The sequence below is a fragment of the Streptococcus oralis genome (assembly GCF_964238205.1).
GTDB classification, from domain to species: Bacteria; Bacillota; Bacilli; order Lactobacillales; family Streptococcaceae; genus Streptococcus; species Streptococcus oralis_CZ.
In genome coordinates this window covers 1-57,671 of the sequence record NZ_CAXSLF010000003.1, presented here as the reverse complement: position 1 = coordinate 57,671, position 57,671 = coordinate 1, and the positions used below count along the sequence as shown (strand labels likewise).

Here is a 57,671-nt window from a genome sequence, read left to right as displayed (position 1 = left end):
AAGGTTGAAACTTATGCTGTTCGTATGCGTATGAAGAAGGCAGATGGAAAGGCTGGTGTTGGTTTAACAGAAATTACTATCTTAGGAAGTAAGGTTCCGAGTGCTACCAGCTCAGAAATTTCTATCCAAGTAGATGGCAAGAAACTCGAGCATTTCAATCCATCTAAGACAGAATATTATATTCCTCAAGCAAGCAAGGAAATCACTGCCACAGCTAGCAACAACGGTTTGGTAACGGTTGTTCCTGCAACAAGTGAAAAAGGTGCGACACGTCTTATCTTGAAAGCTGAGGATGGAACTGTTCTGAAAGAATATCGTATCTTCCGTGATGACGAAAAAGAGTCAACACAACCAGTAGCTGCGGAAAATAGTGCCCAGACCTTGAATGTTGGCGATCAACTTCAATTGCCTGCCGAAGTAACAGTCTACTATCCATCACAAGCTGGCTGGGTTAAAGCTAATCTTGCTGTCCAATGGGATGCAGTCCCAGAACATGCGACTGCCCAAGAAGGTAACTTTGAAGTGCTTGGTCATGTTCTAGGAACAGACTTAACAACCAAGATGCAAGTAACAGTTGTTACAAAAGGTAATCAAGTCATTTCAGAAAACGCAAGTAATAATGAGACTGATGCTAAAGCCTTTGCGTCTACTACAAATGACACACAAGCAGCTTCTCGGGATAAGATTTTCTATATCAACGATGGGCACTTTAACGAGGATGGACGTTGGACTAACTGGTCTCGTACTCCGAAGGACCAAGAAACATCTGTGGGAATTCTCTTTAAGAAGAATGGTCAGATTACACCTCAATCTGTTGGAAAAGTAGCCATCCAATTCTTTAAAGACAGTGGAACAGATGCACCAGCGACAATGGTACTAGAAAGATATGTTGGGCCTGCCTATACAGAACCAAGTACTATTTCTCGTTATGAAGAGAATGCAGATCATCCATTTAACAAGGCAGAAAACTGGCAAGAAATTCCTTATAAGGCATCTGGAGAAATCGTGGCTGGTAAGCCGATTGAATTTACCTTTGATCCGATTCAGACAACAGCCATTCGAGCACGCATGACTCGTAAATCTACAACTAATGGTCTAGCAATGGTCGAGTTTAGTGCCTACTCTCCTGCTAAAGCAAAAGATGTGGAAACTCCTTCAGTGACCATTTCAGTTGATGGAAAAGCATTGGAAAACTTTGATCCAGCGGTTTCAGATTATACAGTGAGCTTAAATGGCACTAAACCACAGGTGACTGCTCAAGCAAGTGGTAACGGTGTGATAACGGTTGTTGAGTCTATTCAGGATAACCTTCCTAGCCTTGTTCGTCTTCTTGCTAAGGATGGTAGTCTTGTCAAGGAATATCGTATTCATTTCAAACCTAGTCACCGTATAGTTCCTGAAGAAGGTGACCAAAGTCCTGTTCTCGAACGACCAAGTCTAGAAGTTGTCAAGACCGAAATTCCATTTAAGGAAATTATTCGTGAAAACAATGACTTAGCTCAAGATGAACGTCGTGTAATCTCAGAAGGTAAGAAGGGTGAAAGAGTTGATTATGTTGAGGTCTTAGGATTTAACCGTACAACTGTTCATACAGATACGACTGAGGCGCAAGATCGAATTGTTGAAGTTAAGGTCAAACCTGTCATTACTACTAGCAAAGGTGACGAGCCAGCTCCAGTCGTAGAAGTTCCAGAATTTGAGGGTGGCGTCAATGCTGCTGAAGCTGCCGAGCATGAGTTGCCAGAATACACAGATCCGATTGGCACAGTAGGTGACGAGTCAGCTCCAGTAGCAGAAGTCCCCGAATTTGAGGGCGGTGTCAATGCAGTAGAAGCTGCCAAGCATGAGTTGCTAGAATACACAGAAGCAATCGGGACAGCTGGTGACGAACCAGCTCCAGTGGTAGAAATTTCAGAATTTGAGGGTGGCGTCAATGCAGTAGAAGCCGCTAAGCATGAGTTGCCAGAATACACAGAATCAATCGGCACAGTAGGTGACGAGCCAGCTCCAGTAGTAGAAGTCCCAGAATTTGAGGGCGGTGTTAATGCAGTAGAGGCTGCTAAGCATGAGTTGCCAGAATACACAGATGTAATCGGTACAGTAGGCGATGAGCCAGCGCCAGTCGTAGAAATCCCAGAATTTGAGGGTGGTGTTAATGCAGTAGAGGCAGTTAAGAACGAAGTCCCAGAATACACAGGTGGCGTCAATGCTGTAGAAGCCGCTAAGAATGAATTACCAGAATATACAGGAGCAGTAGCTACAGTGGGGAACAAGCCAGCACCAAGTCTTGTTAAACCAGCCGAAGAGGTTCAAATCTTAACTGATAAGGAAACTGGAGTTCTGGTAGCAGGGCTAACTAAAGAGTTATCTAAAGACCTCAAGCTTCAAGTGCAGAAGGTTCTACACCAAGAATTAGCTGGTAAACACTATGATGCGTATCAAGTGAAATTACTAGATAAGGACAACCAAGAAGTTGAACTCAAAGGTGCTGTCCTAGTGAGATTACCAGTTAAGGGTCAGGTTCAAGGAGTTTATCACATGAGTTTAGATCAAGGCTTGCAGGTTCAAAAGGTGACGCTAGTAGGTGATATGGTTGAATTTACGACCAAAGATCTAGGACTTTATGCGATTGTCTATAAAGAACAAAACCAAGAACCAGTAGAACAAGCTCATGGGCCAGCAGTTAATGTAGAAGTTCTTGAAAATGCTTCAGAGAAAGTAGATTCAGCAAGACTTCCAGAAACAGGTGAAAGTCGATCTGATACAGCTGCCTTCCTAGCAAGTCTCAGTCTTGTTTTATCAGTGGCTTTACTAACAGTTAAACGTAAAGAAAAATAGAGTTTGGAACTCTACATTGCTGATTGATTGTAGAAATACTTGGACTATCCCAGAGGATAGGATTGAAAAATGCTACAACCATATGGAGAGGACCTTTTGGTTCTCTCTATTTTTTTAAAATGGGGATGAAATCGCTTAGATGAGTGGTTGGAGGAAAGGAATAAAAGAAAGATGGATCATCAATTTTTTGAGAAACGTTGTCATTATAGTATTCGAAAATTTGCAATAGGAGCAGCTTCAGTTATGGTTGGCGCGAGTATCTTTGGAGCCAGTATGGTACAAGCTGCAGAGACAGAGCTTGCACTAGAATCAGAAACAAGTCTTACACAGCTTCCACCAGAGGATAAGTTATCACCAGATTTGGCAGGCGCTATTAAAAGTGCAGAGGCAGCCTTTGTTTCAGAGACTAAAGTGGAAGAGGTAGCTACTAAGAACCAAGCTCCCGAAGAAACTTCTTCAAAACCAGAAAAAATTAGAGATTATACAGTTGAGGAGACAAGTACAACCGTAGAAAATGCTTCTACAGAAGTAGCTCCTACTGAGACCAATGCAGTAACAGAGCCCACGAAACCAGGTGAAGTAAATGGAACGATGGAGAAAGCTGATTCATTTACAGCAGATAAACCTACAAGTAAAGCAGAAATTGATGCAGCAAAATCTCAAGTAGCTAAAAAAGAATATACGGTATTCCCAAGACCTCAAAAGGTTACTTATGGCGATGGCGTCACTGCTCTAGAAGGAAAGGTAAACCTTGTCTTTAGTGATGGTTTGGATATCTATACTCGAAACCGCGCCAAGGAAGTTCTCCAAGCAAGTAATGTATCCTATACTACCAGTACAAAAGCTACAGAAGGGGCGACCAACATTTTCCTTGGAGTGCGTGGGAAAGCTCCTCTGGCAGAAAAAGAAGTCCAAGATATTTCGTTTGAATTATACGATAAAATTGATGCCTATGTCTTGCGCGTGAAGGATAATAAGATTTCGATTGTAGGAAAGGATACGGATGCTGTCTTCTTTGGACTAACAACTTTGAAACAAATGCTGAAGGAGAGTCCTGTACCAGTTCTTCGAGATGTGACAGTAGAAGACTATGCAGAAGTGAAGAACCGTGGCTTTATCGAAGGCTATTACGGAAATCCTTGGACCAAGGAAAACCGTGAGGAGTTAATGCGCTATGGTGGCGACTTAAAGCTAACTCAGTACTTCTTTGCGCCTAAAGACGATCCCTATCACAATGCTAAATGGCGTGAACTCTATCCAGAAGAAAAAATGTCAGAGATTCGTGATCTAGCTCGTGTGGGAAATGAAACAAAGACTCGTTATGTATGGACCATCCATCCATTTATGCATAACAAAATGCGTTTTGACACGGATGAATTATATAAACAGGATTTAGATGTCATTAAAGCGAAATTCACTCAATTGTTAGATGCAGGTGTGCGTGAATTTGGTGTTCTAGCTGATGATGCAGCCTGGCCTGTTGGTGGCTACAATAGTTATGTTCGGTTAATGACCGACCTGACAAATTGGCTAACTGAACAAGAAACAAAATACAGCGGACTTCGTAAAGATATGATTTTCGTGCCAGCCTGGTATATGGGACAAGGGACAGAAGATGAACTTCGCACGCTCAACGAACGCCTTCCAGAAACTGTCCATTTAACCCTAACAGGGGGCAAGGTATGGGGGGCAGTTGACCAAACCTTCCTAACAAATTTGAAGAAGAATTTGACAGAAGGTGGCAAGAAGTATCGTCCGATTCATTTCTGGATTAACTGGCCTTGTAACGATAATACTAAGCAACACTTGATTCTGGGTGGTGGTGAAAAATTCTTACATCCCAATGTTGATTTGTCATTGGCGCAGGGCATCATGCTAAATCCGATGCAACAATCGGAAGCTTCAAAGGTAGCCCTCTTTGATGTGGCTCAGTATGGTTGGAAGCAATGGAGAAGTGCGGAAGAAGCTGAAAAAATCAATGATACGGCCTTTAACTATGTGGTCAATGGAAGCTTTGAAGAAAGCGAAGTATCAAAAGCCTTTCGTGAACTTGGTAAGCATATGCGCAACCAAAACCGTCCTCCCCATGTCACAAAATTGGAAGAATCTGTTGAGCTTGCACCTAAATTGACAGACTTTTATAACAAATTGAAGGCTGGTCAAAACGTAGACGCAGAGAGAAAAGAATTAAAGGGTATCTTTGCAAACTTGAAGGCTGACGCCCTCCTTCTGAAAGAAAAAGGGGACAGGAAGCTTATTGACCAAATCCACTACTGGTTAGATAATACAGTGGACCAGATGGATGCTTTAGAAGCCTTGCTGACAGCGACAGAAGGTCTGGCTGAAAAGAATGATGCTAAAGTATGGGAACATTACTATGCTGGGGTTAAGTATTACGATCAGTCCATTAGTTATTCCTTCTTCTATGTAGACCATTATGAACGGGCAGAGTTTGGAGTGCAACATATTCGTCCATTTATCAATAACTTAAAGGAATACTTGGCAACGCATATCCAAACCATGCTTCATCCAGATAAACTTGTGACCACCTTTATTACCAACCGTGCGGGGATTGAAGGAGGTCTTGCAGAAGTAACAGATGGCGACTTGGATACTCATGCGATTGTCAAGACGACAACCGTTATTGAACGAGATGATTATGTAGGACTTCGTTTTAATAAAGCCATTAAGGTTCATACTCTTGGTTTTGCAACAGGGACAAAGACCGCTGATAATTATACCTTTGGAAATGCCCTTGTCGAGTATCAAAATGAGCAAGGGGAATGGGTAGCTCTTACAAGTCCTGCCTATACAGGTCGCGAACGGACACTTGAATTTAAAGACCTCGATATTACGGCTCAAGCAGTTCGTATGCGTGCGACAGCTAAGAAGGATAATGCTTGGCTTGCCATGCGTGAAATTGCTGTTAATAGACCGCTCGAACTTGGAAGCAAGAAGGTAAAAGGGAGCATTACCCTAAGTCCAAACCTAGTTTACAAATATGGAACTAGTGTGCTTCAAATGCAAGATGGCAAAGCTAACACCGAATCCATGATGGCTCATGCCAATCAAACGAATGTGACTCCAGAAAATGCTTGGGTACAGATGGACTTGGGTGGAGCTAAGAAAGTGAAACATGTTCATCTTGTTCAAGGTGAAGGTGACAAACTAGCGGCTGGTGTCATCGAATATTCTACAGACGGTACAAACTGGAAGAACCTTCAGACCTTAACTGGGGATCGGATTTCAGATATTAGCCAGAACTTCACAGCCCAATACGTTCGTGTCCGTAATACACAACTTCTCAGCAAATGGTGGAGAATTGCGGACTTTAGAGTTGACGTCGATACACCAAATACTGATTTAACCGTCACCAATGTCGACAGCTTGAAGGAAACGCCAGTAGTGGACAGCCGTGGTCGTTATGAAATGACCTTACCTCAAGGGAATAATCTTCCAGCAAATGGCTATCTTGGTTTGAAATTGGACCGCCTCCATGAAGCTAGTTCAATTGCACTTGAGGATGCTGGTGAAACAGGTTTGACACTGGAATATTCGGCAAATGAAGTGGAATGGATGACCGCTGACCAACTTCCAGAACACGCCTTGGTGCGCTATGTTCGCATCATGAACAAGACAGATAAGGACCAAGCGCTTCCTACTGGAAAATTAGTCGTTAAGACAAAAGAAGTGGATCCAACTGAACTCTTATCAACCACTATGGGTATTCACCAATATTATGGTGCTAATGATGTTCGTCGCATTCACAATTTAGGTCAACTGTTTGATGGGGACTTTAATAATTTTGTAGAATTTTCTGATTATCAACGTAAAAACGGAGAAATTGTCATGAAACTTGGCACCACTCGTCAAGTCAAGAAGATTCGTGCCTATATTCAGGATGCTCAGCGTAATTATTTGCGTGATGGGAAGATTCAAGTTAGTGAAGACGGTAAGAACTGGACGGATGTTGTGACAGTCGGAGATGGTGTTGAAAATGAAATTCGAGATAATTCATTGACCGACGGCTGGACACATGATTCTGCCCACCCAGGAAATCGTTATATTGAAGGTATTCTGGATCAACCTGTAACTGTTAAGTTTATGCGTGTTCTCTTTACAGCGGACTATAATGCTCGTTTTGTAGGATTTAGCGAAATCGTGATTAATGATGGTGAATTTATCAATCCTGAAAATAATCCTACAGTGATAGGAAATGGTAGCGAAGAAGCGGATAACCTGAAGAAAAATATGACTGACGGCAATGTTTTGACAAGCTATGCAGCTACTGAAGATAAAGGAGAGCTTGTTTATCATTTATCTGAAGAAACCAAGGTCAATCATGTTCGCTTGATTGCTGACTTGCCTGAAGGTGCAAAAGTAAATATCCAAGTTCGTACCTTGAATGATGCTGGTGAATCAGTATGGAAAAACTTGGGTGAAGTCAGATCAAGTTTCCAAACCTTTGCTCTTACAGGAAAAAATCCACGGATTCTTGATGTAAAAGTTTCTTGGGAAGGTGGAGAACCAGAGTTCTACGAAATGACTACTTTCTATCAAGAAGTGGTAGACGATCCAGCACCGACAATAAGTAAAGGCGACGATCCAGCTCCAGTGGTAGAAGTTCCAGAATTTGAAGGTGGTGTCAATGCAGTAGAAGCAGCTAAGCATGAGTTGCCAGAATACACAGATGAAATCGGCACAGCAGGTGAGGATCCAGCTCCAGTAGTAGAAATCCCAGAATTCAAGGGTGGTGTCAATGCTGTGGAAGCTGTTAAGCATGAGTTGCCAGAATACACAGATGCAATCGGCACAGTAGGCGATGATCCAGCTCCGGTAGTAGAAGTTCCAGAATTTGAGGGCGGAGTCAATGCAGTAGAAGTCGCTAAACATGAATTGCCAGAGTACACAGAGGCAATCGGCACAGTAGGCGATGAGCCAGCTCCAGTAGTAGAAATCCCAGAATTCAAGGGTGGTGTCAATGAAGTAGAAGCCGCTAAAAACGAGTTACCAGAATACACAGGAACAGTAGCTACAACAGGAAATGAGGCTTCACCAAGTCTTGTTAAACCAGCCGAAGAGGTTCGAATTTTGACTGATAAGGAAACTGGAGTTCTGGTAGCAGGGCTAACTACAGAGTTATCTAAAGACCTCAAGCTTCAAGTGCAGAAGGTTCTACGACAAGAATTAGCTGGTAAACACTATGATGCTTATCAAGTGAAATTACTAGATAAGGACAACCAAGAAGTTGAACTTGAAGGTGCTGTCCTAGTGAGATTGCCAGTCAAGGGTCAGGTTCAAGAGGTTTATCACATGAGCTTAGATCAAGGCTTGCAGGTTCAAAAGGTGACGCTTGTAGGTGATATGATTGAATTTACAACCAAAGATCTAGGACTTTATGCGATTGTCTATAAAGAACAAAACCAAGAACCAGTAGAATCAGTAGACCAAGCTCATGGGCTAGCAGCTCAGGGAGAGGTTTCTGGAAATAATCCAGGAAAAGCAAATTCAGCAAGACTTCCAGAAACAGGTGAAAGTCGATCTGATACAGCTGCCTTCCTAGCAAGTCTCAGTCTTGTTTTATCAGTAGCTCTACTAACAGTTAAATGTAAAGAAAAATAAGGTTGATAACTCATAGCTCTGAAAAAGCAAATCATTATAAAAGAAGGAGAAGATAGCATAGTCTTCTCCTTTATTAATTAGGTAGTGAGGTGTATAATGAAAGTAAGAACAAGCACGAAGGAGTAGTGTATGAAAGAGATTGATCAGGCTCTACTGAAAAAAGTAATCATCGAGCGTCCTCGTTCTAGTCATAAGGGAGACTACGGTCGTCTTCTCTTGATTGGAGGGACTTATCCCTTTGGGGGAGCGATTATTATGGCTGCTTTAGGGGCGGTTAGAAGCGGTGCAGGCTTGGTGACAGTAGCAACGGACCAGGAGAATATTCCAGCTCTGCATAGCCATCTTCCGGAGGCTATGGCTTTTGCTCTTGACGATAAGCAATTGCTTGAGCAACAGTTACAGAAAGCAAGTGTTGTCTTGCTTGGACCTGGACTAGTGGATGATGAGCGTGGAAAACAGCTTCTCCAAACAGTCTTTCATCATTCAAATCAAGACCAGACTCTCATACTGGATGGTGGTGCCCTATCCATTTTTGCTAAGACGGGAATGAAATTTCCTAAGGCTCAGCTTGTTTTAACGCCTCACCAAAGGGAATGGCAAGTCTTGTCAGGATTAGAATTGACTTCTCAAGGAGCTGAGGAAACAGGAGAGGCTTTGATGAGATTTCCTTCAGGAACGATTTTGGTTCAAAAAGGTCCAGCTACTCGAATCTGGCAAGCTGATCAAACTGATTTTTATCAGCTGGAAGTTGGAGGTCCCTATCAAGCGACTGGGGGAATGGGAGATACCTTAGCTGGGATGATTGCCGGTTTTGCAGGTCAATTTCCCCAAGCAAGTCTCTATGAAAGAGTGACAGTAGCGACCTATTTACATTCAGCAATTGCCCAAGAACTGGCTGAGGACAATTTTGTAGTTCTGCCAACCACGATCAGTCAATATATCCCAGCCTTCATGAAGAAAATACAAAAAGGCACCTGAATTTTTCAGGTGCCTTTTAAGGATTAGAAGAGGCCTTTGACCTTATCAACAAGACCGTCAAGTCCTTCTGATCCTGAAACCAAAGCTTGTGCTTGGTTAAGATATTCACCGAGTTGGTCCTTATTTTCTTCGATAAAGGTTTTTGCTGCAGCCAAATCTTTTTTCTCGATTAGCTCTTTTACTTGATTAAACAAATCTAATGGGTTCATGATGTCCCTCCTTTTCTACACTTCTATTCAATCATTTTTTGAAAAAACTTGCAAGAAACTTGACCCTTCCAATAAAGTTCATGGATGTCAAATGCTGTAAATTTTGATATAATTTTTAATGATGAATTTTAGAAATGATCGGTACGTTGTCGTGGATTTAGAAGCGACCAGTACCGGAAGCAAGGCAAAAATTATCCAAGTAGGAATCGTGGTCATTGAAAATGGCGAGATTGTTGACCAATATGCCACGGATGTCAATCCCCACGAACCTTTGGATTCTCATATCAAAGAATTAACGGGCTTGACCGACCAGCGACTAGCAGAGGCACCAGAGTTTTCTCAGGTGGCTGGAAAAATTTTTGACTTGGTCAAGGACGGTGTTTTTGTTGCGCACAATGTCCAGTTCGATGCCAATTTGTTGGCAGAATTTCTCTTTTTTGAGGGCTATGAATTGCGCACTCCCCGTATCGATACAGTCGAGTTGGCTCAGGTTTTTTATCCTCAGCTTGAAAAATACAACCTGGGGATTCTCTGTCAAGAGTTGGGTATTTCACTAGAAAAAGCCCATACTGCCCTATCAGATGCTCAAGCAACAGCAGAACTCTTTCTCTGTATGCGGCAAAAAATGTTTCAATTGCCAAAAGGCTTGTTGGAACGCTTGTTAAGTTTGTCAGATGGTTTATTATATGAGTCTTATCTGGTCATTGAGGAAGTTTATCAGAAGCAGTCGATCCTAGTTGAACATGACTTGGTAGAGGTGCAAGGTTTATTTTTAAGAAAAGAAAAGCCAGCCCTTTCTCCACGCAAACTCTCAAAAGATTTCCAAACCAATATTGACTTGTTGGATTTGGAAGATAGAGCCCCGCAAGCTAGCTTTGCTCAAAAGGTTCAAGATTTTCTACAGAATGAGAAAATTGCCTTTGTGCAAGCTCAGACTGGAATTGGAAAAACCTACGGCTATCTCCTGCCAGCCTTATCACTAGAAAACGAAAAAGGAATCCTCCTCAGTGTTCCTACTAAAGTTCTACAAAATCAAGTGATGCAAGAAGAGGCTTGTAGATTGGAAGAGGTCTCTCACCTTTCGATTCATAGTCTGAAAGGACCACAAAATTACTTAAAACTAGATGCCTTTCACGCAGCTCTAGAGGAAGAAGAGTCCAATCGCTTGTACACACGTTTCAAGATGCAACTGCTAGTTTGGTTGACCGAAACAGAAACTGGAGATTTAGATGAGATTGGTCAGCTTTATCGCTACCAGCAGTTTTTACCAAACTTGGTACATGATGGGAACCTTCCCAAAGCCTCTCTCTTTTGGCTAGAGGATTTTTGGAGACGGGGGCAGAAAAAAGCTCGCTCTTGCCAGCTACTTGTGACCAATCATGCCTATCTCGTTACCCGACTTGAGGACGATCCCAGTCTACTAGAGGGCCGTCTCTTGATCTTGGATGAGGCCCAGAAGATTTTATTAACTTTGGAAAATCTTTCGCAGAAGAGTTTCGTTTTAAACGACATAGTAGACCAGCTAGATCAAGCCTTAGTTCGCGAAAAAGGGACGCTTCAAAGACGCTTGATGGAGAGTATTCGCTTTGAGCTTTGTCACTTGATGGATCAGTTCCTATCTGGCAAACGAAGAATGTGCCCGACGACTACAATGGCACAACTCCAACAGGATTTTTCTGAGTTAGAAGTTCAAGGTTTTCAGGACTATCAGCGATTTTTCTGCACTGATGGAGAATTTTGGCTATCAGCCTCAGACTTGTCTAGCAAGAAGGTTGTCATTTCTTCCAGTCGCAATCAACGTCTGCTCTTTTCGGAGATCTTTCCAGAAAGCTGTCAGCTCTTAGCTGTCTCTGCAACCTTGGAAATTAGTAGCAGAGTATCTTTACCAGAACTAATGGGATTCCCACATGCAGCTTTTGACAAATTGGATGAGAATTTTCAAGAAAATCAAGAAATCTTGGTTGTTAAGGATTTTCCATTGGTGACAGAAACCTCTCAAGAAGACTATGCTCAGGCTCTCGTAGAAGTACTGGAAGATTTGTTCTATATTGAAGAACCCATGCTCGTTTTATTCACTTCAAAAGACCTTTTGTTGCAGGTATCAGATACTCTATCTCTTTCTCATCTAGCCCAGTATAAGAACGGAGATCCTGCTCAACTTAAGAAACGATTTGAAAGAGGAGACTCTCAACTCTTACTAGGGACAGGAAGTTTTTGGGAGGGAGTTGATTTTGCAACTCACCCTCGAGTAATTGAAGTGGTGACACGCTTGCCTTTCCAAAATCCAGAAGATCCCTTTACGAAAAAAATGAATCAGGAACTCCGCCTTGAAGGGAAAAATCCTTTCTATGACTATCAACTTCCTATGGCTATTATTCGCCTTAAACAAGCGATTGGTAGAACTATGCGTCGTCTTGGACAGCGCTCATCTGTCCTTATCTTGGATAGCCGAATGACAAGCAAACGATATGGAAAGCAGATTAGCAAGGCTTTGTCACAGACTAGTCGAGTGAGAGAAGTTGGCAAAGAGCAAGTATTCTCAAAAGTTCAAGAATTTTTACACAAAAAATAAAATAAACATCTGAAAGAATGAAGGAGACCTTTATGAAACGTTCTCTCGACTCTCGGGTCGATTATAGTTTGATTTTACCAGTATTCTGTTTGCTGGTGATTGGAGTGGTAGCTATTTACATTGCTGTCAGCCATGACTATCCTCAAAATATTTGGCCTATTCTTGGTCAGCAACTAGCATGGATCGTCTTGGGAATTGTCATCAGCTTTGTAGTCATGTTTTTTAATACAAAATTTTTATGGCAATCGACTCCCTATCTCTACGCCCTAGGTCTAGTCCTCATGGTTTTACCCTTGATTTTTTACAATCCCAATTTGGTGGCGGCAACAGGGGCTAAAAACTGGGTGTCAATTGGAGGAGTGACACTTTTCCAACCTTCCGAATTCATGAAAATTTCCTATATTTTGATCTTGGCTCGGGTCATTGTCCAATTCACACAAAAACATAAGGAAAAAGAACGAACGATTGCATTAGACTTTCACTTGATATTGTGGTTGATTGTCTTCACACTGCCAGTCTTAGTTTTACTGGCCTTGCAGAGTGACTTAGGAACGGCCTTGGTTTTTGTCGCAATCTTTGCTGGACTCGTCTTGCTTTCTGGGGTATCATGGAAAATTATCATTCCAATTTTTGCGACAGTTGTATCAGGAATTGCAGGATTTTTGGCAGTTTTCATCACAAAAGATGGGCGTGCTTTTATGCATCAGATCGGGATGCCAACCTATCAGATCAACCGTATCCTTGCTTGGCTCAATCCCTTTGATTATGCTCAAACGACCACCTATCAACAGGCCCAAGGGCAAATCGCCATCGGAAGTGGAGGCTTATTTGGTCAAGGATTTAATGTATCTAATCTCCTTATTCCCGTTCGTGAGAGTGATATGATTTTTACCGTCATTGCAGAAGATTTTGGTTTTATCGGCTCTGTCCTTGTAATTACACTTTATCTCCTACTTATCTATCGAATGTTAAAAATCACTCTGAAGTCTAATAATCAATTTTATACCTACATTTCAACTGGATTTATTATGATGCTCTTGTTCCATATCTTTGAAAATATTGGTGCAGTGACAGGCCTCCTTCCTTTGACAGGGATTCCTCTGCCATTCATTTCCCAAGGGGGATCAGCCATTATCAGTAATCTGATTGGTGTTGGATTGCTTCTATCGATGAGTTATCAAACGCATCTAGCCGAAGAAAAGAGCGGTAAGACAAGATTTAAACGGAAGAAAGTTGTTTTGAAAAAAGTTAAATAAGGAGTAAATCATGGCTAAAGTAGCAGTTATCTTAGCAGATGGCTTTGAAGAAATCGAAGCCCTAACAGTTGTGGACGTATTACGTCGTGCCAATATTGTTTGTCATATGATTGGTTTTGAAGCCCGAGTGACGGGATCACATGCCATCCAAGTCCAAGCAGATCGTGTGTTTGATGGTGATTTATCTGAGTACGACATGATTGTCTTACCAGGAGGTATGCCCGGTTCAGCTCACTTGCGTGATAATGAGCAATTGATTGCTGAACTTCAAAAATTTGACCAAGTTGGTAAAAAAGTAGCAGCCATTTGTGCAGCACCAATTGTACTGAATCGAGCCGGTCTTCTCAAGGATAAAGAGTTCACCTGCTATGATGGTATCCAAGAGCAAATTGCTGATGGCCATTATCGAAAGGAAACAGTAGTTGTCGATGGTCACTTGACCACCAGTCGCGGTCCAGCAACTGCCCTAGCCTTTGCTTATAACCTAGTAGAACAACTTGGTGGATATGCAACTGCTTTGAGAGAAGCCATGCTCTATCGTGATGTGTTTGGATTAGATTAACTAAAACGAGAGGAATCTATCAATTAGGGGATTCTTCTCGTTTTTTACTGTTAAAATAGAAGGAAATCGTCGCTTTTTTGATAAAAAAATGCTATAATGAAGGGTATGAAATATCACGATTACATATGGGATTTAGGTGGAACTTTACTTGATAATTATGAGACTTCGACCGCGGCTTTTGTGGAAACATTAGCTCAATTTGGAATCGAAGAAGAACATGATAAAGTTTACAATGCCTTGAAAGTGTCAACTGCTTTTGCGATTGACCAATTTGCCCCAACAATAGAGCATTTTTTAGAAAAATACAAGGAAAATGAGGCGCGAGAGCTTGAGCATCCTGCCTTGTTTGAGGGAGTACCTGCTTTATTGGAGGAAATCTCAGACCAGGGAGGACGGAACTTTTTAGTTTCGCATCGCAATGACCAAGTTTTGGATATTCTTGAAAAGACAGGTATTGCTGGCTATTTTACAGAAGTAGTAACAGCTAGCTCTGGTTTTAAGAGAAAACCAAATCCAGAGTCTATGATCTATTTGCGAGATAAGTATAAGATTAGTTCTGGTATCGTTATTGGTGACCGTTCTATCGATATTGAAGCTGGACAAGCAGCAGGCTTAGCGACGCATCTCTTTAAAAATATCGTGACATTGAGACAAGTATTAGAAATTTAAGAAAAAGGGAAAAAATGACAGAAGAAATCAAAAACCAACAGGCACAGGATTATGATGCCAGTCAGATTCAAGTTTTGGAAGGTCTGGAAGCCGTTCGTATGCGTCCTGGAATGTATATCGGGTCGACTTCAAAAGAAGGTCTTCACCACCTAGTCTGGGAAATCGTTGATAACTCTATCGATGAGGCCTTGGCGGGATTTGCTAGTCATATTCAGGTCTTTATTGAGCCAGATGACTCTATCACGGTTGTTGATGATGGACGTGGTATCCCTGTTGATATTCAAGAAAAGACAGGCCGTCCTGCCGTTGAAACTGTCTTTACCGTTCTTCACGCTGGAGGTAAATTTGGCGGTGGCGGATACAAGGTTTCAGGTGGACTCCACGGTGTAGGTTCATCCGTTGTAAATGCTCTTTCTACTCAGTTGGATGTTCGTGTTCACAAAAATGGAAAAATCCATTACCAAGAATACCGTCGTGGACATGTTGTTGCTGACCTTGAGGTGATTGGAGATACTGATAAAACAGGTACAACCGTACACTTTACTCCAGACCCAGAGATTTTTACAGAAACAACAACCTTTGATTTCGATAAATTAAACAAACGTATCCAAGAACTCGCCTTTCTGAATCGTGGCCTTCAAATCTCCATCACTGACAAACGTGAAGGACTTGAACAAACCAAGCATTATCACTACGAAGGTGGGATTGCGAGCTATGTAGAATATATCAATGAAAACAAGGATGTCATTTTTGAAAAACCAATCTACACTGATGGAGAAATGGATGATATCACAGTCGAAGTAGCCATGCAGTACACAACTGGTTACCATGAAAATGTCATGAGTTTCGCCAATAACATTCATACTCATGAAGGTGGAACCCATGAGCAAGGGTTCCGTACAGCCTTAACCCGTGTCATTAACGACTACGCTCGTAAAAACAAACTCCTCAAAGACAATGAAGATAATCTAACAGGTGAGGATGTCCGTGAAGGATTGACTGCTGTTATCTCTGTGAAGCATCCAAATCCTCAGTTTGAAGGACAAACGAAAACTAAACTTGGAAATAGTGAAGTTGTCAAGATTACCAACCGACTCTTTAGTGAAGCATTTTCAGACTTCCTGATGGAAAATCCTCAGATTGCTAAGCGTATCGTTGAAAAAGGGATTCTGGCTGCGAAAGCCCGTGTCGCAGCCAAGCGTGCGCGTGAGGTTACTCGTAAGAAATCTGGTCTTGAGATTTCAAACCTTCCAGGGAAATTAGCAGACTGTTCTTCAAATAATCCAGCTGAAACTGAACTTTTCATCGTCGAAGGAGATTCAGCAGGAGGTTCTGCAAAGTCTGGTCGTGACCGTGAATTCCAAGCGATTTTACCAATTCGCGGTAAAATCCTCAACGTTGAAAAGGCCAGCATGGATAAAATCCTTGCCAATGAAGAAATCCGTAGCCTTTTCACAGCTATGGGAACAGGCTTTGGTGCTGAATTTGATGTCAGCAAGGCCCGTTACCAAAAACTCGTTATCATGACGGATGCCGATGTTGATGGAGCCCACATCCGTACCCTCTTGTTAACGTTGATTTATCGTTATATGAAACCCGTTTTAGAAGCAGGTTATGTTTATATCGCTCAACCACCAATTTACGGTGTTAAGGTCGGCAGTGAAATTAAAGAATACATCCAACCTGGAGCAGATCAAGAAACCCGTCTACAGGAAGCCTTGGCTCGCTATAGTGAAGGACGTTCAAAACCAACTATTCAGCGTTATAAAGGTCTTGGAGAAATGGATGATCATCAACTTTGGGAAACAACCATGAACCCAGAACATCGTCTCATGGCTCGTGTATCAGTTGATGATGCTGCAGAAGCAGATAAAATCTTTGATATGCTCATGGGTGACCGTGTAGAACCACGTCGAGAATTTATCGAAGAAAATGCTGTCTACAGTACGCTTGACGTTTAAAAAAATTGGGAAATAGTTCCCATGGTTTGAAAAATATGATATAATCATTACAATTGTTTCATGTATAAAAAGGAGTTTGATATGTCTGATAATCTGTTGATTATTACTATGATTGCAATCGCGGCTCTTCTGATTATTGCATATGTTGTGGCAGTTTTGTTACGCAAACGCAATGAAAAGAGGCTGGCAGTATTAGAAGAAAGAAAGGAAGAGTTGTATAACCTTCCAGTTAACGATGAAGTAGAAGCTGTTAAGAATATGCATCTGATTGGTCAAAGTCAGATTGCATTTAGAGAGTGGAACCAAAAATGGGTAGACCTATCACTCAACTCATTTGCGGATATTGAGAATAATCTGTTTGAAGCAGAAGGGTACAATAATTCATTTCGTTTCTTGAAGGCTCAACACAAAATTGATCAAATTGAAAGCCAGATTACCCTTATCGAAGAAGATATTGCTTCCATTCGAAATGCTTTGGCAGATCTAGAAAAACAAGAATCCAAAAATAGTGGTCGTGTCTTGCATGCTTTAGATTTATTTGAAAGCCTGCAGAAAACAGTCGCAGAAGATTCTGAGAAATATGGTCAAGCGCTTCCTGAAATTGAAAAACAATTGGAGAACATCCAATCTGAATTTTCTCAATTTGTGACGCTAAACTCTTCAGGAGATCCAGTTGAAGCAGCAGGGATTTTGGATAATGCTGAAAATCATATTCTCGCTTTGACACATATCGTAGAGAGAATTCCAGCAATTGTTACTAAACTAACGACTGAACTCCCTGATCAACTTGAAGATCTAGAGGCTGGCTATCGTAAGTTGCTTGATGCCAACTATCACTTTGTAGAAACTGACATAGAATCACGTTTACAGTTGTTGTATGAAGCTTTGAAAAATAACCAAGAAAATATTAAAAAATTGGAATTGGACAATGCTGAATATGAAAATACTCAGATTCAAGAAGAAATCAATGCTCTCTATAATATTTTCACACGAGAGATTGCTTCTCAAAAAGTTGTTGAAAACTTGTTGTCAACACTTCCAACCTACCTTGACCACTTAAAAGACAATAATCAAGTCTTGGTGAAAGATATCGAGCGTTTGAGCAAGACCTACTTGATGGCTGAGAGTGATGTAAATCATGTTCGTCGTCTTCAAGTGGATTTGGATTCCCTAGAACTTACAGTTAGCGATTTGACTTCAGAACAAGAGGAATATTCAGAAGCTTACTCTGTCTTGGAAGAACGTTTAGAAAATGTTCAAGCTACATTAAAGGAAATTGAAGATGATCAAGTTTCAGTGAGCGAACGTTTAGTACAGATTGAAAAAGATGATGTTAATGCTCGTCAAAAGGCAAATGTTTACGTCAATCGCCTCCACACGATTAAGCGCTACATGGAAAAGAGAAATCTTCCAGGAATTCCACAGAACTTCTTGAAATTGTTCTTTGCTGCTAGCCATAGTACTGAGGATTTGATGGCAGAGTTAGAACAGTCACAAGTCAACATTGAGTCTGTTAATCGTATCCTAGAAATCGCATCACATGATATGGAAGTTTTGGAAACAGAAACTTACAGTATTGTGCAATATGCAACCTTGACAGAGCAATTGCTTCAATATTCTAATCGCTACAGATCATTTGATGAAGGGATTCAACAAGCCTTCCATGAATCTTTAGAAATCTTTGAAAATGCCTTTGATTATCAAGCATCTTTCGAAAAGATTTCCCAAGCTTTGGAAGTTGCTGAACCAGGGGTAACAAATCGCTTTGTTTCCTCATATGAAAAAACAAGAGAAATCATTCGATTTTAATTAAGAAAAGGCGGTGGGACAGAAATCGGTAGACAAAGTCTCGATTTCGTAGTCCCAGACCCGCGAAGATGATTAGGAGTTTTTGGAGCCTAAAAGACGAACAAAAAGTCCAATCAGCTACCGCATCAAAGTTTGATTGTAAATAAAAAGTGAGGTAGGGATCTTTTTTCCCAACCTCTTTCTTTTACCTATCTTTTTTGAAAAAATGGACATTTTCCTATTTATCATTGAAATTATAGGCCTGATTTGATATGATAAAACTATGACAAAAAAAAGAACAAACCGTAAAGCAAACGACAAGAAGAGAAGAAATTTGTGGATTATTGTGGGGCTTCTATTCTTCACAATCTTAACATTAGGTGCTGGTATTGCTTATAAAGTCTTGACCAAGCAAGCTTTTGAGCAAAAAATTGAAGCACTGAAAAAAGAAAAAGATGATTCCTATTCACAAGGAAGTCAGAAAGATCATTTTCGTAAGGGGCAGGCAGAAATCATCACCTACTATCCTATGACGGGGGACAAGGTGATTACCTCTGTTCAGGATATCATTGTAAAAGATATTACGGATAAGGTAGAAGATAAAGAACATTTGATTTTTTACTACTCTGAAAAAGATTCTTCTTCCATCAAAGGTGTGGAGAGCCATCTTGTAAAAAAACAGGCCTATGACCTGAGTGATTCTACTGTTGTGGAATTAGAAAATACCTCATTAGATCAGCTTTATCTTAAGGAAGATGGGACCCTGTTTACATTAGATCAGCTCTTTACAGATGCTAGCAAAGCTAAAGAGAAGTTTCTTGAGGATATCAAGTCAACGCTCCAAGATAAAAAGATTGAACAAACTCTTGTTGATCAAGTAATAGCCGATTTTACAGCTAGCGATTTATCATCTTGGAAGTTTGCATACAAAGATAGTCAATTGGTTCTTTATCCAATCAAAGCAACCAATAATGTAGAAGAAATAGCTTTGCCTATTTCAGACTTCTTTGATGTTATCCAATCGTCCTATCTAACTGAAAAGGATGCAGAACTTTATAAGAAGGCTCAGGCTGAGAAAAATAAAAAAGTAGTAGCTCTTACCTTTGATGATGGACCAGATGGAAATACAACACCACAAGCTTTAGATAATCTAGCCAAGTATAAGATCAAAGCAACCTTCTTTGTACAAGGAAAGAATATTGCAGGTAATGAGTCGATTCTTAAACGTATGCAGTCTGAAGGTCATGAAGTTGGAAACCATAGTTGGAATCACCCGGTTTTAACAAAACTGTCATTGGAAGACGCTAAGAAACAGCTTACAGATACCGAAGATGCTATTACAAAAGTTCTTGGGAAAAGCTCTAAATTGATGCGTCCACCATACGGAGCAATCTCAGATGATATTCGCAATAGCCTTGATTTAAGCTTTATCATGTGGGATGTGGATAGTTTGGATTGGAAGAGTAAAAATGAAGCAGCGATTTTGACAGAAATTCAGCGTCAGGTAAGCAATGGATCTATCATTTTAATGCATGATATCCATCAAACATCTGTTAATTCACTACCAAAAGTAATTGAGTATCTACAGGAACAAGGATATAGTTTTGTGACTGTATCAGATCTACTCAACACTCGTTTGAAGCCACATGAGATTTACTATTCTCGTAACCAGTAAGTTCACAGTAGGCAAATATTTAAAAAAATTAAAAAAAGATAGTTTTAATCTTGACAAGTAGGGGAAAACTTGATATCATATAAAAGTTGAGAAAAGCAGAAGTGAGAACTTCTCGCCTTGCGACTAACGTTGTCTGGCCCCTACGGATCAAATTTCAGAAATGAAATACAATCATGTAGTGCGGGTTTGCGTTAGCAAGTCCGCTCTTGTTTTTCTCTAAATTAAAAAAAGAGGTGAAAACCATAGCAAAGCAAGACTTATTCATCAATGATGAAATTCGTGTACGCGAAGTTCGCTTAATCGGTCTTGAAGGTGAGCAATTGGGTATCAAACCACTAAGCGAAGCGCAAGCACTTGCGGACGAAGCTAATGTGGACTTGGTTCTCATTCAACCTCAAGCTAAACCTCCTGTTGCGAAAATTATGGACTACGGTAAGTTCAAATTTGAGTACCAGAAGAAACAAAAAGAGCAACGCAAAAAACAAAGCGTTGTGACCGTGAAAGAAGTTCGTTTGAGCCCAGTTATCGACAAGGGTGATTTCGAAACTAAACTTCGCAATGCTCGCAAGTTCCTTGAAAAAGGAAACAAAGTGAAGGTATCCATTCGCTTTAAGGGGCGTATGATCACCCATAAAGAGATTGGTGCAAAAGTTTTAGCCGAGTTCGCTGAAGCAACTCAAGATATTGCAATCATTGAACAACGTGCTAAAATGGATGGACGCCAAATGTTCATGCAATTGGCGCCAGCAACTGACAAAAAATAATTGTCAGAAAGTTAAATAAAGGAGAAAAAATCATGCCAAAACAAAAAACACACCGCGCATCAGCTAAACGTTTCAAACGTACAGGTTCTGGTGGACTTAAACGTTTCCGTGCTTACACATCTCACCGTTTCCACGGAAAAACTAAAAAACAACGTCGTCATCTTCGTAAAGCATCTATGGTGCATTCAGGAGATTTCAAACGTATCAAAGCAATGCTTACTCGCTTGAAATAATCGCGTATTTGTAAGTAAACAATTCTAGGAAATATTTGGAGGAAATAAAACATGGCACGTGTTAAAGGTGGCGTTGTATCACGCAAACGTCGTAAACGTATTCTTAAATTAGCAAAAGGTTACTATGGAGCTAAACACATCTTGTTCCGTACTGCAAAAGAACAAGTAATGAACTCTTACTACTATGCATACCGTGACCGTCGTCAAAAGAAACGTGACTTCCGTAAATTGTGGATCACACGTATCAATGCGGCAGCTCGTTTGAACGGACTTTCATACTCACAATTGATGCATGGTTTGAAATTGGCTGAGATCGAAGTTAACCGTAAAATGCTTGCTGACTTGGCTGTTAACGATGCAGCAGCTTTCACAGCTCTTGCAGATGCAGCTAAAGCAAAACTTGGTAAATAATTATTCATAAGACTGGTACAAGTTTGTCCCAGTCTTTTTTAACAAAGGAGAAAAAAATGGCTTCTAAAATGCTACACACTTGCTTGCGAGTTGAAAATCTTGAAAAATCAATCGCTTTTTATCAGGATGCCTTTGGTTTTAAGGAATTACGTCGTAGAGACTTTCCAGACTATGCTTTCACTATTGTTTATCTTGGACTTGAAGGTGATGATTATGAGTTGGAGTTGACCTACAACTATGATCACGGACCTTATGTTGTCGGTGACGGTTTTGCTCACATCGCCCTAAGTACACCTGACCTTGAGGCTCTTCATAAAGAACATAGCGACAAAGGCTATGAAGTAACAGCACCTAATGGACTTCCAGGGACTCAACCAAACTATTACTTTATCAAAGATCCAGATGGATACAAGGTAGAAGTGATTCGTGAAAATTCATTATAGTTCCTATCGAGTAGCTTGTAGGCTACTCGTTTTTTGAATTTGTAGTAGAATGAAAGAAAAAGAATGGCGTCAGGCATTCACTTAACTCAAAACAAAAAAATGTGCTCGTTCTTCTATTGAAGCTTTATTAAAGCGTGTGAGTCAAGAAAGAGAATGTAATCCAATAAATCTTTTGGTAGATATCTATAATAGCGTTTCACTTTCTTACGCAGTACCTTGTGGGGAAGAGGATTTAGCTAAGATTGTTGGTGACTTCTTGGAAGAGCACGAAGTAATGAATCCTTCTTCCACTAGGGGCTGAAAGTGATGCTCCTGCATTAGCTGATGAAATGATTTATTTTGAAGAATAAGATACGGTTTGTCGCTGTTTAAACTGGCGTGAAGCCCAAAGAACCATGTTAACGGAAGAAACCAAAGATGCTGTTTTAACTATCAATGAAGAACAGACATCACGAGATCGGGAAGAAATGCTAGAATTACATACTAAAATTGGTAAATATTTTGGTGTTAGTGGCAAGATCAGTCACTTGACAGCTACAAATCCTATCCTAGAGGTAGAATAATGAATGGGAATCACGGTTAATTCAACTGTGGTTCTTTTTTCTACAAGGGAAGAAAGAAATTGTTTTTCTATTTTCTAAAATGGTATAATATAAAGAGAAAAAGGGAGGTGATAGCGAGTGATTGCACAACTTGATACTAAAACGGTTTATAGTTTCATGGAGAGTATGATTTCTATTCAGAAGTATGTTGACCAAGGAAAAGCATACGGCTACTCAGCACTTGGAATCATGGATGTTGACAATCTCTATGGAGCCTATTATTTTATCAAAGAGTGCCAAAAGCAAGGGATTCAGCCTTTATTAGGTCTTGAGGTGACTGTTCATCATAAGGAGGAACTCGTCAACCTTCGATTTTTAGCCTTGTCAAATCATGGCTATCGAAATCTCATGAAGATTTCGACTCTAAAAATGACAGGTAAAAAGGAATGGACTGATTTTTCTCCTTATCTAGAGGATGTTTGTGTTATTGTTCCCTATTATTCTGCAATTGATTCCTTGGACTTAGGGCATGACTATTATATCGGAGTATATCCAGATACACCTCAGTCGAATTTTTCTCAACCCATCCTCCCACTTTATCGTGTTAATTCCTTCGAATCTGAGGATTTAGAAACGCTTCAAATGCTCAAGGCGATTAAGGAAAATGTGACCTTGCGAGAGGTGGATGTTCAATCGCAACAGGGCATGTTTTTACCTACTGATCGCTTAGAGCAAGTATTTCAAGAAAAGTTTCCGCAAGTCTTAGAAAATCTTTCTGAACTGATTGGAGCAACTACTTATGAGATTGATAGTAGTCTCAAGCTTCCACGTTTCAATCCAGAGCGTCCTGCTGTTGAAGAGTTGCGCGAAAGAGCTATTAAGGGCTTGGAACAGAAAGGCTTACTCGATTCGGTTTATCAGGAACGTTTGGAAGAAGAACTATCTGTGATTCATGACATGGGCTTCGATGACTATTTCTTGGTTGTCTGGGATCTCTTACGTTTCGGTCGGTCTCAAGGTTATTACATGGGGATGGGACGCGGGTCTGCAGTTGGAAGTCTAGTGGCCTATGCCTTAAATATTACTGGTATTGATCCTGTAGCTAAGAATCTTATCTTTGAGCGCTTTTTAAATCGTGAACGCTATACCATGCCTGATATCGATATTGATATTCCTGATATCTATCGTCCTGAATTTATCCGCTATGTTCGTGACCGTTATGGTAGTATTCACGCTGCTCAGATAGTCACCTACTCGACTTTTGGTGCCAAACAGGCTATCCGAGATGTTTTTAAACGGTATGGTGTTCCCGAGTACGAGTTGACATCCATAACCAAGAAAATTGGTTTCAAAGATACCTTGACAAGCGCCTATGAAGGCAATCTAGGATTTAGACAACTGATTCAAAGTAAGATTGAGTACCAAAAGGCTTTTGAAATTGCCAAAAAGATAGAAGGCTATCCTCGACAGACCTCTATCCACGCTGCTGGTGTCGTGATTAGTGATAAAAATCTAACGGATTATATCCCTCTTAAGTATGGTGAGGATATGCTCATTACCCAGTATGATGCTCATGGAGTTGAAGGAAATGGTTTGCTCAAGATGGATTTCTTGGGCTTAAGAAACCTAACTTTCGCTCAAAAAATGCAGGAGCTCTTATTTGAAACTCAAGGAATTCAGTTAAGGATTGAGGAAATTGACCTTGAGGATAGGGAAACTTTAGCCCTCTTTGCAGCTGGGAAGACCAAGGGAATCTTTCAGTTTGAACAACCTGGTGCTATTCGCTTATTAAAGCGCGTGAAGCCTGAAAGCTTTGAAGAAGTAGTGGCAACGACTTCCCTCAACAGACCGGGGGCGAGTGACTATATCGACAACTTTGTAGCTCGAAAACATGGTAAAGAAAAGGTAACAGTTCTGGACCCAGTTTTGGAAGATATTCTGGCTCCAACTTATGGCATTATGCTTTACCAAGAACAGGTAATGCAAGTAGCACAGCGTTATGCTGGTTTTAGCCTTGGAAAAGCCGATATTTTACGTCGGGCTATGGGGAAAAAGAATGCTGCGGAAATGCATCAAATGCAAGAGAGCTTCATTCAAGGTGCCCTTGAAAAAGGCCACGGAGCAGAGCAGGCTCAGCAGGTATTTGCTGTCATGGAAAAATTTGCTGGTTATGGTTTTAACCGTTCCCATGCCTATGCTTATGCAGCTTTAGCCTTTCAGCTTGCCTACTTTAAGACACATTACCCAGAAATCTTTTATCAAGTCATGCTGAATTATGCTAGTGGAGATTATATTCTCGATGCCCTTGAAATGGGTTTTGAACTAACACCACTCTCTATCAATACAATCCCATATCAGGATAAATTGACAGACAAGACTATTTACTTGGGACTTAAGAGCATCAAGGGGATGCCTCGAGATTTTGCCTATTGGATTTTAGAGAATCGTCCTTTTATAAGTGTTGAAGATTTTGTCACTCACTTGCCTAAAAATTATCAGAAGTTGAGTCTCTTGACTCCCCTAGTCGAGATTGGTTTATTCGATAGTTTTGAAAAAAATCGCCAAAAAATCTTATCCAACTTACCTACTTTATTTATTTTTGTGGAAGAATTGGGTAGTTTGTTTGCAGATAATAGCTACAATTGGCTTGAGAGTGAGGATTTTACGCAAGTCGAGAAGTTTCGTAAGGAACAGGAGTGGCTTGGAGTAGGTATCAGTCCGCATCCTTTATTGATCTTATCAAAGAATCCTTTGTACCCAATTGTGAGTTTGTCTGAACTATTTGAAGGACAGACAGCTACAGTACTCGTTGAGATTCAGTCTATCCGAGTAATCAGAACTAAAAAAGGTGAAAACATGGCTTTTCTGAAAGTTAGTGATAGTAAAACTAAGCTTGAAGTCACAGTTTTTTCTGACCAGTATCGCCAATTTAAAAATCACTTACATGAAGGAAGATTCTACTACCTTAATGGAAAAGTACAGGCAAGAGATGGTCGACTTCAATTAGTGTTAAATAATCTAAAAGAAGCAGTGAGTGAACGATTTTGGATACAGGCTGCTGATCATGAACATGATACTGAAATTTATCATATTTTAGAGCAATATAAGGGAGAAATTCCAGTCATCATTCGCTACGAAAATGAACAAAAAAATGTCCTTTTACCGAGTTATTTTGTTGCAAAAGATGTTAGTTTACAGGAATCTTTAAGTCAGATAGTTATGAAAACGATTTATCGTTAAAAATCAATGAAAATAAAAGAATTTTAACTTTAATTATGGTATAATCAGTTAGAATGTTAAAGAAAAAGGAGCAAAACCAAATGAAACGTATTGCTGTTTTGACTAGTGGTGGAGACGCCCCTGGTATGAATGCTGCTATCCGTGCAGTAGTTCGTCAAGCAATTTCAGAAGGAATGGAAGTTTTTGGTATCTATGATGGATACGCAGGTATGGTTGCCGGCGAAATTTATCCACTTGATGCTGCTTCAGTAGGAGACATCATTTCACGTGGTGGTACTTTCCTTCACTCTGCTCGTTACCCTGAGTTTGCAAAACTCGAAGGTCAACTTAAAGGGATTGAGCAGTTGAAAAAACACGGTATCGAAGGTGTTGTGGTTATCGGTGGTGACGGTTCTTATCATGGAGCTATGCGCCTGACTGAGCATGGATTCCCTGCTATTGGACTTCCTGGAACAATCGATAACGATATCGTAGGTACTGATTTCACAATCGGATTTGATACTGCAGTTACGACTGCAATGGATGCCATTGATAAGATTCGTGATACATCATCAAGTCACCGTCGTACTTTCGTAGTTGAAGTAATGGGACGTAACGCTGGTGATATCGCTCTTTGGGCTGGTATTGCAACAGGTGCTGATGAAATTATCATCCCTGAAGAAGGCTTCAAGATGGAAGACATCGTAGCAAGTATCAAGGCTGGATATGAACACGGTAAGAAACACAACATTATCGTTTTGGCAGAAGGTGTTATGTCAGCGGCTGAATTTGGTCAAAAACTAAAAGAAGCTGGAGATACAAGCGACCTTCGTGTAACTGAACTTGGTCATATCCAACGTGGTGGATCTCCAACTGCTCGTGACCGTGTATTGGCGTCACGTATGGGAGCACACGCTGTTAAACTTCTTAAACAAGGAATCGGTGGTGTCGCTGTTGGTATCCGTAACGAGAAAATGGTTGAAAATCCAATTCTTGGAACTGCAGAAGAAGGAGCTTTGTTTAGCCTAACAGTTGATGGTAAGATCGTTGTTAACAACCCTCACAAAGCTGATATTGAACTTTCTGACTTGAACAAGAGCTTGTCATAATCAACTTTAACTAATCTGGTAAAATGACCATAAAAGGTCGAATTATATAAAGGAGTCACAAAATCATGAACAAACGTGTAAAAATCGTTGCAACTTTGGGTCCTGCGGTAGAAATCCGCGGTGGTAAAAAATTTGGTGATGACGGATACTGGGGTGAAAAACTTGACGTTGAAGCTTCAGCTAAAAACATTGCTCAATTGATTGAAGCAGGAGCTAACACTTTCCGTTTCAACTTCTCACACGGTGACCACCAAGAACAAGGTGACCGTATGGCAACTGTTAAACTTGCAGAAAAACTTGCAGGTAAAAAAGTTGGTTTCCTTCTTGATACAAAAGGACCAGAAATCCGTACTGAATTGTTCGAAGGTGAAGCTAAAGAGTATTCATACAAAACTGGTGAAAAAATCCGTGTTGCAACTAAACAAGGAATCAAATCAACTCGTGAAGTGATTGCTTTGAACGTTGCTGGAGCTCTTGACATCTATGATGATGTTGAAGTTGGTCGTCAAGTATTGGTTGACGATGGTAAACTTGGTCTTCGTGTTGTAGAAAAAGACGATGCAACTCGTGAATTTGTTGTTGAAGTTGAAAATGACGGTGTGATCGCTAAACAAAAAGGTGTGAACATCCCTAACACTAAAATTCCTTTCCCAGCTCTTGCTGAACGTGATAACGCTGATATCCGCTTCGGTCTTGAACAAGGTATCAACTTCATCGCGATCTCATTCGTACGTACTGCAAAAGACGTGAATGAAGTTCGTGCAATCTGTGAAGAAACTGGTAACGGTCACGTTCAATTGTTCGCTAAAATCGAAAACCAACAAGGTATCGATAACTTGGATGAAATCATTGAAGCTGCTGACGGTATCATGATCGCTCGTGGTGACATGGGTATCGAAGTACCATTCGAAATGGTTCCAGTTTACCAAAAAATGATCATCACTAAAGTGAACGCTGCTGGTAAAGTTGTTATCACTGCAACAAACATGCTTGAAACAATGACTGAAAAACCACGTGCAACTCGTTCAGAAGTATCAGACGTATTTAACGCTGTTATCGACGGAACTGACGCAACAATGCTTTCAGGTGAGTCAGCAAATGGTAAATACCCACTTGAGTCTGTTCGTACAATGGCAACTATCGATAAGAATGCTCAAACTCTTCTTAACGAATACGGACGTTTGAATTCAGATTCATTTGAACGTAACTCTAAGACAGAAGTTATGGCTTCAGCAGTTAAAGACGCTACAAACTCAATGGACATCAAATTGGTTGTAACTCTTACTAAGACTGGTCACACAGCACGTTTGATCTCTAAATATCGTCCAAATGCTGATATCTTGGCATTGACATTTGACGAATTGACAGAACGTGGATTGATGTTGAACTGGGGTGTTATCCCAATGTTGACAGAAGCTCCATCATCAACTGATGACATGTTCGAAATTGCTGAACGTAAAGCAGTTGAAGCAGGTCTTGTACAATCTGGTGACGATATCGTTATCGTTGCAGGTGTGCCACTTGGTGAAGCAGTTCGTACTAACACAATGCGTATCCGCACTGTACGTTAATCTAATATTAAAAAGCCTATCATATCAAGCTTTCTAGCTTGTGTGATAGGTCTTTTTTTGTGACGAGGGGCAAAAATATCATTTTCCTTTCAATTCTAAGGTATATAATACAGTTTGCCCTGTAACTTTTGCTGTAATTATAGATTGCAATGGTCATCTTTCTATCTTTATGACTAAACCTAGCTAGGATTTTTTGGATAATAAGTCTATAAGTGTATGATTGAGGCTTGAGCTTATTACTGTTTGTGCAGAAAGGATTGCTAAAAGATAGTATTTAATAGTGTTTAGGAAAATAAAAAAAGCTCTCTGGAAAAACCAGAAAGCCTGAGAGGCATCTCCATGTGAGAAATTGGTTCACACAATTTCTCAAGGTCCGCTCCTGCGTTATGACCTCCTTTGCTCAATAGTAGCTCTCGCTACATATCGACTCATCGCAAATTCTATTTTACTATAAAGTCGAAAAAATGTCAATAAAAAAAGTTCCTATACCAAGGAACTGATGAACAATGCTAATTGCCGGGATCGAACCGGCGACCTCATCCTTACCATGGATGCGCTCTGCCTACTGAGCTAAATCAGCTTACTTAAAAAGTATACTATAGAATCAAATCTTTGTCAATAAAATGTTTTATTTAAAAGTAATCAGATGTCAGTCAAACTAAAATGGCTTAAGAGAATATCCCTCAGCCATTTTATTCTAACCTAATTGATTTTGTTTTTTTCTGGATTCCAGATAAAACTTGCGATAAAGCTAAAGATGATGGTAATAATCGCAACTAAGACAGCAAGAATCAGTGCTGGTATGCGAATAAACCACCACAAAGGATTTGTTTTTTTGTTATCGTGCCATTGTTTTGTTTCCTCATCCAGACGTTGGAATTCTGATTGGATACGTTCAGCAACCATCTCAATTCCTTCATCATTCATTTTCTTAATGTCCGAGATATCGATAGGATTTCCGAAGTTCATATCGACACGTTCACGACTGATGAGTCCTTTTAAGGTCATTGGACCAGTATAAGTAACTGGCATGATGCGAACCTTGGCCATTTTAGCAATCAGAGCTACGCCACCTTTGACATCGTTAGAATGACGACTACCGCTTGGAAACATGATGAGAGATCGGTCGCTCTTTTTAAGGACATTGATAGGATATTTGATAGCCGAAGCGCTAGGATTTTCCCGGTCAATGGGAAAGGCACCACACATTCGAATCCACCAACCAAAGATTCGATTAGAGAAAAGTTCCTTTTTAGCCATAAAGACAAATTGCTTTGGTTTGGTCGCAAATGCCATGTAGACAGGATCCCACCAAGTACGATGGGGAGCAACTAGGATATAGTTTTCATCTTGACTCGGAATTTTATCAGTATTATGATAGTGAGCATTACCGTTGATAGACCAAAGAATCAACATAACCAGCCCACGAAGATAAGTATAAAACATGGTGTCTCCTTCAATTTTCTTTCTTTTATTATACCTTATCATACTAGGACAAGCAAATGTTTTTTTGTTTAGGCTGAATTGCTCTTCATATGAAATTAGAATTATTTTTAAAAAAATGATATGATAGAATTTATGGATAAAAATAAAATTATAGGCTTAAGCCAATCAGAAGTTAATGAACGTCAGAAACAGGGACAGGTCAATGATTTCAAAGCATCAGCTAGTACCAGTACTTGGCAGATTGTAAAACGAAATGTCTTTACTCTCTTTAATGCTTTAAACTTTGCTATTGCATTAGCGCTCGCTTTTGTTCAAGCCTGGAGCAACCTGGTTTTCTTTGCGGTTATCTGCTTTAATGCATTTTCTGGGATTGTAACCGAGCTACGTGCCAAACATATGGTTGATAAGCTCAATCTCTTGAATAAAGAAAAGATTACGACTATCCGTGATGGACAAGAGATTGCTTTGAATCCAGAAGAGCTTGTTTTGGATGATGTGATTCGCTTGTCTGCAGGGGATCAAATTCCAAGTGATGCGATTGTATTAGAAGGTTTTGCAGAAGTCAATGAAGCCATGTTAACGGGCGAGAGCGACTTGGTGCAAAAAGAAGTAGAAGACTTAATGCTGTCCGGTAGTTTTCTTGCCAGTGGTTCTGTCCTCGCTCAGGTTCATCATGTAGGAGCAGATAACTATGCAGCTAAACTCATGCTTGAAGCTAAGACAGTTAAACCAATCAATTCTCGTATCATGAAATCGCTAGACCAGCTAGCAGGCTTTACTGGAAAAATCATCATTCCATTTGGAATTGCCCTCTTGCTTGAAGCTTTGGTCTTAAAAGGTCTGCCACTCAAGTCTTCTGTAGTGAATTCCTCTACAGCTCTTTTGGGAATGTTGCCTAAGGGGATTGCCCTCTTGACCATTACCTCTCTTTTAACCGCTGTTATCAAGCTTGGTTTGAAAAAGGTCTTGGTGCAGGAGATGTACTCTGTTGAAACCCTAGCGCGCGTGGATATGCTCTGCTTGGATAAGACAGGTACCATCACCCAAGGGAAGATGCAGGTTGAGACTGTTCTTCCTCTGACCCAGGCTTATGACAAGGATGCTATTGCCGACATACTAACCAGCTATATGGCAAACAGCGAGGATAAAAATCCTACAGCTCAAGCTATCCGTCAACGTTTTCAAGGTCAAGTAGCTTATCCGATGATTTCTAGTCTTCCATTTTCAAGCGATCGTAAATGGGGAGCAATGGAGTTGGAAGGTCTTGGAACTGTTTTTCTAGGGGCACCAGAGATGTTGTTGGATGCTGAAGTTCCTGAGGCTAGAGAAGCTCTTGAACGAGGATCTCGTGTCTTAGTTCTGGCCCTCAGTCAAGAAAAACTTGATCACCACAAGCCACAGAAACCATCGGATATGCAAGCCTTGGCTTTGCTTGAGATTCTAGACCCAATCCGAGAAGGGGCAGCTGAAACTCTAGACTATCTTCGTTCTCAGGAAGTGGGCTTGAAAATTATTTCTGGTGATAATCCAGTTACTGTTTCAAGTATTGCTCAAAAAGCTGGTTTTGCAGACTACCACAGCTACGTAGATTGCTCGAAAATTACTGATGAAGAGTTGGTTGCCATGGCTGAGGAGACAGCGATTTTCGGACGTGTCTCTCCTCATCAAAAGAAACTGATCATCCAAACGTTGAAAAAAGTAGGTCATACGACTGCAATGACAGGAGACGGTGTCAATGATATTCTAGCTCTTCGTGAGGCAGACTGTTCCATCGTTATGGCTGAAGGAGATCCAGCGACTCGTCAGATTGCAAATCTGGTCCTCTTGAACTCAGACTTTAATGATGTCCCTGAGATTCTCTTTGAAGGTCGTCGTGTGGTCAATAACATTGCCCACATTGCTCCAATTTTCTTGATCAAGACCATCTATTCATTCTTATTGGCAGTCATCTGTATTGCGAGTGCTTTGTTGGGACGTACTGAATGGATTTTAATTTTCCCATTCATTCCGATTCAGATTACCATGATTGACCAGTTCGTGGAAGGCTTCCCACCGTTCGTATTGACCTTTGAGCGAAATATTAAACCAGTAGAACAAAACTTCCTCAGAAAATCCATGCTCCGTGCACTACCAAGTGCCTTGATGGTAGTCTTTAGTGTTCTCTTTGTTAAAATTCTTGGAACAAGTCAAGGTTGGTCAGCGATTGAAATTTCGACACTTCTGTATTATCTACTAGCCTCAATTGGCTTCTTATCAGTAGTTAGAGCTTGCTTGCCATTTAGTCTATGGCGTGTTCTCTTGATTATTTGGTCAGTTGGTGGCTTCCTTGGAACTGCTCTATTTCCAAGAATCCAAAAATTACTTGAAATTTCAACTCTTACAGGTCAAACATTACCTGTCTATGGCATCTTGATGTTAATCTTTACTGTGATTTTTATCTTGACAAGTCGTTATCAAGCTAAAAAATAAAGAAAGGCTGCAATCATTGATTGCGGTCTTTTTTAGGTACAGGATTGCTAGACAAAATATGGTATAATAAAGGGAAATAGAGTTTTTGAAAGTGAGAGAAGATGATTTCAAAGAGATTAGAAACGGTGGCTTCTTTTGTTCCCCAAGGAGCCGTTTTACTGGACGTCGGGAGCGATCATGCTTATTTACCGATTGAACTAGTTGAAAAAGGTCACATCGATTGTGCCATTGCAGGAGAGGTTGTAGAAGGTCCCTATCAATCTGCAGTTACAAATGTTAAAAGTCATGGTTTAACTGAGAAAATTCAGGTTCGCCTAGCAAATGGTTTGGATGCTTTTGAAGAGGCTGACCAGGTCTCTGTTATCACTATTGCTGGAATGGGTGGTCATTTGATTGCTACAATATTAGAAGAAGGATTAGACAAACTTGCCAATGTTGAGCGTTTGATTCTTCAACCCAATAATCGAGAAGATGAGTTGCGTTCTTGGTTACAAGAGCATGGTTTTCAAATCATAGCAGAAAGTATTCTAAAAGAAGCTGGGAAATTTTACGAGATTATAGTTGCAGAAGCTGGTAAAATGAATCTATCAGCAACTGATGTCCGCTTTGGCCCCTTCTTGTCCAAAGAAGTCAGTCCAGTCTTCATCCAAAAATGGCAAAAAGAAGCTGCTAAGCTTGAGTTTGCCCTTAGTCAAATTCCAGAAAAAAATCAAGAAGAACGTCAGGTTCTGGCAGATAAAATTCAAGCCATTAAGGAGGTGCTCCATGAAAGCAAGTGAAGTGATAAAGCGTTATGAAGCCTATTGCCCACAAGAATTTTCTATGGAAGGTGATAGTCGTGGTCTACAAATTGGCACCCTAGACAAGGAAATTCAAAAGGTTATGGTTGCTCTTGATATCCGTGAAGAGACAGTCGCTGAAGCTATTGACAAGGGTGTTGATCTGATTATCGTTAAGCACGCACCTATCTTTCGTCCGATTAAGGACTTGGTAGCTAGTCGTCCTCAAAATCAGATTTATATCAATCTCATCAAGCATGATATCGCAGTCTATGTCAGTCATACTAATATTGATATTGTTGAAAATGGTCTCAATGATTGGTTCTGCCAACTATTGGGTATTGAGGATACAACTTATCTGCAAGAAACAGGTTCTGAACGTGGGATTGGCCGTATTGGAACGATTAGACCTCAAACATTTAAGGAATTTGCAGATCATGTTAAGGAAGTCTTTGATCTAGATAGCCTTCGTATGGTGTATTATCATGAGAGTGATTTGCAAAAAACAATCTCAAGAGTTGCTATCTGTGGTGGCAGTGGGCAATCTTTCTACTCTGATGCTTTAGCAAAAGGAGCAGATCTTTATATCACTGGTGATATTTATTATCATACTGCCCAGGATATGTTATCTGACGGTTTGCTGGCATTAGATTCAGGCCACTATATCGAAGTGCTTTTTGTGGAAAGAATTGCAGCGCTCTTGAACGAATGGAAGGAAGAGAATGCTTGGTCGCTAGAAGTAGTCGCAAGTCAGGCTTCTACCAATCCATTCCATCATATCTAGTTAGAAGGTAAAGACAATGAAAAAAGTTGCCATTGTAGGAGCAGGAATTGTAGGGGCAACAGCTGCCTACTATCTCTCTAAAGAAACAGATGTCGAAGTAACTGTCTTTGATCATGGATACGGACAAGCTACCAAGGCAGCGGCAGGAATCATCAGTCCTTGGTTCTCTAAACGACGTAATAAAGCTTGGTACAAGATGGCTCGCCTAGGAGCAGACTTTTATGTAGATTTATTAGCTGATTTAGAAAAAACTGGTCAAAAGGTTGATTTCTACCAGCGCTCAGGAGTCTTCCTTCTCAAAAAAGATGATTCCAAGCTCGAGGAACTCTATGACTTAGCCTTGCAACGTAGAGATGAATCTCCCTTAATTGGCGAATTAGCCATTTTGGACCAAGCTGCTGCAAGCAGCCTATTCCCTGGTCTAAAGGGATTTGAGAGATTGCTCTATGCTTCTGGTGGAGCTCGAGTAGATGGGCAACTCCTAGTGAATCGATTACTGGAAGCCAGTCAAGTGAAGGTCGTAAAGCAAGAGGTCAGTCTAAAACCCTTAGCTTCGGGTTATCAAATAGACAATCAAATGTTTGACCAAGTTATCTTGTCCACAGGAGCTTGGCTTGGACACATTTTGGAACCTTTAGGCTATGAAGTTGATGTTCGTCCTCAAAAAGGTCAACTTAGAGATTATCAGGTTGATTTAGACATGGCAAGCTATCCTGTTGTCATGCCGGAAGGTGAGTGGGATTTGATTCCATTTCCGGGTGGGAAGTTGTCTCTAGGGGCTACTCATGAAAATGATATGGGCTTTGACTTGACAGTGGATGAAACCTTGCTCGATCAAATGGTTGTGGCGGCGAGTCTATTTTATCCAGCCCTGGCTGAGGAAATTTCATCTGGTGAACGTGTAGGAATTCGGGCTTATACGAGTGACTTTTCTCCATTTTTCGGACAGGTTCCAAACTTATCAGGAGTCTATACAGCAAGTGGTCTAGGATCTTCAGGCTTAACGACTGGTCCTATTATCGGTTATCATCTAGCTCAAATGCTTCAAGGGAGAAAAGGAGTATTGGATCCAGCAGATTATCCGACTGAAAGATACATTAAAAAGAAACAATAGTAAACCTTTTACCTAGTTTTTACGATAGGATTAGGATAGCAAATGACTTTCCCTATCAAAAATGGTAAAATGAAAAAAATAATCCAAGAATTGAGGAAATAAAATGCAAGAAAAAATTCTGGTAACAGGTGGAGCAGGTTTTATCGGAACTCACACTGTCATTGAATTGGTCCAAGCTGGACATCAGGTTGTTGTGGTGGATAACTTGGTCAACAGTAGTCGTAAAAGTCTTGAAGTAGTCGAAAGAATCACTGGGGTAGAAATTCCTTTCTACGAAGCAGATATTCGTGACACAGATACACTTCGTGATATTTTCAAACATGAAGAACCAACAGGTGTGATTCATTTTGCTGGTTTGAAAGCTGTAGGTGAGTCAACTCGTATCCCACTTGCCTACTATGATAACAATATCGCTGGAACTGTCAGTCTTTTGAAAGTTATGGAAGAGACAAACTGTAAGAATATCATCTTCAGTTCATCGGCAACTGTTTATGGAGATCCTCATACAGTCCCAATCCTAGAAGATTTCCCACTTTCAGCTACCAACCCATATGGTCGTACCAAGCTAATGCTGGAAGAAATCTTGACAGATATCTATAAAGCAGATTCAGAATGGAACGTTGTGTTACTTCGTTACTTCAACCCAATCGGTGCGCATAAGAGCGGTGATTTGGGTGAAAATCCAAACGGTATTCCAAATAACCTCCTTCCATATGTTACACAAGTTGCAGTTGGTAAGTTGGAACAAGTTCAGGTCTTTGGAGACGACTACGATACTGAAGATGGAACAGGTGTTCGTGACTATATCCACGTCGTTGACCTAGCAAAAGGACACGTTGCCGCCCTTAAGAAGCTTCAAAAAGGTTCAGGACTAAACATTTACAACCTTGGTACAGGAAAAGGCTACTCAGTTCTTGAAATTATCCAAAATATGGAAAAAGCAGTCGGACGTCCTATTCCATATCGTATTGTTGAACGTCGCCCAGGTGATATTGCAGCTTGCTACTCAGATCCAGCAAAAGCTAAGGAAGAGCTAGGATGGGAAGCAGAACTTGGTATTACTCAAATGTGTGAAGACGCATGGCGTTGGCAAAGTAAGCATCCAAACGGATTTGAAGACTAAGATGATGATTTCAATCATAGTCCCATGTTTAAACGAAGAGGAAGTACTTCCTCTTTTTTATCAAACTCTTGAAGCACTGATCCCAGATTTGGAAACAGAAATCGAATACATTTTTGTAGATGATGGTTCGATTGATAAGACTTTGGACGTTCTAAAGGTTTATCGAGAGAAAAATCCTGCAGTACATTATATCTCTTTCTCGCGAAATTTTGGGAAGGAAGCGGCCATATATGCAGGTTTACAACAAGCAAGTGGAGACTTGGTGGTGGTTATGGATGCAGACCTTCAGGATCCACCAAGCCTCTTGCTTGAGATGAAAGAACTACTAGATCAGAATCCAGACTTGGATTGTGTTGGAACTCGGAGAACTAGTCGAGAGGGTGAACCCTTTTTACGTAGTTTCTGCGCCAATCTTTTTTATCGTTTTATGCAAAAAATTAGCCCAGTAGCTCTTCCATCGGGTGTCCGTGATTTTCGAATGATGAGAAGAACAGTTGTGGATGCAGTGTTGGAATTGACAGAATACAATCGCTTTTCCAAAGGGCTCTTTGCTTGGGTTGGTTTTCGCACTCACTATCTAGAATACCCTAATGTTGAAAGGCGGGCAGGTAAGACTAGTTGGAGCTTTAGACAACTCTTTTTCTACTCTATTGAAGGGATTGTGAATTTTTCAGATTTTCCTTTGATATTAGCTTTTGTTGCTGGTCTTTCATCATGTTTTCTGGCTTTGGTGATGACACTGTTTGTAGTTGTCCGTACTCTCTTACTTGGCAATCCAACTTCTGGTTGGACCTCTCTGATGGCTGTCATTCTATTTCTTGGTGGTGTCCAATTATTGACGATTGGGATTCTCGGAAAATATATCAGTAAAATTTATCTGGAAACGAAAAAAAGACCCCTCTATCTGATAAAAGAACAGAGTGAGTCAAGATAAGATTTGCTAAAAATAAGTCCTTCAAAAGACTATAATTTTCTGGAAAAATATGCTAAACTAGAGGAAGTGGTATTTGGAAATCGAATCACCACTGATGACAAATTAATCTTTGATGAGCGCGCGAGTAGGACACTGTTTTACAGCTTCCAGTAGCTCTTCACTAGCTGGGACGTCTCTCTAGTTGATTAGGATCATCATAGAAACGCACTATACCATTATCATGGTAATCAAATAAATCAGAATAGGTTTGGCATAGCCCGCAGGCAATGCATCGTTCAGGTATAAGTGTGATTTTCATATTTATATTGTAATAAGAAATTAGAAAAAAAACAAGGAGTAAGGTATGGAAAAGGAACCGTGGCAAGAAGATATTTACGATATCGAGGAAAGTCGTTCGGAACGCAGAAGCAGAGGAAATAAGGAATCAGGAGTAGGAGCTAATCGTATTTTAACGATTTTGGCTTGTATTTTCTTTGTTATCGTTGTCGGTATGATTGCTATTCTAATCTACCTGTCATCCGGTGGAAGTGATCGTACGGCAGCCTTGAAAGATTTTCATGATTCTTCTGCGCCTAAGGTAGAGGAAGTTTCTTCAACATCATCAAGTAGTTCAGTTGAAGCATCAAGTTCTGAAGCAGAATCAACTTCTTCAAGTAGTTCAGAGGAACACACAAATGCTGAGGGAACCATTACTGTCCTTGCAGGTGAAGGTGAGGCAGCTATTGCAGCTAGAGCAGGCATTTCTATTGCCCAGCTTGAAGCCTTGAACCCTGGTCATATGTCTTCAGGAACTTGGTTTGCAAATCCTGGTGATGTCCTTAAGACAAGATAGGAGTTAGAATGAAAACAATTCAGATCGCTATTGATGGTCCAGCTTCAAGTGGTAAGAGTACAGTAGCAAAGATTATCGCTAAGGACTTTGGCTATACTTATCTGGATACAGGTGCCATGTATCGTGCTGCGACTTACATTGCTTTAAACAACCAAGTAAGCCCAGAAGAGTCATCTCGACTTCTTGAATTATTGGAACAATATCCGATTAGTTTTGGTCGTGCCGAAACAGGAGAACAGCTTGTTTTTGTTGGAGACGTTGATGTTACCAATCCAATACGAGAAAATGAAGTAACTAATGCTGTATCTGCTTTTGCAGCCATTCCAGCTATTCGTGAAAAATTGGTAGCCCTCCAGCAAGAAATTGCCCAACAAGGCGGAATCGTCATGGATGGTCGAGATATTGGTACAGTGGTCTTGCCTAAGGCTGAATTGAAGATTTTTCTTGTTGCTTCAGTAGATGAACGTGCAGAACGACGTTATAAGGAAAATCTTTCAAAGGGGATCGAAACAGATTTGGAAACTTTGAAAGAAGAGATTGCTGCGCGTGATTATAAAGATAGTCATCGTGAAACTTCGCCTCTTAAGCAGGCAGATGATGCAATCTATCTGGACACGACAGGACTAAGTATTTTAGAAGTTGTCGAAAAAATTAAATCAGAAGCAGTCAAACATTTTTAATTTGAAATTTTAACCGATTGACCACGATAGTGGTGAGTCGGTTTTTTAGCAATTTGTCAAATTTTTAATTTTAAGGTATAATAGTCTTTGTTAACGAAAATTTGACAATCAAACCATCATGAAAATAGAAGGAGATAAAATGAACAATCTACCAAATTGCCCAAAATGTAATTCAGAATATGTCTATGAAGACGGAGCCTTGCTAGTCTGCCCAGAGTGTGCTTATGAATGGAATCCTGCTGAGCAAGCTGAGGTTGAAGAAGGCCTTGTTGCTATCGATGCTAATGGAAATAAATTGGCTGATGGAGACACAGTAACCCTAATCAAAGACCTCAAAGTAAAAGGCGCACCAAAAGACCTTAAGCAAGGAACTCGTGTTAAAAACATCCGTATTGTTGAGGGGGACCACAACATCGATTGTAAGATTGATGGTTTTGGTGCTATGAAATTGAAATCAGAATTTGTTAAAAAGATTTAATCATGACTGCTTGGAATAAACTTATTTTTTTCAGTCGGACTCTCTTGTTTTTCGCAGCATTTACAGGGGTATATCTGGAAATTACCAAACGTGGTGGTTTAGGGATGTTGCTTTACTATACAGTCCTTTCCAACCTTTTGGTTGTCATCTTTACAGGTTATCTTTTGTTAAAGATGCGTAGTGGCGGTGATAGTTGGCAGAGTCCTGGTATTCTACGTCTCAAAGGTGGCGTTACCATGAGTATCATGATCACCTGCGTCATCTATCATTTCATGCTAGCTCCCTTGACGACAGATTTTTACCGTTTGGAAAATTTCCTTTGTCATTATATCGTACCTCTCTGGTTTTTAGCAGATACAATTATTTTTGATAAGAGTCGTCAATATAAGTGGTTTGATCCCATGCTTTGGACCAGCCTTCCTTTGTTTTATATGATTTTTGCCATCTTAAACGGTTTTGTTCTAAAGATGGATGTCCCTAACGCTAAGGATAGTCCCTTCCCTTATTTCTTTTTGAATGCTACCAAACATGGTTGGGGCTTTGTCTTTAGATGGGCAGCTACTATCTTTGTTGCCTATATGGTTTCAGGATATCTGTTTTATCTTGTTAAAAACATTAAAAAATCTAAGAAATAAGAGTACCTTATATGGGTACTTTTTTGATGATTGATATAATTGTACCCGGACAAATCAATTTTTTTTATCTTGTACTTGAGTCATTTCTACCTTAAAATAAAATTGTAGCTACCAATACAACTATTGAGGATGAGAAAATGACTGAAAATCGTTATGAATTAAATAAAAATTTGGCACAGATGCTTAAGGGTGGCGTCATCATGGATGTTCAAAATCCTGAACAGGCAAGAATTGCAGAGGCTGCAGGTGCGGCAGCTGTTATGGCCTTGGAGCGAATCCCAGCTGATATTCGTGCAGCTGGTGGTGTCTCTCGTATGAGCGATCCAAAGATGATCAAGGAAATCCAAGACGCAGTCAGCATTCCAGTTATGGCCAAGGTTCGAATTGGGCATTTTGTTGAAGCACAGATTTTAGAAGCCATCGAGATTGACTATATCGATGAGAGTGAGGTGCTATCTCCAGCTGACGATCGTTTCCATGTGGATAAGAAAGAATTCCAAGTTCCTTTTGTTTGCGGTGCTAAAGATCTAGGAGAAGCCTTGCGTCGTATCGCTGAAGGAGCATCGATGATCCGTACAAAAGGGGAACCAGGAACAGGAGACATTGTTCAGGCGGTTCGTCATATGCGTATGATGAATCAAGAAATTCGTCGCATTCAAAACCTCCGTGAGGACGAGTTATATGTCGCAGCAAAAGAACTCCAAGTACCTGTAGAATTAGTTCAATACGTTCACGAACATGGAAAACTACCAGTCGTGAACTTCGCAGCAGGCGGTGTAGCAACACCTGCAGATGCTGCTCTTATGATGCAGCTAGGTGCAGAAGGTGTGTTTGTTGGCTCAGGGATTTTCAAATCAGGTGATCCTGTTAAACGTGCGGCAGCAATTGTCAAGGCAGTTACCAATTATCAGAATCCTCAAATTTTAGCTCAAATCTCAGAAGATTTGGGAGAAGCCATGGTTGGTATCAATGAGAATGAAATCCAAATTCTCATGGCTGAGCGAGGAAAATAGATGAAAATTGGAATATTGGCCTTGCAAGGCGCCTTTGTAGAGCATGAGAAAGTCCTTGCCAAACTAGGAGTTGAAAGTATTGAACTGCGAAATCTAGAAGACTTTCAGCAACACCAGAGTGACCTTTCGGGGTTAATCTTGCCAGGGGGAGAGTCTACAACTATGGGGAAACTGTTGCGAGATCAGCAGATGCTAATTCCTATAAGAGAGGCTATTCTCAATGGTTTACCAGTCTTTGGAACTTGTGCGGGTTTAATTTTGCTAGCAAAACAAATCACTTCTCAAGAGGAAAGCCATCTAGCGACTATGGACATAGTAGTAGAGCGCAATGCCTATGGACGTCAGCTAGGAAGCTTTTATACAGAAGCAGACTGCAAGGGCGTTGGTAAAATTCCAATGACCTTTATCCGTGGCCCTATTATCAGTAGTGTTGGTGACAGTGTTGATGTTCTAGCGATTGTGAACAATCAAATCGTTGCTGCTCAAGAAAAGAATATGCTAGTGACCTCCTTTCATCCGGAATTGACAAATGATCTTCGCTTGCATCAATATTTTATCAATATGTGCAAATAAAAATAGGTCGGGATTTTCCCGGCCTATTTTTACATGTAATAAACAATGGCGATGTATTGGAGAGCTGAAGCTGCCAGAATGAAGAGATGCCAGATCATGTGGAAGTAAGGTTTCTTCTTAGCATAAAAACCAGCACCAACTGTATAGCAAAGCCCACCTGATACCATAAGAGTCCAAAAGATTGGATTTGTTTGACTGATGATTGCTGGTAGGATAGCCACAACTAGCCAACCCATGATTAAGTAGAGAATTAGACTAAATTTTTCATTGACTTTTTTGGCAAAAATTTTATAAAGAATACCAAAAATAGTTGTTCCCCACTGAATGGCGATAATCAGATAACCAAACCAGTTATTCATCAAGGTCAAAACGACAGGAGTATAAGAACCTGCAATCGCAACATAAATCATGGAATGGTCGATAATGCGCAAGACATACTTATGAGTGGAACCATAAGCCATAGAATGATAAATAGTCGATGAAAGAAACATAAGAAAGAGGCTGATGACGAAGATGGACACACCGACAGACGATAAAAATCCATGAGCTTCATAACTATAAGTCGATGAGATAGGGAGCAAAATCAGCATGATAAGTGCTCCTACAGCATGGGTGACACTGTTTGCTATTTCTTCTCCAAAACTAAGGCGCTTGCTCAGTTTAAAACTAGTATTCATTTGTTTCCTCCTCTTGGGTTTCTGTATAGACTAGTGCAAGTGTTTGATGATAAAGTTTGACCGTTTGACAGCTTGCTTGAATGATTGGATTAGCTGGATCAATATCTTTATTCATATAGTCCACAAAAGCATTGTAAAGTTCTTGTGAGTTAGTCTCTGTGTGTAGGGTATTCAGGGTTTGAGCAATTTCCTGGATTGAAAAAACAGACTTGAGCGTTGTGATAGCAATCAATCGGGCGATTTGTTTGCGTTGGTATTTTTTCTTTTCAGGTTTGCTGATATAGCCGTGTTTGACATAGTTGTTCACCATTGATGCAGTTAAACCTTTCTCTTTAGCAAGAGAAATAGGGGAACAAACTTTATTCACATAAAGTAGGACCTGGTCCAAATAGAGATCAATGTTTGGAATTTTGTCCCATTCTGGGTAGGAAAAAGTAGATTTCATTTCCAACTCCTGTTTATCTAGTTTTAATAACTAGATTATAAAATAATAGAAATCAAAAGTCAAGTTTTAACTGCTTGTAGAAAGCCTTAAATTATGCTATGATGAGAGAAACTAGTCAGAAAAGAGGAGATAAGATGGAAATTCGTTTAGCCTTTCCAAACGAAGTAGATGCAATTATGCAAGTGATTGAGGAAGCTAAAAAATGCTTGGCGGAAGCTGGTAGCACTCAGTGGCAAAATGGTTATCCAAATACTGATACGATTATCGAAGATATTATCTCAGGTCAGGCTTATGTAGCCCTGGAAGAAGGAGAGCTCTTAGCTTATGCAGCAGTAACCAAGAGTCCAGAAAAAGCCTATGAAGCCATTTATGATGGAAGCTGGGAAGGAAGAGAGTCAGAGTATCTAGTTTTTCACCGTATTGCTGTCGCTAGTGATGTGCAAGGACAAGGTGTTGCCCAGACCTTCTTGGAAGGCTTGATTGAAGGCTTTGATTACCTGGATTTTCGTTCAGATACGCACGCTAAAAACAAAGCCATGCAACATATTTTTGAGAAGCTAGGTTTTAAACAAGTTGGTAAAGTTCCAGTAGATGGGGAACGTTTGGCCTATCAAAAATTAAAATCAAATGCAAACTAAGTATGCAAAAATGCTCTATGTCTCTCCCATAGGAGAGCTCTCGCTTGTTGCTGATGACCACTACTTGCTAGGCATTTGGTTTCAAGGTCAGAAACATTTTGAGAGAGGCTTGTCGCTAGGTAATCTAGTTGAGGTGGAAAGTCATCCCATTTTAAATCAGATTGCTAGCTATTTAGATGCTTATTTTAAAGGACAAAATCAAGATTTGTCTCAGTTACCTTTAGCTCCTGTCGGTAGTGATTTCGAAAAAAGAGTCTGGAACTACTTGCGAGGAATTCCTTTTGGTCAGACAGTTACTTATGGACAAATAGCTAAGGACTTGCAGATAGCTTCGGCTCAGGCAATCGGAGGAGCAGTAGGGCGCAATCCCTGGTCTATTCTTGTCCCCTGTCACCGTGTGCTAGGTGCTGGAGGACGTCTGACAGGCTATGCTTGGGGACTTGATAAGAAGGCTTGGCTCTTGAATCATGAAGGTGCAAGTTATCAAGAAAATAAAAAATAGAAAGAGAAAAAATGTTAGAATTTATCGAATATCCAAAATGTACAACTTGTAAAAAAGCCAAAAAAGAGTTAGATCAACTCGGATTAGAGTATAAAGATGTTCATATTGTAGAAGAAACTCCGAGTGAAGAAGTCATTTTAAATTGGCTTGAAACTTCAAAATTTGAGTTGAAGCAATTTTTCAATACTAGTGGTATTAAATACCGTGAACTGGGTTTAAAAGACAAGGTTGGAACTTTATCCAAAAAAGAAGCGGCCAAACTCTTGGCCAGTGATGGTATGTTATTAAAACGTCCTATATTAGTGGAGAATGGTGCTGTGAAGCAGATTGGTTATCGTAAAACCTACGACAACTTGGATTTGAAATAGTTTTTTTCTATCTCCTTGATAGGTAAAATATATAACCTCACGCTTTTAAAGTATGATAAACTAGTAGGTAAACAAAGTCTCTTCTGCTCGTAGCAAATATTTTAAATCTAGGCAGAAGTATGATAGAATGATTCATTATCAGGAGAGGATGTTTCTATGAATGTTACAACAATTTTAGCATCAGATTGGTATCAAAACTTGATGCAGTATATTCCAGACGGCAAACTGTTTAGTTTTCGTTCTGTCTTTGATGGGATTCCAAGAATTGTACAACAATTGCCAACAACATTGATGTTGACAGTATTTGGTGCTTTTTTTGGTATAATCTTGGCCTTGGTTTTTGCTATTGTAAAAATTAATCGCGTTAGAATTCTTTATCCATTACAAGCATTCTTTGTTAGTTTCTTAAAAGGGACACCAATCCTAGTGCAGTTGATGTTGACTTACTATGGAATTCCTCTAGCATTAAAAGCGTTGAATCAACAATGGGGAACTGCTTTTAATATCAATGCGATTCCAGCCGCAGCTTTTGCCATTGTAGCTTTTGCTTTTAACGAAGCAGCTTACGCTAGTGAAACTATCCGTGCCGCTATTCTTTCTGTCAATCCTGGAGAGATTGAAGCCGCTCGTAGTCTTGGAATGACACGTGCACAAGTTTACCGTCGTGTGATTATTCCAAATGCAGCGGTAGTGGCGACTCCAACCTTGATTAACTCCCTAATCGGTTTGACTAAGGGGACTTCCCTAGCCTTTAGTGCGGGTGTTGTAGAAGTCTTTGCCCAAGCTCAGATTTTGGGTGGTGCCGACTATCGTTACTTCGAACGTTTCATCTCAGTTGCCCTTGTATACTGGGTGGTAAATATCGCTATTGAAAATCTTGGCCGCTTTATTGAGAAAAAAATGGCAATCGAAGCACCAGATAATGCGAAAACAGATGTGAAAGGAGACCTTCGCTAATGATTAAGATTTCAAATTTAAGCAAATCCTTTTCTGGTCAAACCGTCTTGGATCATCTGAATTTAGATATTCAAAAAGGGGAAGTAGTAGCTTTGATTGGTTCCTCAGGAGCGGGGAAGTCAACCTTTCTTCGTAGCCTAAATTATCTGGAAACACCTGATAGTGGAAGTATTCAGATTGATGATTTCAAAGTTGACTTTTCTCAAATTACTCAAGATGAAATCTTGACTCTTCGTCGCAAGTTGTCCATGGTGTTCCAACAGTTCAATTTGTTTGAGCGTAGAACGGCCTTAGACAATGTCAAGGAAGGTTTGGTAGTTGTTAAAAAACTTTCCGACGAAGAAGCAACTAAGATTGCCAAAGAAGAGTTGGCTAAGGTTGGTCTTTCAGATCGTCAACAGCACTATCCTCGCCACTTATCAGGTGGACAAAAACAACGGGTAGCTTTGGCGCGTGCTTTAGCCATGAAGCCAGCAATCTTGCTCTTGGATGAACCTACTTCAGCCCTTGACCCAGAATTGGTTGGTGAGGTAGAAAGATCTATCGCTAATGCAGCTAAATCAGGTCAAACCATGATTTTAGTCAGTCACGATATGTCCTTTGTTTCTCAAGTAGCTGATAAGGTTTTGTTCTTGGATAAAGGAAAGATTATTGAGTCTGGAACACCAGATGAGATTATCAATCATCCTAAAGAAGAACGAACAAAAGAATTCTTTGCTAGTTACAAACGAACCTATATTTGATATAATAGAAGATAAGAAAGACTCAGTTGGCTAGGCTAACTGGGTTTGCTCTTTAAAATTAATAGAAATGAGAGAGAGCATGCTAGTTCAGCTATTTGCTTTGTATTTAGAGAGTTTAGTGTTGACAATTCTACTAGTCTTGATTATTTTGGGACTCTGGATTGGACTTAGAGCTCTGTCTGGGGTTGACAAAACTGCTAAAGCACGTCAAGCCCATCTCTACGATATGATTATGATTGGAGTTTTAACAATTCCAGTATTGTCATTTGCAACCATGAGCATTTTGTTGGTTCTCAAGGCTTAATAGTTGTAAAATGGGTTTTAATTCGTTAGAATAAAAATAGTTACAACAAGAAAGAAGGAAAGTGAATGTACGATACGATTATTATCGGTGCAGGGCCTGCTGGGATGACTGCAGCCTTGTACGCAGCACGTAGCAATTTGAAAGTTGCTTTGATTGAAGGTGGACTTCCTGGTGGTCAGATGAATAATACCTCTGACATTGAAAACTATCCAGGTTATGCTAATATCAGTGGTCCTGAATTAGCTGAAAAGATGTTTGAACCTCTTGAAAATCTAGGTGTTGAGCATCTCTATGGCTTCGTTGAAAATGTTGAGGATCATGGTGAGTTTAAAAAAGTCGTAACAGACAACCAGGTTTATGAAGCGCGTACAGTTATCGTGGCGACTGGTTCTAAGCACCGTCTCTTGGGGGTTCCAGGAGAAGAAGAACTCAATAGTCGTGGAGTTTCTTACTGTGCAGTTTGTGATGGAGCCTTTTTCCGCGACCAGGATTTGTTGGTCGTAGGTGGAGGTGACTCCGCGGTTGAAGAGGCTATCTTCTTAACACGGTTTGCAAAATCTGTTACCATTGTTCACCGTCGGGATGAACTACGTGCCCAAAAGGTCTTACAAGATCGTGCTTTTGCCAATGAAAAAATCAACTTCATTTGGGATTCTGTCGTTAAAGAAATCAAGGGTGAAAACCGTGTGGAATCGGTTGTGATTGAAAATGTTAAAACAGGTCAGGTGACAGAACAAGCCTTTGGTGGTGTCTTCATCTATGTTGGTTTAGACCCTGTTAGTGACTTTGTCCAAGAGTTGCAGATTCGCGACCAGGCAGGTTGGATTGTGACAGATGATCACATGAAGACAAATGTTACAGGTGTCTTTGCGGTTGGGGATGTTCGTCAAAAAGACCTTCGCCAAGTTACAACAGCTGTTGGAGATGGCGCTATTGCAGGTCAAGAGGCCTACAAATATATTACCGAACATTATTAAAAAGGCGGTGGGACAGAAATCGATTGACAAAGTCTAGATTTCTGTCCCAGCCCCGCGAGGATGATTAGGAGTTTTTTGGAGTCTAAAAGACGAACAAAAAGTTCAATCAGTTACCGCGTCAAAGTTTGATTGCTAATAAAAAGTGAGGTCAGGATCTTTTGTCCTAACCTCACTTTTTATTAGAGTCGATTTCGAAAAACTTCGTACATGAGAATGGCTGCAGCGACGCCGGCATTGAGGCTCTGTACGTTCCCATTCATTGGAATAGTGATCATTTCGTCCACTTGTTTTTTGATGTTGCTAGAGATACCTTTGCCTTCATTTCCGATGATGAGAGCAATCTTTCCTTTGGTATTCCATTTGTGGCAAGGAGTTCCGTTCATATCAGTTCCAAATGTCCAGAAACCTTCATCCTTAAGTTTGTCCAAGGTTTGGCTAAGATTAGTGACTCGAGCAATAGGAACGTGTTCAATCGCACCTGTTGCTGTTTTTGCTACGACAGGAGTAACACCGACAGCTCGATGTTTGGGAATGATGACACCGGAAACATTAGTTGCATCCGCTGTTCTCAAGATAGAACCAAGATTATGTGGGTCCGTTAAACCATCAAGGATTAGTAGTAGTGGGTTTTCTTCCTGGCGTGTCTTAGCAAGAATCTGCTCAAGTTCAGTGTAGGCAAATTCAGAAACGCGCAAGACAAAACCTTGGTGAACAGCTCCTTCTGTCATCTCAGAAAGTGATTTTTTGGAAGTCCAAGAAATGGATACTTTCTTTTCAGTAGCCAATTCCTTAACTTTTTCCACATTCTTTCCTCGTAAATCTTCCTGAAGGTAGAGTTTGTTTCCAGTATTTGCTAAAAGAGCTTCTGTGACGGCATGAACGCCATAGACAATATCGTTTGTTTTCATATCTTCATTATAACACAAAATCCCGTCTTGCAACGGGATTTTCTTTATTCAAGAATGAGCAGGCCATCTTTAACTTCAAATGGGTCTTTTTCATTGATACGATCATAGAACATAATGCCATTTAAGTGGTCAATTTCATGTTGAACTACAATAGAGTTATAGCCCTTAAGTTTGATGCGGTGCTTTTCTCCATCCTTATCAAAATAGTCAACGGTTACTCGAGCGTGGCGGATAACATAGCCTGGAACGGCACGGTCAACAGACAAGCAACCTTCTCCCTCGCCTAGAGCAGCGTCTTGGACTGAGTGGGATACAATTTTCGGATTGTACATGACAGCCTGTAAATCATAGGCTTCTTGAGGAGTTTCCCCTTCCTCCGTGATATTCGGTACCAGTACGGCGATGATGCGTTTTGAGATATCGAGCTGCGGTGCAGCAAGCCCAACTCCTCCACGTAGACCTAATTTTTCAGCCATAACAGGATCTTGCGAGTGTTTCAAAAATTGCATCATTTTTTCTCCAAGAATGATATCTTGATCACTCAAAGGGAAACTGACCTCCTCGGCAACGGCACGAAGAGTAGGGTTCCCTTCGCGGATAATATCTTTCATATCGATTAAATGAGCAGCTTTGGTAATTCGTTCTATAGCAGACATATTCTTTCCTTTCCTTCTATTACAATTACATGATAACACAAAACAGATGAGAAAGAAAGTCACAGAAGTTGCTAAAAAATAATATAATAAAAGGAAATACCTATTTGTCTGTGGTATAATAGAGTAAGAAAATAGACTTTAAAATCATGGGAGAAAAATGATGGAACAACGTAGTAGAAAAAGAAAAAATGGTCCCGTTTTACAAGCTATTAGACATTCCGTTCGGTTTTTCAGGAACTATAAGCAGTGGAATAATCGCACTTTTATTGTGGTCTTGTTAGCTTCGGTAGCTGTCTCGATGATGCTTACTTTATTAGTGGAAGGAGCTCGAGGGATTTCTTTAAGCAGTAGTGATCCAAGTTCCGCACACCAAGAGTCAAGTTCTCAGGCAAAGAATGCAGAGACGGAACAAGAAACGAGTGCGCGTATCATGGCAAACGGTGATTTGCTCTATCATGACATTATCTACATTTCAGCCAAAAAATCAGACGGCACCTATGATTTCCATGAAAATTTTGAGTATGTAAAACCCTGGCTGAAGCAAGCTGACTTAGTCATTGGTGATTTTGAAGGAACTGTAAATAAAGACCACTATCTTGCAGGATACCCCTTGTTCAATGCACCTGGTGAAGTTATGGATGCTATAAAAGATGCAGGCTATCAAGTGCTAGACTTGGCTCACAATCATATCTTGGATTCTCAGATTGAGGGAGTGGTATCAACTGCGGATGCTATTGAAAAGGCAGGAATGACACCGGTCGGGGTCTATACCCATGAATCACGAGATAAGGCTCCTTTAGTTATCAAGGAAGTTAATGGTATTAAAGTTGCTATTTTAGCTTATTCCTATGGTTTTAACGGCATTGAACAAAGCATTTCACAAGAGGATTATAATCGTTATCTTTCAGACTTAGACGAAGATAAAATGAAGGCTGAAATTGAACGAGCAGAGAAGGAGGCGGATATTACAATTATCATGCCTCAGATGGGAGTTGAGTATCAAATTGAGCCGACTGAGGAGCAAAAGAAACTTTACCATAAAATGATTGATTGGGGAGCAGATATTATCTTTGGTGGTCATCCTCACGTTGTTGAACCAGCTGAAACGGTTGAAAAAGACGGTGATAAAAAGCTTATCATTTACTCTATGGGGAATTTCATCTCAAATCAACGGATTGAAACCATGCAGGATGTGGAAAATGCTAAGTGGACGGAGCGTGGAGTTCTCATGGATGTGACCATTAAGAAGAAATCTGGTAAAACGACTATTGAAACTGCCCAAGCCCATCCAAGCTGGGTGAGTCGTACTCCAAAGGGAGGTTATTCTCCAGAAGGCTACCCACTCTATCTTTACCAAACTTATATCCTGGAAGACTTTATTGAGGGTGGGAAATACCGTAGTCAGTTAGACGAGGCCACCAAGCAACGGATTGATACAGCCTATAAAGAAATGAACGAGCATGTAGGTTTGAAGTGGTAGTGATTCGAATCTCAAGGAGACAAAATGGAAATTAAGATAGTAGCAACGGATATGGATGGTACTTTGTTAGATCCAAGAGGTCAATTAGACCTTCCTCGCTTAGAGAAAATTTTGGATAAGCTGGACCACCGTGGCGTTCGGTTTGTCATTGCGACTGGAAATGAAGTTCATCGTATGAGACAATTACTGGGACATTTAGCAGAAAGAGTCGTTCTGGTAGTTGCTAATGGTGCTCGTATATTCGAAAATGATAAATTGATTCAAGCTCAGACTTGGGACGATGCTATGGTTGATAGAGCTTTAGCTCATTTTAAAGGCAGAGAGTGTCAGGATCAGTTTGTCGTAACTGCTATGAATGGCGGTTTTGTCAAGGAAGGCACTGTCTTTACAGAACTTGATAAATTCATGACTCCGGAGATGATTGAGAAATTCTATCAACGGATGCACTTCGTCGATGAATTTGACTCTAAACTCTTCGGTGGTGTTCTCAAGATGAGTATGGTTATTGGTGAAGAACGATCCGATTCGGTTTTACAGGAAATCAATGACTTATTTGATGGGCATGTGCGAGCTGTCTCTAGTGGATATGGTTGTATTGATATCTTACAAGATGGGATTCATAAGGCTTGGGGCTTAGAAGAATTGCTCAAACGTTGGAACTTAAAACCCGAACAAATCATGGCTTTTGGAGACAGTGAAAATGACATTGAAATGTTAGAGTTGGCAGGTATTTCTTACGCAATGGAAAATGCAGAGGATAGAGTCAAGGAAATTGCGACAGAAGTAGCGCCAGCTAACAGTCAGGCAGGTGTTTACCAAGTTTTAGAAAACTGGCTAGAAGAAGGAGAATAACTTGGCAGTACAACTATTAGAGAACTGGCTCTTGAAAGAGCAGGAGAAAATTCAAACCAAGTATCGTGAACTTAATCAAATCTCGGTAATTGAGCCAGATATCATTTTTATCGGGGATTCTATTATTGAGTATTATCCCTTACAAGAACTACTTGGTACATCAAAGGCAATTGTGAATCGAGGCATTAGAGGCTACCAGACCGGACTTTTACTAGATAACCTTGATGCCCACCTCTATGGTGATGCAGTGGATCAAATTGTGATTTTGATTGGGACAAATGACATTGGAAAAGATATTCCAATGAATGAAGCACTGAATAATCTCGAGAGTGTGATTCAAACCATTTCTCGCGACTACCCACTGTCACAGATAAAGCTAGTTTCCATCTTGCCTGTCAATGAAGGTGACGACTTTAAACAGACAGTTTATATTCGTACCAACGAGAAAATCAAGGCGTGGAACCAAGCCTATCAAGACCTTGCCTCTGCCTATATGCAGGTTGAATTTGTGCCTGTTTTTGAGAACTTACTAGATCAGAAAAGTCAACTCAAGTCAGACTTCACAACAGATGGCCTTCACCTCAGCGTCTCTGGTTACCAGGCTTTATCAAATACTCTAAAAAAATATATTTTCTAGATTGATTCGCTAACGTAAGATAAGTTTAAGAATCATAAATAATAAAAAAATTTTTCTTGTAGTCATAAAAAAGTGATAAACATTCACTGTAGTCTATAAGTTGAATTTTTTGTTTTTATTATAAATTACCTTGAATACTAGAGTCTCTTTGCTATATAAAGTAAAAAGAAGGAATAAGAATAGAGATTTAGATATGTGAATTTAACATTTATAGCTATTAAATATTCTGTATAAATGCATATTATACACTTTACGAATATAGTTTTGGAGTATCGTTATTCTTGCTATAAGTCCTGTAGTATGGTATACTTTTAGCGTTACTGGTAATGTGGGAAGACCATTTTCTTTTTTTAAAAAAGTCAATAAACCTACATATTATTAGTTAAAATGTTAAAAAAGGAGAACTTATCACATGATAAGAAGAGAGCAACAACGATTTTCTTTAAGAAAATACAAAGTTGGTGTCGCATCAGTTTTCTTAGGAACGACCCTTAGCTTCATGATGGCTAATGGTGGTGCTGTAAATGCTGCTGAGATTGTAGCAAAGCAAACTGCTGAGAATACTGAACGAGTCGACAATAACGACAAGGAAAAGTTGAAAGAGCCATCAACGGATGTGACAACTTCAGCTAATTCTGAAACTTCAGAAGTTAAGTCAGAAACATCAACACCTGAAGTTAAGTCTGAAGAAGTAAAATCAGAAGAAGCAAAAGCTGAAAAAACTGAGAAAAAAACATCTGTTAGTCCTGAGGCAAAACCAGAGTCTTCTAAACCAGTAGCAACAACTGTTTCAAAAGCAGAAGAAGTTGTAGTAGCTAAACCTAAGGCAGAAGAAAAGACTGAATCTAAATCAGAGGAAAAATCAGATCCTAAAGCAGAACTTTCAGCTGTAGCTGAGGCAACTAGCCTTGATACAAATGCTAGTGCAACTAATGTTGAAGCAAAACCACTAGTAGATACAGAAACACTAGCTTTGGCAGCTGAAAATACTGTAAATGCAGGTGCATTAGCTACAAATGGTGGTCGTCGCCGTAATCGTCGTGCTGCAACTGACCATAACACAGAAGCAATAGCAACTACAACTACACTTAAAGATGGTGAAACAGCAGATCCAGATATGACAGATCCTGTTGGTGCAACTGTTAAATCACAGGATGTACCTGTTGGATATGAAAGAAAAGAAGGAGATGTTTATACATATAGTATCGTAGATCTTACTAAGTTTAATGAACGTTATGGAACAAAATACTATACTCGTGCTTATAAGAACTTTGATTCTTCTACAGATACAACAGTTGAATTGATTGATAAAATTACTGGCAGTATAGTGGAAACTAAAATAGTTACAGCTACAAGTGGAACTCAAAAATTCGCGACTACTACAACAGCTTCTAGAGGAGAATTAACTTGGCAAGTCGGTTACGACAGAGGAGCCGGTAGTGGACCTGGTAAAACGGATCAGCCATTTATTCAATTGAGTTATGAAGTTGGGAAGAGTATAACTGATTTAGTGGCAGCTGGACACAATCTTACTCCTACAGAAAAAGTTTTATTTGATGAGGTTTATGCTGCTCGTAGATCAAACGACGTTATTAATGCTGTTGAACCAGCGTATAACGGACGTTCCATTACAGAAACGAATGCAAAGATTCCATTAGTAGTTGAAAAAACAACTTATTATCGAGTAGTTGATAAAAACAATCCAACATTTAATGCTAATAAGACTGATAAAAATGTTCAAGATTACGTTGCAAATGGAAATGAAGTTGACTTAGCTAAATACACTCTTAAAGCTATGGAAGGTCAGAAGTTTACAGCATCTGGCGAGCGTAAGTTTGAAGGCTATAAATTGTATCAAACAGCTGATGCAAACGATAAATCTGGTTATGTCAGTCGTCCTTATACTGTTGGGACGAAATTTATGGATGCAGACCGTTATGGTATTAAACGGATTAAAGAAATTGTCGGTGAAGATGGAACAGTTGTTGTCCGTGTTTATCTTCTTGATCCAAAACAACAAAGCAAACGTTCGGATGGTTCATTAAGTACTGATGGCTATATGTTGCTAGCAGAGACTAAACCTATAAAACCAGGTAATTATAATACACAAGACTTAGTCGTTACGAAAACACCACTTCATACAATTGCTTTTACGGATACTAATGGTGTAAACTATCCAAATGGTAAAGAAGTTGAGTTTGGCTTCCAAACAGCTGCAGGTTACACACCGAAGAAAACAGTATTTGTACCATTCTTGGGGGATGGTATCGGTCACTCTTCTGCAAACTCTCAATTGGAACGTGGAGTAGGGGGGATCGGTGTAAACGTAGACTTGCTCAATACATTAGTACCGTATAAACAACCTATCTACTACTATGTTAAAGTGGATCCAGTAACTTATACACCTGAAGTAAGCAAAGTTCTTGATGGTCGTACCTTGAACGACGGTGACTTTAGCTTTACTCTTAAACAAGAAGGTGGTACACACCAAGAAACTGTTACCAACAAAAATGGTAAGGCAACCTTTAGCCAACTAACATTCGAAAAACCAGGTACTTACACTTATAAGATTACAGAAGTTGCTGGTTCGGATACGAATGTTGACTATGATGGTATGGAGGTTACTCTTACAGTTACCGTTACACACAATGCTCAGGATAAACTAGAAGTTGAAGCAATCTATACATCAACAGGTGGTCATGCTGAGAGTGAGAATGACAAGGTCTTCAACAACTATGTTGTAGCTCCAGTTAAGACTAAGTTTGACTTCAGTAAGGCTCTGGCAGGTCGTGAGTTGAAAGCTGGTGAATTCAGCTTCGTATTGAAAGATTCAACTGGTAAGACTCTTCAAACCAAGACAAATACTAAAGAAGGTGTAGTAGCCTTTGATGATTTGACCTTTGACAATACACAAGTTGGTACTCATAAGTACACTGTAGAAGAAGTTCAAGGTTCTGAAGCAGGAATGACTTATGACCCAATGAAAGCTGAAGTAACGATCACTGTTACTAAAGAAGGTCACGTTCTTAAAGCAACAAACACACTTCCTGCAGATACAGAATTCAACAATACCTTCACACCATCTCCTGTTAAAGTAAACCTTGAGTTTGATAAATCACTCTCAAATGGTAACTTGAATGCAGGTGACTTTAGCTTCACTTTGACTGGTGATAACAATGTTAATGAAACTGTAACAAATAAAGCTAATGGTAAGATTAACTTCAGCGAATTGTCATTTGATCAAGTGGGTGTCTACAACTATACTGTTAAAGAAGTTAAAGGCGATAAAGCTGATGTAGACTACGATGCAATGACTATCGCAGTTAAAGTAACTGTAACCAAAGATGCAAGTACTGGTCTTTTGTCAGCTAAAACTGCAATGACCTCTACTGGTGGTGAAGCAACTGGTGAAGATGATAAAGTCTTTAACAACCATGTAGTGGCACCAGTAACAGCTCAATTTGACTTCAGCAAAGCTCTTGCAGGTCGTACACTTAAGGCTGGTGAATTTAGCTTTGTATTGAAAGACAAAGATGGCACTGTTATCCAAACAAAACAAAATGATGCCGCTGGTAAGGTTAAATTTGATGCCTTGACATTTACAAATGCTCAAGTTGGTGATCACAAGTACACTGTAGAAGAAGTTATCCCAGAAACAAAAGAAGCTGGTATGACTTATGACACCATGAAGGCTAACGTGACAGTTACTGTTACCAAATCAGGTCATGCACTTACAGCTGTAGCAACACTTCCAGCAGATAAAGAATTTAACAATACCTTTACCCCAACTGCAACACAAGCTCAATTCAAGTTCACTAAGAAACTTGAAGGTAAAGAGCTTACGAAGGATGCCTTCACATTTGAATTAGTTGAAAATGGCAAAGTCATCCAAACAAAGAAGAATGCGGCTGACGGGACTATCCAATTTGATGCAATTTCATACGATGCAGAAGGTACTCATACCTATACTGTACGTGAAGTAGCTGGAACAGATACAAATATCGACTACGATTCAATGAATGCAGTCGTAACAGTTAATGTAACGAAAGACGCTGCATCTGGTATCTTGACTGCTAATGTTACAATGCCTGCAGATACAGAATTCAACAACTTTGCAGTAGCTCCAGTTAAGACTAAGTTTGACTTCAGTAAGGCTCTTGCAGGTCGTGAGTTAAAAGAAGGTGAATTTACATTTGTATTGAAAGATGCAGATGGTAAGACTCTTCAAACCAAGACCAATACTAAAGCAGGTGTTGTAGCCTTTGATGACTTGACCTTTGACAATACACAAGTTGGTACTCACAAGTACACTGTAGAAGAGGTTATTCCAGAAAACAAAGAAGCAGGAATGACTTATGACCCAATGAAAGCTGAAGTAACAATCACTGTTACTAAAGAAGGTCATGTTCTTAAAGCAACAAACACACTTCCTGCAGATACAGAATTCAACAATACCTTCACACCTGCTGCAACCAATGCTCAATTCAAGTTCACTAAGACACTTGAAGGTAAAGAGCTTACGAAGGATGCCTTCACATTTGAATTAGTTGAAAATGGCAAAGTCATCCAAACTAAGAAAAATGCGGCTGATGGAACTATCCAGTTTGACGCGATTTCTTACGATAACGAAGGATCTCATACATACACTGTACGTGAAGTAGCTGGAACAGATACAAATATCGACTACGATTCAATGAATGCAGTCGTAACAGTTAATGTAACGAAAGACGCTGCATCTGGCCTCCTGAATGCAGCAGTTACAATGCCGGATGATACTGAGTTCAATAACTACCATGTAGCTCCAGTCGTTGCAAGATTTGACTTTACTAAGAAATTAGCAGGTCGTGAACTTAAAGAGGGCGAATTTAGCTTTGTTCTTAAAGATTCAACTGGTCAAACTCTTGAAACAGTAACAAATAAAGCTGACGGAACTGTAACATTCTCTGAATTATCATTTGATAATACTAAAGTTGGAACTCATACTTATACAGTAGAAGAAGTTATCCCATCTACTAAAGAGCTTGGTATGGCTTATGATACTATGAAAGCAACAGTCACAGTTGAAGTTGCTAAGAATGGTCACACCTTGACTACTGTAACAAACGTAACATCAACTGGCGGTGTCAATGCTGATGGAACATCAACAGAAGGAACTGATGATAAAGAATTCAACAACAAGATCACTCCTCCTGAAACACCTGAATTCCAACCTGAAAAATTTGTTCTTAATAAAGAGAAATTTGACATTACAGGAACAAAACTTGTAGACGATGATGATGAATTGACTGATGAGTACACTGCTACAAATGCTAACCCATACGCAGATGGAACTTCAAACAACGAAGCAGAAAACATCAATACTAAGACTGTTGAACGTGGTGATAAACTAGTTTACCAAGTATGGTTGGATACGAAAAACTTCACTGATAAAAATAACATCCAATCTGTTGGAATCTCTGATACCTATGATGCAGAAAAATTAACTGTTAATGCTGCTGATATTAAAGCTTATGACAGTGAAAGTGGAGATGACGTAACTGATAAGTTTGACATCAAGGTTGAAAATGGTGTCATTACAGCAACATCTAAGACTTCTGTAAACAAATCATTGGGTGATGCGGATAATACACAAGTTATCGATACAACTAAATTTGCATTTGGTCGCTACTATAAATTCGATATTCCAGCGACAGTTAAAGCTGACGTTGCAGGTGGAGTGGACATCGAAAATAAAGCCAACCAGATTGTTCATGTTTATAATCCAGTAAATAAATCTGTTGAAAAACCAGAAAAACCAACTCAAAAACGTGTAAACAGCGTACCGATTGAAGTATCCTTCAACTTCACTAAGAAACTTGAAGGTCGTGAATTGAAAGCGAACGAATTCAGCTTCGTTCTTAAAGATTCAACAGGTAAAGTTGTTGAAACTGTAACGAACGATGCATCTGGAAACGTTAAGTTCAAAGCTCTTAAATTCAAGAAGGGTGAAGAAGGTATTCACAACTATACTGTTGAAGAGGTAGCTGGAACAGACGCAACCGTTACCTACGATACTATGCAAGCAAATGTAACCATCACAGTTTCACACGATGGTACAGCTAAAGCTCTTGTGGCAAATCTTGGAGATATTGCAGATAAAGAGTTCAACAATACAGTAACTCCTCCAACAGAACCTAAGTTCCAACCAGAGAAATACGTTGTTTCTGAAGAGAAATTCGATATCACAGGCGACAAGCTCGTTGACG

45 protein-coding genes, 1 tRNA gene, 4 pseudogenes and 1 other annotated feature (1 of these 51 running past the window's edge) are annotated in these 57,671 nt (G+C 40.1%); of the genes and pseudogenes, 42 read left to right on the top strand and 8 right to left on the bottom strand.

The features are described from left to right. The 4 genes and pseudogenes from ACESOD_RS05410 to ACESOD_RS05395 form a co-directional block, all read left to right on the top strand. Positions 1 to 2,838: the 3' portion of an SIALI-17 repeat-containing surface protein gene (locus tag ACESOD_RS05410; RefSeq protein WP_373094422.1), read on the top strand. The gene continues 5,001 nt to the left of window position 1, outside the view; only the last 2,838 of its 7,839 coding nucleotides appear in the window; its start codon lies beyond the left edge, outside the window; the stop codon is at positions 2,836 to 2,838. A gap of 171 nt (positions 2,839 to 3,009) precedes the next feature. Then, positions 3,010 to 3,078 (top strand): annotated as a pseudogene (locus ACESOD_RS05405) (YSIRK-type signal peptide-containing protein); the annotation flags it as partial. A gap of 291 nt (positions 3,079 to 3,369) precedes the next feature. Then, positions 3,370 to 8,460, top strand: a pseudogene (locus tag ACESOD_RS05400) (SIALI-17 repeat-containing surface protein); the annotation flags it as partial. 129 nt (positions 8,461 to 8,589) lie between these two features. Continuing rightward, on the top strand, positions 8,590 to 9,438 hold the full coding sequence (locus ACESOD_RS05395; protein WP_373094421.1) for an NAD(P)H-hydrate dehydratase: 849 nt from the start codon (positions 8,590 to 8,592) through the stop codon (positions 9,436 to 9,438). 23 nt (positions 9,439 to 9,461) lie between these two features. Here the strand turns inward: ACESOD_RS05395 and ACESOD_RS05390 are convergent, their stop codons facing one another. Then, positions 9,462 to 9,647, bottom strand: coding sequence for a hypothetical protein (locus ACESOD_RS05390; protein WP_223339502.1), 186 nt, complete (start codon positions 9,645 to 9,647; stop codon positions 9,462 to 9,464). 118 nt (positions 9,648 to 9,765) lie between these two features. Between ACESOD_RS05390 and ACESOD_RS05385 the strand changes: the two genes are divergently transcribed. The 15 genes and pseudogenes from ACESOD_RS05385 to pyk all read left to right on the top strand — a co-directional run bounded on the left by ACESOD_RS05385 (position 9,766) and on the right by pyk (position 28,422). Beyond that, positions 9,766 to 12,219, top strand: a complete 2,454-nt coding sequence (locus ACESOD_RS05385; protein ID WP_373094420.1) for a bifunctional DnaQ family exonuclease/ATP-dependent helicase — start codon at positions 9,766 to 9,768, stop codon at positions 12,217 to 12,219. A 32-nt stretch (positions 12,220 to 12,251) separates the two neighbouring features. Beyond that, on the top strand, positions 12,252 to 13,475 hold the full coding sequence (locus ACESOD_RS05380; RefSeq protein WP_373094419.1) for an FtsW/RodA/SpoVE family cell cycle protein: 1,224 nt from the start codon (positions 12,252 to 12,254) through the stop codon (positions 13,473 to 13,475). A 10-nt stretch (positions 13,476 to 13,485) separates the two neighbouring features. Further along, positions 13,486 to 14,037 carry a DJ-1 family glyoxalase III gene (locus tag ACESOD_RS05375; RefSeq protein ID WP_373094418.1) on the top strand — a complete coding sequence of 184 codons (552 nt, stop codon included), beginning with the start codon at positions 13,486 to 13,488 and terminating at the stop codon, positions 14,035 to 14,037. Positions 14,038 to 14,142: 105 nt separating this feature from the next. Beyond that, positions 14,143 to 14,706 (top strand): HAD family hydrolase, encoded by a 564-nt coding sequence (locus ACESOD_RS05370; protein WP_007555957.1) that lies wholly within the window; start codon positions 14,143 to 14,145, stop codon positions 14,704 to 14,706. Between the two features lie 14 nt (positions 14,707 to 14,720). Then, positions 14,721 to 16,667: a DNA topoisomerase (ATP-hydrolyzing) subunit B gene (gyrB, locus tag ACESOD_RS05365; protein ID WP_060955519.1), complete on the top strand. Its 1,947-nt coding sequence runs from the start codon at positions 14,721 to 14,723 to the stop codon at positions 16,665 to 16,667. A gap of 81 nt (positions 16,668 to 16,748) precedes the next feature. Further along, a complete protein-coding gene (gene ezrA / locus ACESOD_RS05360) occupies positions 16,749 to 18,476 on the top strand; it encodes a septation ring formation regulator EzrA (RefSeq protein WP_070459688.1) in 1,728 nt (575 codons plus the stop codon). Positions 18,477 to 18,738: 262 nt separating this feature from the next. Beyond that, positions 18,739 to 20,130: a peptidoglycan-N-acetylglucosamine deacetylase PgdA gene (gene pgdA, locus ACESOD_RS05355; RefSeq protein WP_373094417.1), complete on the top strand. Its 1,392-nt coding sequence runs from the start codon at positions 18,739 to 18,741 to the stop codon at positions 20,128 to 20,130. Positions 20,131 to 20,217: 87 nt separating this feature from the next. Continuing rightward, positions 20,218 to 20,348 (top strand) — a sequence feature (ribosomal protein L20 leader region). A gap of 15 nt (positions 20,349 to 20,363) precedes the next feature. Beyond that, positions 20,364 to 20,894, top strand: a complete 531-nt coding sequence (gene infC, locus ACESOD_RS05350; protein WP_000848177.1) for a translation initiation factor IF-3 — start codon at positions 20,364 to 20,366, stop codon at positions 20,892 to 20,894. A gap of 32 nt (positions 20,895 to 20,926) precedes the next feature. Further along, the gene (gene rpmI, locus ACESOD_RS05345) at positions 20,927 to 21,127 is read left to right on the top strand and encodes a 50S ribosomal protein L35 (protein ID WP_001125942.1); all 201 of its coding nucleotides are present in this window, start codon (positions 20,927 to 20,929) and stop codon (positions 21,125 to 21,127) included. Positions 21,128 to 21,178: 51 nt separating this feature from the next. Continuing rightward, positions 21,179 to 21,538: a 50S ribosomal protein L20 gene (gene rplT / locus ACESOD_RS05340; RefSeq protein ID WP_000124830.1), complete on the top strand. Its 360-nt coding sequence runs from the start codon at positions 21,179 to 21,181 to the stop codon at positions 21,536 to 21,538. 56 nt (positions 21,539 to 21,594) lie between these two features. Beyond that, positions 21,595 to 21,981 carry a lactoylglutathione lyase gene (gloA, locus tag ACESOD_RS05335; protein WP_000157160.1) on the top strand — a complete coding sequence of 129 codons (387 nt, stop codon included), beginning with the start codon at positions 21,595 to 21,597 and terminating at the stop codon, positions 21,979 to 21,981. 58 nt (positions 21,982 to 22,039) lie between these two features. Then, positions 22,040 to 22,544 (top strand): annotated as a pseudogene (locus tag ACESOD_RS05330) (B3/B4 domain-containing protein); the annotation flags it as partial. Between the two features lie 117 nt (positions 22,545 to 22,661). Next, positions 22,662 to 25,763: a DNA polymerase III subunit alpha gene (locus tag ACESOD_RS05325; RefSeq protein ID WP_373094416.1), complete on the top strand. Its 3,102-nt coding sequence runs from the start codon at positions 22,662 to 22,664 to the stop codon at positions 25,761 to 25,763. 80 nt (positions 25,764 to 25,843) lie between these two features. Beyond that, positions 25,844 to 26,851: a 6-phosphofructokinase gene (pfkA, locus tag ACESOD_RS05320; RefSeq protein ID WP_373094415.1), complete on the top strand. Its 1,008-nt coding sequence runs from the start codon at positions 25,844 to 25,846 to the stop codon at positions 26,849 to 26,851. A 65-nt stretch (positions 26,852 to 26,916) separates the two neighbouring features. Beyond that, a complete protein-coding gene (pyk, locus tag ACESOD_RS05315; RefSeq protein WP_014713116.1) occupies positions 26,917 to 28,422 on the top strand; it encodes a pyruvate kinase in 1,506 nt (501 codons plus the stop codon). A gap of 507 nt (positions 28,423 to 28,929) precedes the next feature. On the opposite strand, the gene ACESOD_RS05310 is transcribed toward pyk, so the two are convergent. Further along, a tRNA-Thr gene (locus tag ACESOD_RS05310) sits at positions 28,930 to 29,002 on the bottom strand. Between the two features lie 122 nt (positions 29,003 to 29,124). Further along, positions 29,125 to 29,868, bottom strand: coding sequence for a lysophospholipid acyltransferase family protein (locus ACESOD_RS05305; protein ID WP_373094414.1), 744 nt, complete (start codon positions 29,866 to 29,868; stop codon positions 29,125 to 29,127). A gap of 132 nt (positions 29,869 to 30,000) precedes the next feature. Between ACESOD_RS05305 and ACESOD_RS05300 the strand changes: the two genes are divergently transcribed. The 6 genes from ACESOD_RS05300 (at position 30,001) to ACESOD_RS05275 (ending at position 37,071) form a co-directional block, all read left to right on the top strand. Beyond that, complete coding sequence (locus tag ACESOD_RS05300; protein WP_373094413.1) at positions 30,001 to 32,337, top strand: cation-translocating P-type ATPase; 2,337 nt, start codon at positions 30,001 to 30,003, stop codon at positions 32,335 to 32,337. A gap of 101 nt (positions 32,338 to 32,438) precedes the next feature. Further along, positions 32,439 to 33,116, top strand: coding sequence for a tRNA (adenine(22)-N(1))-methyltransferase (locus ACESOD_RS05295; RefSeq protein WP_373094412.1), 678 nt, complete (start codon positions 32,439 to 32,441; stop codon positions 33,114 to 33,116). Then, positions 33,103 to 33,900 carry a Nif3-like dinuclear metal center hexameric protein gene (locus tag ACESOD_RS05290; protein ID WP_373094411.1) on the top strand — a complete coding sequence of 266 codons (798 nt, stop codon included), beginning with the start codon at positions 33,103 to 33,105 and terminating at the stop codon, positions 33,898 to 33,900. Before ACESOD_RS05295 ends, ACESOD_RS05290 begins: the two co-directional genes overlap by 14 nt. A gap of 16 nt (positions 33,901 to 33,916) precedes the next feature. After that, a complete protein-coding gene (locus tag ACESOD_RS05285) occupies positions 33,917 to 35,014 on the top strand; it encodes an NAD(P)/FAD-dependent oxidoreductase (RefSeq protein WP_373094410.1) in 1,098 nt (365 codons plus the stop codon). A gap of 103 nt (positions 35,015 to 35,117) precedes the next feature. Continuing rightward, positions 35,118 to 36,137, top strand: a complete 1,020-nt coding sequence (gene galE / locus ACESOD_RS05280; RefSeq protein ID WP_373094409.1) for a UDP-glucose 4-epimerase GalE — start codon at positions 35,118 to 35,120, stop codon at positions 36,135 to 36,137. A 1-nt stretch (position 36,138) separates the two neighbouring features. After that, positions 36,139 to 37,071 (top strand): glycosyltransferase family 2 protein, encoded by a 933-nt coding sequence (locus ACESOD_RS05275; protein ID WP_373094408.1) that lies wholly within the window; start codon positions 36,139 to 36,141, stop codon positions 37,069 to 37,071. Between the two features lie 102 nt (positions 37,072 to 37,173). Here ACESOD_RS05275 and ACESOD_RS05270 read toward each other — a convergent pair. Further along, a pseudogene (locus ACESOD_RS05270) lies at positions 37,174 to 37,369 on the bottom strand (ferredoxin). A gap of 45 nt (positions 37,370 to 37,414) precedes the next feature. On the opposite strand from ACESOD_RS05270, the gene ACESOD_RS05265 reads away from it, so the two are divergent. The 6 genes from ACESOD_RS05265 (at position 37,415) to pdxT (ending at position 41,282) form a co-directional block, all read left to right on the top strand. Continuing rightward, positions 37,415 to 37,903: an SAG1386/EF1546 family surface-associated protein gene (locus tag ACESOD_RS05265; protein ID WP_000410178.1), complete on the top strand. Its 489-nt coding sequence runs from the start codon at positions 37,415 to 37,417 to the stop codon at positions 37,901 to 37,903. 8 nt (positions 37,904 to 37,911) lie between these two features. Then, the gene (gene cmk, locus ACESOD_RS05260; protein ID WP_045762908.1) at positions 37,912 to 38,583 is read left to right on the top strand and encodes a (d)CMP kinase; all 672 of its coding nucleotides are present in this window, start codon (positions 37,912 to 37,914) and stop codon (positions 38,581 to 38,583) included. A 139-nt stretch (positions 38,584 to 38,722) separates the two neighbouring features. Further along, positions 38,723 to 39,061, top strand: a complete 339-nt coding sequence (locus tag ACESOD_RS05255) for a zinc ribbon domain-containing protein YjdM (protein WP_045762909.1) — start codon at positions 38,723 to 38,725, stop codon at positions 39,059 to 39,061. A 2-nt stretch (positions 39,062 to 39,063) separates the two neighbouring features. Then, a complete protein-coding gene (locus tag ACESOD_RS05250; protein ID WP_373094407.1) occupies positions 39,064 to 39,696 on the top strand; it encodes a Pr6Pr family membrane protein in 633 nt (210 codons plus the stop codon). A gap of 137 nt (positions 39,697 to 39,833) precedes the next feature. Continuing rightward, the gene (pdxS, locus tag ACESOD_RS05245; protein ID WP_223339211.1) at positions 39,834 to 40,709 is read left to right on the top strand and encodes a pyridoxal 5'-phosphate synthase lyase subunit PdxS; all 876 of its coding nucleotides are present in this window, start codon (positions 39,834 to 39,836) and stop codon (positions 40,707 to 40,709) included. Next, positions 40,710 to 41,282: a pyridoxal 5'-phosphate synthase glutaminase subunit PdxT gene (gene pdxT / locus ACESOD_RS05240; protein WP_373094406.1), complete on the top strand. Its 573-nt coding sequence runs from the start codon at positions 40,710 to 40,712 to the stop codon at positions 41,280 to 41,282. It begins immediately after the preceding gene. A gap of 29 nt (positions 41,283 to 41,311) precedes the next feature. Here pdxT and trhA read toward each other — a convergent pair whose 3' ends face one another. Continuing rightward, a complete protein-coding gene (trhA, locus tag ACESOD_RS05235) occupies positions 41,312 to 41,959 on the bottom strand; it encodes a PAQR family membrane homeostasis protein TrhA (protein ID WP_061863265.1) in 648 nt (215 codons plus the stop codon). Then, the gene (locus ACESOD_RS05230) at positions 41,949 to 42,404 is read right to left on the bottom strand and encodes a DUF1836 domain-containing protein (protein WP_373094405.1); all 456 of its coding nucleotides are present in this window, start codon (positions 42,402 to 42,404) and stop codon (positions 41,949 to 41,951) included. Before ACESOD_RS05230 ends, trhA begins: the two co-directional genes overlap by 11 nt. A 134-nt stretch (positions 42,405 to 42,538) precedes the next feature. Between ACESOD_RS05230 and ACESOD_RS05225 the strand changes: the two genes are divergently transcribed. From ACESOD_RS05225 to trxB, 7 genes are all read left to right on the top strand, one after another. Further along, positions 42,539 to 43,042: a GNAT family N-acetyltransferase gene (locus tag ACESOD_RS05225; RefSeq protein WP_373094404.1), complete on the top strand. Its 504-nt coding sequence runs from the start codon at positions 42,539 to 42,541 to the stop codon at positions 43,040 to 43,042. Next, positions 43,032 to 43,544 carry a methylated-DNA--[protein]-cysteine S-methyltransferase gene (locus tag ACESOD_RS05220; protein WP_373094403.1) on the top strand — a complete coding sequence of 171 codons (513 nt, stop codon included), beginning with the start codon at positions 43,032 to 43,034 and terminating at the stop codon, positions 43,542 to 43,544. The genes ACESOD_RS05225 and ACESOD_RS05220 overlap by 11 nt, the downstream gene beginning before the upstream one ends. Before the next feature lie 11 nt (positions 43,545 to 43,555). Beyond that, positions 43,556 to 43,912, top strand: coding sequence for a Spx/MgsR family RNA polymerase-binding regulatory protein (locus ACESOD_RS05215; RefSeq protein WP_373094402.1), 357 nt, complete (start codon positions 43,556 to 43,558; stop codon positions 43,910 to 43,912). A gap of 156 nt (positions 43,913 to 44,068) precedes the next feature. Beyond that, on the top strand, positions 44,069 to 44,869 hold the full coding sequence (locus ACESOD_RS05210; RefSeq protein WP_049508615.1) for an amino acid ABC transporter permease: 801 nt from the start codon (positions 44,069 to 44,071) through the stop codon (positions 44,867 to 44,869). After that, a complete protein-coding gene (locus tag ACESOD_RS05205) occupies positions 44,869 to 45,612 on the top strand; it encodes an amino acid ABC transporter ATP-binding protein (protein WP_045762917.1) in 744 nt (247 codons plus the stop codon). The genes ACESOD_RS05210 and ACESOD_RS05205 overlap by 1 nt, the downstream gene beginning before the upstream one ends. 79 nt (positions 45,613 to 45,691) lie before the next feature. Next, positions 45,692 to 45,916, top strand: coding sequence for a DUF4059 family protein (locus tag ACESOD_RS05200; RefSeq protein WP_000960970.1), 225 nt, complete (start codon positions 45,692 to 45,694; stop codon positions 45,914 to 45,916). A gap of 65 nt (positions 45,917 to 45,981) precedes the next feature. Then, entirely contained in the window at positions 45,982 to 46,893 is a 912-nt protein-coding gene (trxB, locus tag ACESOD_RS05195; RefSeq protein ID WP_373094401.1) for a thioredoxin-disulfide reductase, read from the top strand. A gap of 179 nt (positions 46,894 to 47,072) precedes the next feature. Here the strand turns inward: trxB and rlmB are convergent, their stop codons facing one another. Together rlmB and def are read right to left on the bottom strand one after the other, a co-directional pair. Beyond that, complete coding sequence (gene rlmB / locus ACESOD_RS05190) at positions 47,073 to 47,801, bottom strand: 23S rRNA (guanosine(2251)-2'-O)-methyltransferase RlmB (protein ID WP_373094400.1); 729 nt, start codon at positions 47,799 to 47,801, stop codon at positions 47,073 to 47,075. A gap of 44 nt (positions 47,802 to 47,845) precedes the next feature. Next, positions 47,846 to 48,457 (bottom strand): peptide deformylase, encoded by a 612-nt coding sequence (gene def / locus ACESOD_RS05185; RefSeq protein WP_001272935.1) that lies wholly within the window; start codon positions 48,455 to 48,457, stop codon positions 47,846 to 47,848. 160 nt (positions 48,458 to 48,617) lie between these two features. Here def and ACESOD_RS05180 point away from each other — a divergent pair, with 160 nt between their 5' ends. The 4 genes from ACESOD_RS05180 to ACESOD_RS05165 form a co-directional block, all read left to right on the top strand. Next, entirely contained in the window at positions 48,618 to 49,937 is a 1,320-nt protein-coding gene (locus ACESOD_RS05180; protein ID WP_373094399.1) for a CapA family protein, read from the top strand. Positions 49,938 to 49,961: 24 nt separating this feature from the next. After that, on the top strand, positions 49,962 to 50,789 hold the full coding sequence (locus ACESOD_RS05175) for an HAD family hydrolase (protein ID WP_373094398.1): 828 nt from the start codon (positions 49,962 to 49,964) through the stop codon (positions 50,787 to 50,789). 1 nt (position 50,790) lies between these two features. Beyond that, positions 50,791 to 51,426, top strand: coding sequence for an SGNH/GDSL hydrolase family protein (locus ACESOD_RS05170; RefSeq protein WP_373094397.1), 636 nt, complete (start codon positions 50,791 to 50,793; stop codon positions 51,424 to 51,426). A gap of 412 nt (positions 51,427 to 51,838) precedes the next feature. Beyond that, positions 51,839 to 57,671 (top strand): Spy0128 family protein (locus tag ACESOD_RS05165; protein ID WP_373094396.1); only part of this gene is annotated, 5,833 nt, incomplete at its 3' end.

What these genes read in the sequence shown, in the direction of transcription:
- ACESOD_RS05395 (WP_373094421.1), top strand. Translation starts at nt 8,590, where the DNA reads ATGAAAGAGATTGATCAGGCTCTACTGAAAAAAGTAATCATCGAGCGT.
- ACESOD_RS05390 (WP_223339502.1), bottom strand. Translation starts at nt 9,647, where the DNA reads ATGAACCCATTAGATTTGTTTAATCAAGTAAAAGAGCTAATCGAGAAA.
- ACESOD_RS05385 (WP_373094420.1), top strand. Translation starts at nt 9,766, where the DNA reads ATGATGAATTTTAGAAATGATCGGTACGTTGTCGTGGATTTAGAAGCG.
- ACESOD_RS05380 (WP_373094419.1), top strand. Translation starts at nt 12,252, where the DNA reads ATGAAACGTTCTCTCGACTCTCGGGTCGATTATAGTTTGATTTTACCA.
- ACESOD_RS05375 (WP_373094418.1), top strand. Translation starts at nt 13,486, where the DNA reads ATGGCTAAAGTAGCAGTTATCTTAGCAGATGGCTTTGAAGAAATCGAA.
- ACESOD_RS05370 (WP_007555957.1), top strand. Translation starts at nt 14,143, where the DNA reads ATGAAATATCACGATTACATATGGGATTTAGGTGGAACTTTACTTGAT.
- gyrB (WP_060955519.1), top strand. Translation starts at nt 14,721, where the DNA reads ATGACAGAAGAAATCAAAAACCAACAGGCACAGGATTATGATGCCAGT.
- ezrA (WP_070459688.1), top strand. Translation starts at nt 16,749, where the DNA reads ATGTCTGATAATCTGTTGATTATTACTATGATTGCAATCGCGGCTCTT.
- pgdA (WP_373094417.1), top strand. Translation starts at nt 18,739, where the DNA reads ATGACAAAAAAAAGAACAAACCGTAAAGCAAACGACAAGAAGAGAAGA.
- rpmI (WP_001125942.1), top strand. Translation starts at nt 20,927, where the DNA reads ATGCCAAAACAAAAAACACACCGCGCATCAGCTAAACGTTTCAAACGT.
- rplT (WP_000124830.1), top strand. Translation starts at nt 21,179, where the DNA reads ATGGCACGTGTTAAAGGTGGCGTTGTATCACGCAAACGTCGTAAACGT.
- gloA (WP_000157160.1), top strand. Translation starts at nt 21,595, where the DNA reads ATGGCTTCTAAAATGCTACACACTTGCTTGCGAGTTGAAAATCTTGAA.
- pfkA (WP_373094415.1), top strand. Translation starts at nt 25,844, where the DNA reads ATGAAACGTATTGCTGTTTTGACTAGTGGTGGAGACGCCCCTGGTATG.
- pyk (WP_014713116.1), top strand. Translation starts at nt 26,917, where the DNA reads ATGAACAAACGTGTAAAAATCGTTGCAACTTTGGGTCCTGCGGTAGAA.
- ACESOD_RS05305 (WP_373094414.1), bottom strand. Translation starts at nt 29,868, where the DNA reads ATGTTTTATACTTATCTTCGTGGGCTGGTTATGTTGATTCTTTGGTCT.
- ACESOD_RS05300 (WP_373094413.1), top strand. Translation starts at nt 30,001, where the DNA reads ATGGATAAAAATAAAATTATAGGCTTAAGCCAATCAGAAGTTAATGAA.
- ACESOD_RS05295 (WP_373094412.1), top strand. Translation starts at nt 32,439, where the DNA reads ATGATTTCAAAGAGATTAGAAACGGTGGCTTCTTTTGTTCCCCAAGGA.
- ACESOD_RS05290 (WP_373094411.1), top strand. Translation starts at nt 33,103, where the DNA reads ATGAAAGCAAGTGAAGTGATAAAGCGTTATGAAGCCTATTGCCCACAA.
- ACESOD_RS05285 (WP_373094410.1), top strand. Translation starts at nt 33,917, where the DNA reads ATGAAAAAAGTTGCCATTGTAGGAGCAGGAATTGTAGGGGCAACAGCT.
- galE (WP_373094409.1), top strand. Translation starts at nt 35,118, where the DNA reads ATGCAAGAAAAAATTCTGGTAACAGGTGGAGCAGGTTTTATCGGAACT.
- ACESOD_RS05275 (WP_373094408.1), top strand. Translation starts at nt 36,139, where the DNA reads ATGATGATTTCAATCATAGTCCCATGTTTAAACGAAGAGGAAGTACTT.
- ACESOD_RS05265 (WP_000410178.1), top strand. Translation starts at nt 37,415, where the DNA reads ATGGAAAAGGAACCGTGGCAAGAAGATATTTACGATATCGAGGAAAGT.
- cmk (WP_045762908.1), top strand. Translation starts at nt 37,912, where the DNA reads ATGAAAACAATTCAGATCGCTATTGATGGTCCAGCTTCAAGTGGTAAG.
- ACESOD_RS05255 (WP_045762909.1), top strand. Translation starts at nt 38,723, where the DNA reads ATGAACAATCTACCAAATTGCCCAAAATGTAATTCAGAATATGTCTAT.
- ACESOD_RS05250 (WP_373094407.1), top strand. Translation starts at nt 39,064, where the DNA reads ATGACTGCTTGGAATAAACTTATTTTTTTCAGTCGGACTCTCTTGTTT.
- pdxS (WP_223339211.1), top strand. Translation starts at nt 39,834, where the DNA reads ATGACTGAAAATCGTTATGAATTAAATAAAAATTTGGCACAGATGCTT.
- pdxT (WP_373094406.1), top strand. Translation starts at nt 40,710, where the DNA reads ATGAAAATTGGAATATTGGCCTTGCAAGGCGCCTTTGTAGAGCATGAG.
- trhA (WP_061863265.1), bottom strand. Translation starts at nt 41,959, where the DNA reads ATGAATACTAGTTTTAAACTGAGCAAGCGCCTTAGTTTTGGAGAAGAA.
- ACESOD_RS05230 (WP_373094405.1), bottom strand. Translation starts at nt 42,404, where the DNA reads ATGAAATCTACTTTTTCCTACCCAGAATGGGACAAAATTCCAAACATT.
- ACESOD_RS05225 (WP_373094404.1), top strand. Translation starts at nt 42,539, where the DNA reads ATGGAAATTCGTTTAGCCTTTCCAAACGAAGTAGATGCAATTATGCAA.
- ACESOD_RS05220 (WP_373094403.1), top strand. Translation starts at nt 43,032, where the DNA reads ATGCAAACTAAGTATGCAAAAATGCTCTATGTCTCTCCCATAGGAGAG.
- ACESOD_RS05215 (WP_373094402.1), top strand. Translation starts at nt 43,556, where the DNA reads ATGTTAGAATTTATCGAATATCCAAAATGTACAACTTGTAAAAAAGCC.
- ACESOD_RS05210 (WP_049508615.1), top strand. Translation starts at nt 44,069, where the DNA reads ATGAATGTTACAACAATTTTAGCATCAGATTGGTATCAAAACTTGATG.
- ACESOD_RS05205 (WP_045762917.1), top strand. Translation starts at nt 44,869, where the DNA reads ATGATTAAGATTTCAAATTTAAGCAAATCCTTTTCTGGTCAAACCGTC.
- ACESOD_RS05200 (WP_000960970.1), top strand. Translation starts at nt 45,692, where the DNA reads ATGCTAGTTCAGCTATTTGCTTTGTATTTAGAGAGTTTAGTGTTGACA.
- trxB (WP_373094401.1), top strand. Translation starts at nt 45,982, where the DNA reads ATGTACGATACGATTATTATCGGTGCAGGGCCTGCTGGGATGACTGCA.
- rlmB (WP_373094400.1), bottom strand. Translation starts at nt 47,801, where the DNA reads ATGAAAACAAACGATATTGTCTATGGCGTTCATGCCGTCACAGAAGCT.
- def (WP_001272935.1), bottom strand. Translation starts at nt 48,457, where the DNA reads ATGTCTGCTATAGAACGAATTACCAAAGCTGCTCATTTAATCGATATG.
- ACESOD_RS05180 (WP_373094399.1), top strand. Translation starts at nt 48,618, where the DNA reads ATGGAACAACGTAGTAGAAAAAGAAAAAATGGTCCCGTTTTACAAGCT.
- ACESOD_RS05175 (WP_373094398.1), top strand. Translation starts at nt 49,962, where the DNA reads ATGGAAATTAAGATAGTAGCAACGGATATGGATGGTACTTTGTTAGAT.